This window comes from Bacillus cereus group sp. MYBK15-3, from assembly GCF_051916765.1.
Lineage (GTDB): Bacteria > Bacillota > Bacilli > Bacillales > Bacillaceae_G > Bacillus_A > Bacillus_A cereus.
Genome location: NZ_JBQAHG010000004.1, coordinates 1 through 57,671 on the forward strand (window position 1 = coordinate 1; position 57,671 = coordinate 57,671).

Below are 57,671 nucleotides of genomic sequence, written 5' to 3' on the forward strand. Positions count from 1 at the left end.
GGAAGCGGCTCGTTTAGAATGTGAGGGGGATGGAGCTCCTGACGTAGAGGCGCTTTTTGCCTCACAGGAAGGCGCGAAGCCACCGAACATTCTTGCCGCTGGAGCTGGATTTCATATAAAGCGGAAGCGGCTCGTTTAGAATGTGAGGGGGATGGAGCTCCTGACGTAGAGGCGCTTTTTGCCTCACAGGAAGGCGCGAAGCCACCGAACATTCTTGCCGCTGGAGCTGGATTACTACAAAATTAAAAAACCGCCAATTGGCGGTTTTTTAATTTACCTTTTGCTCATTTTCCATTTCCCATAACTTTTCAAAAAATGGCTGTCCTTTTACGAGACGCTCGCATAATTGTTCATGCTTATCAGACCAGCCTGTTTTCGCTTCATCATACAGCTTAACCCAAATATCTTCAAATTCCATATGTTGAACCATTCCATATGCTGATGGATCCCACTCTGTGAACCAATAGCGAATTTCTGCTGTATTTTTCGTTGTATGTAATTGATCTAACGCCATAAATAATAATTGTTTTAGCTGTCTTTCTTTACGAGTCAAGCCATTCATAATGAAAGGCGATGGTGATAAAATGTGATGTTCTTTTTCTGTTTCTTCTACTTGGAACTCATACTTTTCTGCTTGTACGTTTTCTACCATCTCATATACCATCTGTTCTTGGCGTGGTATAAGTCTGCTTTTGCGAATTGGTACATTGTAGCCAATTGTGTCAATCGCAATAATTCCTTTTCCATCTGTAACAACAAAGCAATACTCTTGCTGCAAACGTTCATGATTTTTACGAATATAAGCCTTATGATGTACGTCTTCCAGCATTTTTTGCGGAAGCTCTAACAATTCGTTCTCGATGTAATGATATAATGTGGCATCTACTTTTAATAATGGCACTTGATCTAATAGCTCAATCGTATCATCTTTCCGCCATTCGTAAAAATGACAAACGTTATACCCATTTTCTTCACCTTCAAACCAATTTACCCATACATCATGTAGATATAACATTCACTACCCCTCACTTCACTACTGTTTGTACCAATCATTATGTTCATTTTTGCTTAACTTTATTCCACTTGAGGAAATATATTCTAATTATTATTTTTTCTTCTATTAATATTAAAAAAACAGGAAATAGAAATCCTGTTTTTTTATATATGAAATGTACTTGCTTTATTCAATATTTCTTTTGCATCTATAGATAATAAAGAAAGTGTATCTTCTTCTTCCAAAGTTACACAATCTTTGACAATATGAAATCCAAGCGCATAGCCAAGCATCTTCGGATAAGAGTGAAAGCCATTTAATAAGATGTCATGTTCCCTTGTTCCTCGTTTTATACTTATTCTTTCATGTACAATATTTTTCCAATAATAAATAGCCTCTTCCTTTGAAAGATACGCCGTCCACGGTGCATTGTTTTTTTCTGTATACCTTTCTGTTACTGCTTGTTCAGCTAGCCCTTCCATAATCATCGTATCAAGTAATGTATATTCTGTTTCTTTCGTCTCAATTTGATGTAACCTGCATATGTGATGATATTCATGCGCTAATAACACTTTTAATTCTTCTACCGAATTCCGTCCACATACGAATAAGAAAATAACATGACGCATAGATAATCCAGCCCTACCGTTATACTCTTCTTGTACAGTTCGATTATAGGAATCTGATAATAAAATAAAGACAGGGACATCTGGACCTTTTAACCAGTTTTTCAGTTTATCATACTCCAGGCTCAATTCTTTCCAAATTTCCTTTTCCTCTAATTCTTTAATTTCCTTTTCTCCGCGCATGATCGGGCGATACATCCCTTTTGAAATTAAAAAGCGATACAACCTTTCTTTTGGCAACGGAATATACTTCGTAAATTTCTCACAAAGTTTTTCTGGCCGCCCATAATATAAATGTAGCCATTCAGCTGTTTCAACAATCCCCATCTTTATCCCTCCTTTTTCTTATGTATATGCTACAGGAGAAAAAGGCGTAAAAATAAATAAGGAGTTTTTTCGCAATATATTGCGAAAAAACTCCTTATTTTATCTATTATTTATACGATTTAAATACTAGTACTGCGTTATGACCACCGAATCCTAATGAATTACTTAACACTGCGTTTACTTCTTGATGTCTCGCATTATTCGGTACATAATCTAAATCACACTCTGGATCTGGTGTTTCATAGTTAATTGTTGGAGGAATTACTCCGTCTGTAATTGATTTAATAGAGAAGATCGCTTCAACAGCACCAGCTGCTCCTAATAAGTGACCTGTCATTGATTTCGTTGAACTGATCGCTACTTTATACGCGTGCTCACCGAACGTTTCCTTAATTGCCATCGTTTCATACTTTTCATTCGCATCCGTACTTGTACCATGCGCATTAATGTAATCAATATCTTCTGGCTGTAGGCCTGCATCAGCTAAAGCTTGACGCATTGCACGCACGCCGCCTTCACCGCCAGGAGCCGGCATTGTAATATGGAATGCATCACCAGTTGCACCGTAACCAGCAATTTCCGCGTAAATGTGAGCACCACGAGCTAATGCGTGCTCTAATTCTTCAAGAATTAAAATACCTGAACCTTCACCCATTACGAAACCACTACGGTTTTTATCGAATGGACGACAAGCTGTTGCTGGATCTTCATTAAATGTTAATGCTTTCGCTGAGCTAAATCCTGCGAATGCCATACTTGTTAACGGCGCCTCTGCCCCGCCCGTAATCATTGCATCAGCATCACCGCGCTGAATCGCTTTAAATGCATCACCAATTGAGTTTGCACCAGATGCACAAGCCGTTACAGAACAAGTGTTAATTCCTTTTGCTCCTGTTGCGATCGATACTTGACCTGCTGCCATATCTGGAATCATCATCGGTACGAAGAATGGGCTCACGCGGCGCGGGCCTTTCTCAGTAAAAATCTTAAATTGTTCTTCGTATGTTTCCATACCACCAATACCAGAACCAATCCACACACCAATTCGCGGTCCGTTTTCTTCTGTAATTTCAAGCTTTGCATCTGCAACTGCCATTTTCGCTGCTGCTACTGCATATTGTGTAAAGCGATCCATACGGCGCGCTTCTTTTTTATCAATATATTTCTCGACTTCAAAGTCGTTAATTTCTGCTGCTACTTTTGCTGGAAATAGTTCCGGATCAATTCTTGTAAGTCGTCCGATTCCAGATACACCCTTTTTAATGTTTTCCCACGCTGTTTCAACATCTGTACCGACCGGTGTAACAGCTCCTAGTCCTGTAATTACGACCCTCTTTTTTTCCATACAAAATACACTCCTTTTTTTCTCTCAGTCCTTATTTACCCCAACGAAGAGCGACTGCTCCCCATGTTAATCCGCCGCCAAAACCAACAAGTATAATTAAATCACCATCTTGAATACGTCCGTTTTGCAATTCCTCTACCATTGCAATCGGAATTGAAGAAGCCGATGTATTACCAAACTTTTCAATTGTCATACTCATTTTTTCTTGTGGCAAATTTAATCTCTCTCTTGCAGATTCCATAATACGAATATTCGCTTGATGCGGTACTAAGAAATCCACATCCTCTTTTGTAAGACCAGCCTTATCCAGCACGCGAAGACAAGATTCACCAAGTTGACGAACGGCAAATTTAAAGACTTCTCTGCCATTCATCATAACATACTCGTCTTGATATAGATGCTTACCGCCGCTTCCGTCTGCTCCTAATTCGAAAGATAGAACGCCTCTTCCTTCTGAAACTGCTCCCATTACGATAGCACCGGCTCCGTCTCCAAATAATACCGCTGTATTTCGATCATTCCAGTCTACAATTTTAGATAGCTTATCACTACCAACTACTAATACGTTTTTATAAGTCCCCGTTTGAATAAATTGCTGCGCTGTAATCATTCCGTACATAAAACCAGCGCATGCTGCACCTACATCCATTGCAGCTGCATGTTTCGCTCCAATCGCTTCTTGAATGACACAAGCTACTGCTGGAAACGCACGATCTGGTGTTACTGTCGCCACTAAAATAAGATCGATATCTTCTCCGCTAACCCCTGCATCTTCAAGTGCTTTTTTTGCAGCCTCTACGGCCATATATGAAGTATCTATTGTATCATCGGCAATGCGTCTTTCTGCAATTCCCGTTCTCGTACGAATCCATTCATCGGATGTATCCATTATTTTTTCTAAATCGTGATTTGTGACTACTTTTTCTGGCACATATCTTCCGATCCCTAAAATGCCCACGTTCACATCGCAGCCCTCCGTTTTATATCAATTATTATGACTTGGTACTAATTTTAAAACATAAATGTATTTTTGTCTAGAATATATTTCGCATAAAACAGAAAGCTAACGCATTATCCACTTTATTTTTCATTAAAAGAAACAGAAACATACCTCTCAAATATAAAAAGACTCAAACCGCTTCTGTTCACGGTTCGAGCCTCTCTTCCATCTAAAAAGATGCTTTTTATTCTTTATCTGCTTTCCCGAGCTCATAAGCCTCGTTCATAACTTTCATTAACAACTCTAACACCGGCTGTGCCTTCTCCATATCAAGTGCAATTCCATTATCATCTAAAATTGCCTTTGCTTCCGGTAAATGCTTCATTGCGATTTGTAAAAACTGCATGCTTTTTTCGTTCATATTATACTCTTCCTCTCCATTAAAACTTTCACATACAATAGTGTAACACGCGTACTACCCTTCGTATAACTCTTTATATTTTTTCATGTGTGCCAGTTGCTTATTTAAACCGTATTCTAACGGAGTATTTCTTTTTATCGAAATTACTTCGATAGCCTCATCTCTTACTTCGCTATTATTTTTATTTACTTTATCATCCGCGCGTAAAAGATTCATACCTTTTTCCCATAATGACTGTTTACCACTAAGTAAATTGTATATACCAAGATGCGCCCCGTTCGTTCCATGTTCCCATAAGTATTCACATACATCTTCAACGTAAAGTAAATCATTCCCCTTTTCCTCAATCGTACAACGGCACTCTTTTTCAACTAATTCTGATAAAATAAGCTGATGAAACATCATAAAGGACGGTTGCCACGGTCCATATAATGTTGGAACTCGAAATACACTATATTGTAAATTCCCTTTTTTCAATCCTTCTTCTACTTTCAAAAATAGGCGCTTATTTTCGGATTCATCTGTACTTCCTACTTCAATAGAAGAAATTAAATTTAACTTCACTTTTTGTTCTTCACACATTCTTATAATTCGCTTTAAATATTGTAATATGACTCTTTCATTCCGAAATCCACTTTGCTGATTTGGCTCATATAAGCAAAAGTAAACAGTATCGAATCTCTCTTCCTCAACCGATCTCCATCCATCTTCATCTCTTATCGAATAATACGTAAATAACGCATTTCGCCCAATTAATAATAACTTCTCTTCATTAATTTTGGTCATACTATCGAATTCATCAAAATCAAGACCATAGACTTCCACTTCTTCTGCAATCATTTTATTTACAAGGTGATAACCTACAAACGTAAGTGCACCTATTATCAGCACGCGTTCCATACCACCAACCCTTTCCCTCTGAAACAAATAGCTCCTCATTTATGTATATGGGAGCTTCATAATTCTTCTTCATATTTTTTAAAGAAATCGGTCGTTTGCCTAACCATTTTATATTTCACATCTTGCAGATGGAACAAGACAGAAGTATCACATTGATTTAGTTGCCTCATTTTCTCATATCTACGCAACTGCTGTTTTCTTCCTCTTTTTTCTTGTGTTGATACGAAAATTTTGACAGGTACACAAGATGGAAGAAGCGTAAATGATTTCTTATTTATTTTTAATTCTAATTCTTCTTCTTTGGAATCATACGCCAAACTTAATTCCTTCACCAGTCTCTTGTAAAAAAACTTATGCTCTTTCTCAAACTCCACATATTCTGGTAAATCTAAACACGGATTTAACATAATGACAGAGCGTATACACTCAGGATATTTGTTCATCATTTCAAGTGCTACAAGTGCTCCCATACCATCTGCCATAATGTGCATTTTCGCATTCAATGTCTCTTTTCTCAACACAACGTCATATAAACGTTTTGCTAGACGAACAGATTGGTCGTTTCCCCAATGTCTTCCGTATAAATTAGAAGAAAAGACAGTGTAGCCTTGCTCAATAAGGCCATGTAAAAAATAAGATCTACCCGCATGCTGTGTCCATAAACTTGTACCATTCTCAATAAAGTAGTTGTAATCACCAAGAAGCATTACAGAAAATCCATTTGGCTTCTCCGGTAAATAAATGACACATGGTTCTTTTTCTAAGTAAAAAAAACGTTCCGTAATACTCATTTTTCCCCCGCCTTATTTTCTAAACATATAAAACCACTCTTTTATAATGTATGAACGGAATGCAAATTTGCGTTGAAAAATCTACAAATATTTTTCTATATTCTTTTTTCAATTGTGTTACAATAAGGACAGATTGAACGAATAGAGGTGTAAAATATGCGTTTCATTTGGGCATTAATTTGGTCGTTCTTACTTGTACATATGATGAGCTATGTAATCGGCTCTATGACTGGCGGTACATACGACTTTAACCAAGCGTCTATTTTCTCAGTTGTTCTTGCTGTGTTAGTACTCGCAATTTCAGCTGCAATTCCAAACGAGCCAGTAGAACAACACTAAAAAAAGAGTCCGGATTTTATCCGAACTCTTTTTTTATTTTTATTTCACATGAACGACTAATTCGTTATTTTCTACATCAACAACTACGTGACTATTGTCAGTAATTGTTCCTGCAATTAATTCTCGTGCTAATTTCGTTTCCACTTGACGTTGTACGTATCGTTTTAATGGACGAGCTCCGTACATTGGGTCGAAACCAGCTTCCACAACAAATTCTTTTGCTGCATCTGTTAATTCTACTGTAATGTGACGGTCAGCTAGACGACCTTGTAGTTCTTTTACAATTTTATCAACAATGCTTTTAATTTCATTCGTTGTAAGAGGTTTGAATAAAATAATTTCATCAACACGGTTTAAAAATTCAGGGCGGAAATGTCCTCTTAATTGTCCCATTACAAGGTCTCTTGATTCCTCTTTAATCGAACCATCTTCTTCTAATCCATCTAGTAAATGAGCAGATCCGATATTTGAAGTCATAATAATAACTGTATTTTTAAAGTCCACTGTACGACCTTGCGAATCTGTAATGCGCCCATCATCTAACATTTGTAATAAAATGTTGAATACTTCTGGATGTGCTTTTTCAATTTCATCTAATAAAACAACGGAATATGGTTTACGTCTTACCGCTTCAGTTAATTGACCACCTTCCTCATATCCTACATATCCAGGAGGTGCACCAATTAAGCGTGACACTGCGTGTTTCTCCATATACTCAGACATGTCAATGCGAATCATTTGCTCTTCACTATCGAATAAAGACTGGGCTAGCGTTTTTGCAAGTTCTGTTTTACCAACACCTGTTGGTCCTAAGAAGATGAAAGAACCAATCGGGCGGTTCGGATCTTTAATACCAGCGCGAGCACGAAGAACTGCGTCTGACACTAAGCTTACTGCTTCCTCTTGTCCGATGACACGCTCTGATAAGATTTGCTCTAAGCGTAATAATTTCTCGCGTTCACCTTCCACGAGTTTCGCAACAGGAATACCAGTCCAGCGTGAAACAATATCTGCAATTTCTTCTTCACTTACTTCCTCACGTAATAAACGATTTTCTTGTTTATTATGCGCGCCCATTTCTTCCGCTTCTTTTAACTCTTTTTCAATTGCTGGAATTTTTCCGTGACGAAGTTCGGCTGCTTTATTTAAATCGTAATTACCTTCTGCTTCTTCTAATTCACGACGCAGACGTTCTAAATGTTCACGTAAGTCACGAACTTTGTGAATTTCTTCTTTTTCTTTCTCCCATTTCGCTCTCATACCACTTGCAACTTCTTTTAAATCCGATAATTCACGTTGCAATGTTTTTAGACGCTCTTGGCTACCACGATCCGTTTCTTTTCCAAGAGCCGCTTCTTCAATTTCCAGCTGCATAATGCGGCGCGTTACTTCATCTAATTCTGTTGGCATAGAATCGATTTCTGTACGAATTGTTGCACACGCTTCATCAACAAGGTCAATTGCTTTATCAGGTAAGAATCGATCTGAAATATATCGATCTGATAAAACTGACGCTGCTACAATCGCACGGTCATGAATATTTACACCGTGATAAATTTCAAAGCGTTCTTTTAATCCACGTAAAATTGAAATTGTATCTTCAACAGTTGGTTCTTCTGCTAATACTTGTTGGAAACGTCTTTCTAGCGCTGGATCTTTCTCAATATATTTGCGATATTCATCGAGCGTCGTCGCCCCGATACAATGCAGTTCACCACGCGCAAGCATCGGTTTTAACATATTTCCTGCATCCATGGCTCCTTCTGTTTTACCAGCTCCAACTATTGTATGAAGTTCATCAATGAATAATAAAATGCGTCCTTCACTCTTTTTAATTTCATTTAATACAGCTTGCAGACGCTCTTCGAACTCACCACGGAATTTCGCACCTGCTACGAGTGCACTCATATCTAACGCAAAAATCGTTCTATCTTTCAATCCTTCAGGTACATCCTTTTTCACAATACGCTGTGCTAATCCTTCAACGATTGCTGTTTTACCAACACCTGGCTCCCCAATTAAAACCGGATTGTTTTTCGTTTTACGTGAAAGAATACGGATTACACGTCGTATTTCACTATCACGGCCGATTACAGGATCGATTTTCCCTGCTCTCACTTCCGCCACTAAATCACGGCCATATTTTTCTAACGCTTCATAAGTTGCTTCTGGATTTTGACTAGTCACTCTTTGATTCCCCCGAACTGTCATTAAAGACTGTAATAAGTTATCTTTCGTAATATGCAATCTTGTAAATAATTGATTTATATCGCCTTTTTCTTCAGAAAAAGCAAGCAATACATGTTCTACTGAAATGTAATCATCCTGCAGTTTTTCTGCTTCTTTCCCTGCTCTTACAAGCAGTTGTTGCAGAGCGCTCGTTACATACAATTTTCCAACTTCTGCACCGCTCCCCGTTACAGAAGGTTTCTTTTTAATTAAACTTTCTGCACCTTGCTTTAATGCTTCTATATCAACATTCATTTTTTGAAATATACGTACTGCTAATCCATCTTGCTCTTCTAATAATGCAAGTAATAGATGAACAGTATCCACCTCTTGGTGATGATGAGATACCGCTAAAGATTGGGCACTCATAATCGCCTCTTGTGTTTTTGTTGTCATTTGATTTAAGTCCATCTTTACAGCCCTCCAAAAGTTTGACTTTCTTTGACCTTTGATTTGATTATACGCCAACTGACTTTTTTATACAATAATTTTGCCTATGTATTTTCAAACTTATTATTTGAAAAAGAAAAAGAGAGCATTCATTATACTGCTAAAAAATACGGTAAATGAAATTACAATGTATAACGACAAAAAAGCCGCAATAATGATTGCGGCTTCTGTTACGGTTTTCTTTTATATGTCCACTGGCGGTTATGATTCGTGTTATCCGGAAACTTTTCACCGGCAGTTAATTTCACCATTTGCGGATCTTTCACCATACTTCCCGTTTCACCAATTTCTACGTAAATGCCATCATTCGGCGCTTTTTGTCCAGAACGAAACCTGCGATTTTGTCCCATCTTCATTCTCCTTCCATGACGTCTTGCCTCATTAGTATATCCATTTTAAAAGAAAGCTTTTCTGTCATGTTTAGGAAACAGTACTACATCTCATTCTTGTACATATATATGAATGACACAAGCGTAAGCAGGGATTTCTTTCCTACTTGTAGAAAAAAAAGAAACCAACCTACTCTAGGCTAGTTTCAAAGGAGAGTCAAACATATACGAGAAGATTACATGTTCATTATATGCCTCATCACACGAGCAATGTAACCCTTTTCACAATTTGTACATAATGAAAGAAACATTGTTTGAACTTTCTAAAAAGATGTTGACTTTTCTTAATTTCCAACGATAAATAGTAGACACCACAGCACTTTGAGACGTAAGATGGATATATAGTGAAATTTCCATCTATGGTGATTCCACCGAGTCTAACCTCTTATTTCTGCATATTAAAAACGGAAATACAGATAGATACAAAAAAATTATTATAAGAGGTGAAATTATGAACAAACAACATTTAATCGCATTAGACTTAGACGGCACTTTATTAACAGACAACAAAATAATTTCCACTCGAACGAAACATACAATTGCAAAAGCAAAGGAACAGGGACATATTGTTGTTATTTCAACAGGACGTCCATTCCGTGCTAGTTACGATTACTATAAAGAACTTGATCTTAACACACCTATCGTAAACTTTAACGGCGCTTACGTACATCATCCTCTTGATTCAAACTGGGGAACACATCACTCTCCTCTTGAGCTAGCAACAGCGCAAGAAATTGTCCGAGCTTGCTTTGATTTTGGCGTAAAAAATATATACGCGGAAGTAATGGACGATGTGTATGTTCGTGAAATTGATGAAGATAAAAAACATATTTTCGAATTCGGCTCTCCTAAGATTTTTACCGGAGACTTATTAAATATTTTAAACGATCATCCAACTTGCTTATTAATTGACGCACATGACGAGCATTCTACTGCAATTCGTCAACATTTAACGGATATGCATGCGGAAGTAATCGACCATAGAAAATGGGGCGCACCTTGGCCGATTATTGAAATTGTGAAAAGCGGATTAAATAAAGCAGTTGGATTACAAAAAATTTCTAGTCATTACAACATTCCACAAGAGCGAATTATCGCTTTCGGTGATGAAGATAATGATTTTGAAATGATTGAATTTGCTGGTCACGGCATCGCAATGGGAAATGCCATCCCTGAATTAAAATCACTCGCAAACCATACGACGTTAACGAACGAAGAAGATGGTATTGCTTTATATTTAGAAGAGGTTCTTGGGTTGTAATCTAAAAATTCCCTACTTATAGTTTCCTGCCAAATGTCCATACTATAAGTAGACGCATGACACATTGCGTCGATTGTTTTCAGCTAAATAAAGGGGGTTTTTCGAATGGGTAAAAAGAACAAATCAAAACGTTTTATCCAACAAGGAGCCGATGCTGTTATGAAGCATGATGCAAGATTCCCGTACAGAGGTACATTAGCTGAGGCAGAAAAAGCAAGAAGTAACTCTTCTTTTGGAGGGGTTTAAATGGGGAACTTACTATTCCAACAAGCTAGAGATGCTGTTGAAAATGCCGTATCTTGTTCAAGCGGTACTGAGCAACAAGATCTCGTGTATAGAGCAAAAAATGCTTTGCAATCCGCTTACGCAAACTCTTCAACTGCTGAAAAAGTTCAGCTCCGTGAAATGCAAGAGCAATTGCAAAACATCACGAATTTACATTAAAAAAGAGGACCAACTTTGGTCCTCTTTAATCTTTCCGAAACAATCCGAACACCCCAACTGTTTGCAGTATATTTGTAAATGCACCTGGGTCCACTTGTTTAATAATCCTCTCTAATTCGTATAACTCGTAACGGGTAATAACCATCATTAACATTTCTTTATTTTCATTCGTATAAGCACCTGTTGCTGGTATCGTTGTAATCCCTCTTACTAATCGCGAGTGAATCGCCTTTCTTACGTCTGCCCCATTCTTCGTAACAATTAATGCTGTAATCTTTACATGACGAGTATGAATTGCATCAATAATTCTCGTTGATACATATAAAGTCACTAGCGTATACAACGCTTTTTCCCATCCATATACATAGCCAGCAGCGATAATGATAATTGCATTAAAAAAGAAAAAGTATGTACCGACAGGCTTATCTTTTATTTTTGATAAAATCATGGCGATAATATCTAATCCACCTGTAGAAGCACCCCACTTTAAAGCAATCCCTACTCCAATTGCCGAAATAATCCCGCCAAAAATCGCATTTAATATGATATCATTCGAAACCGCTCTAACAGGGATGATCTCTAGAAACAAAGTCATAAATATAACACAAAGAAAACTGAAAAAGGTGAAGGCCTTTCCAACCTTTTTCCACGCTAAAATAACGACAGGAATATTAAATAAGCTAAACAATACTCCCGTAGATATGTGAATCGATAAAAAATCACCTAATATTTGTGATAATAATTGAGACAATCCAGCAAAGCCGCTCGCATACACTTTTGCTGGCGTTAAAAATAAATTCATCCCAATCGCGTTTAATAAACCTGCGATGATTACAACGATTAACTTCTTTATAAGTTCAGTATAATTCAACTTCAAATCCATTTCGAATCCACCTTTACCCTTCATAAATGCACCGCTATACATAGTCTTTACGAAAAAGGAAATGATAAACGTACAACGTTTAGAAATGGAGTTGATACATATGCCACATACGAGTGATAACGACAAAAAAGCACGCGATAATAACGCAAAACGCACACAAAAAAATGAGCAAGAGCAAAAAAATATTCAGCAAGGTAAACGTGCATACTCTAAAAAGACCGATCACCTTTGATTCCATCGTACATCAACAATTATGTTGATGTACTTTTTTACATTTTAAAGGAAAAAAACATTAAAAATTCACTTCATGTTCACTTCTATATTCTACAATAGCGATAACATATTCGGATGAGGTGTTGGCATGAGAGGGAAACATATTTTCATTATTACTGCACTAATAAGTATATTGATGCTATCTGCTTGCGAACAAAAAAATGGCTCAGCTACAGTCGCTACAGCAACAGACTCGACCATTACAAAGGATAACTTCGAAAAACAATTGAAAGATCGTTACGGAAAAGACATGCTATACGAAATGATGGCACAAGACGTCATCACAAAAAAATATAAAGTACCTGATGAAGAGGTAAATAAAGAAGTAGAAAAAGTAAAAAAACAATATGGAGATCAATTCAAAAAAGTATTAGAAAATAATGGTTTAAAAGATGAAGAGGATTTTAAAAATCAAATTAAGTTCAAACTTGCTATGAATGAAGCGATTAAGAAAAGCATTACAGAGAAAGACGTAAAAGACCACTATAAGCCAGAAATTAAAGCGAGTCACATTTTAGTAAGTGACGAAAATGAAGCGAAAGAAATAAAGAGTAAACTAGATGCTGGTGCTTCATTTGAAGAATTAGCAAAACAAGAATCACAAGATCTACTATCAAAAGATAAAGGCGGAGACCTTGGATACTTCAATTCAGGTACAATGGCTCCTGAATTCGAAACGGCTGCCTACAAACTAAATGTTGGACAAATTAGCAATCCCGTAAAATCATCAAACGGTTATCACGTTATTAAATTAACTGATAAAAAAGATTTAAAACCTTACGATGAAGTAAAAAACTCTATTCGCAAAAACTTAGAGGAAGAACGTACTGCTGATCCTGTATTCAGCAAAAAATTGTTACAAGAGGAATTAAAAAAGGCAAATATTAAAATAAACGATAGTGATTTGAAAGATACATTTACTCTTGTTTCTCCGCAAGGAAATTAAAAAAAGCACACCCTTATCTTTTTAGATAAGGGTGTGCTTTTTAATCTTTCATCTTATTTCTTAAAGTAAGTCCAACCTTCTTCTTGGTAAACCTTTTCTTCTTTCATCAACTTACCAAGTGCGCGCTTAAATGCAGCTTTACTCATGTTAAAGCGTTCTTTAATATCTTCTGGATGGCTCTTATCCCAAAACGGCATTGCTCCGCCTCGTTCTTCCATATATGCATAAATTACTGCAGCATCATCTTCCATTCCTTCTTCTTTACGAGGAAGAAGTGAAATGTTAATTGTACCGTCATCTTTTACGTCAATAATACGGCCCGTTACACGCTGACCGATGCGGACTTGTTCTTTTCTTTCTGTATGGTGTAGGAAAGCACGGAAATGCTCATCCGTTAGTATGAATGAACCAACTTGAAGTGAACGATATACACGTCCGTTTACGTTTTTATTACGCATAGATGGCGTTGCATCTACGATAATTTCTTGCATATCACTGTCTCTTGCCGGAAGAGCAATTAAACGATCACGATTCGTTAATTTTAACGTACAATATAATTCGTCGCCTACTTCTGGCCATACCGGCATATAAATCGGGAACTCATCAGCTGGAATTAGTATATCTTTTGACACACCAATATCAACAAACACACCTAAACTAGGAATAACTTCTACAACCTTTACCCAGTTCCAATCATAAGTTGTAATAATTGGTTCCTTCATTGTTGCTGAAATACGATTTTGGTGATCAAGGTATAAGAATACATCAATCGTATCGCCTTCTTCAATTTCTCCAGCCACTTCGTTTTTATGTAGGAAAATTTCTTCATTTTCATTCCCAACCATATATCCGATTTCCGTTTCGCGTAAAACAGTTACCTGTTCAATCGATCCTATTTGCAAATACATATTTTTTAATTCCCTTCTATATATATAAAATTATCTTTTTTATCATTCCAAACAAAAGTTAATTATAACATGATTTTTCCTATATTTGTCCAACTGCCCAAAATTCACTATAATAAAATGAGGTTACATGAATATAAGTACGAAAACACTTAAGTCTAGACTCGTTTTCAGCTATACTTTAGTATGTACAGTACATAAAAAGATTAGAAATTTATTTGGAGGTGCTAACTATGGCAAAAGATAGTTCTTTTGACATCGTTTCGAAAGTAGAATTACCTGAAGTAACAAACGCAATTAATATCGCATTAAAAGAAATCCAAAACCGATATGACTTTAAAGGAAGTAAAAGTGATATTAAATTAGAAAAAGAAGTACTTGTTTTAACTTCTGATGACGAGTTTAAATTAGAGCAAGTAAAAGACGTTCTTATCTCTAAACTTGTAAAACGTAACGTTCCAATTAAGAACTTAGATTACGGAAAAGTTGAAGCTGCAACTGGCAACACTGTTCGCCAACGCGCAACACTTCAACAAGGTATCGATAAAGATAACGCGAAAAAAATTAACAACATCATTAAAGAAATGAAATTAAAAGTAAAAACACAAGTACAAGATGATCAAGTACGTGTTACAGCAAAAAGCCGTGATGACTTACAAGCAGTAATCGCAGCTGTTCGTAGCGCTGATTTACCAATCGACGTACAGTTCATTAACTACCGCTAAAAAGAAAACTCCTCTTAATTAGAGGAGTTTTCTTTTTTGTCTTGTAGAGACAATATTACGAGAACAAACTATAGAAAAAGGTATATGCGGTGAAAATCGCTAAGTGAACAGGGTCTAACCATACGCATACTTTACAAGTGACCGTATGATTAAACTAGGCCTTATTGTAGAATTTGTTTTATACATGTATTTAGCAGACCTTATTGAAAATAAGAAAAAGACACCTCAAGACGTTTCCCCCTTCGATTTGAATTACTTTTCTTAGTAACTACACCCTAGACCAAAGTCATCTTAAAAATTGCTATAACTCATAATTCCTCTCCTCGCCAAAACGTAACAATTTATGAGTATAAGAATATTTTCCAACCTTTAATGTAATGTAAAATTAATAAGTATTTTAAAAAATGTTAATTAAAAAAGAGTTAGAAGTGGTTATTTGAAGAAATTAATATTATGGTTTTTATTGGCCACATTCTCCCTAAATACTGTAGGATGTTCTAATAATACGAATACACTAACGGATAAGTCTAACTGTATCAACAAAGCTTGGTACAAAAAAAATATGTCATGTAATCATTTAAAAAACATTAAATAGTTAATGATAAAGGTCATAAAAAAAAGACACCTCAAAGTGCCTTCCTCCGACTTGAACCATCTTAATTTCAATCATATTTGGATGGAGTTAAAAAGAAGCATAAATTTTTAATAAAGATGCAACTATTGTTTATTTCAAAGGCCTTTCTCTATCCGTATGGACACAAAAACAGGTTAGGAAGAAGGCTTTTTCTCCCTAACCTGAAATCCCCCTCTCATTAGAGAAGTTTTCATTTTCGTATCGTTTCTCTTAAGAAGTTTCATATCAACAGAATAACACTATTGCCCACCGAACAAACTTACAAATACAATAAGAAGACATGAACATAGAACGAGCAACTTCTCATCTACGTTTCCTTTTAACCGCAATTAAAAACGCAATAAATAATACATTTACACCAACGATTAAGGAGATAAATAACCAATTCACACCTGTTTCTCCGTTAACTTTATACACGTTTGATTCTTCACGCTTTAAAACGAGATAAAATTTCCCGTTTTCCTCTCTTATAATTTCATCCTGCAACAATCCTCTTAACTCTTGTTTTTCACCAATTGCACTTGCAGGTAAGGAGACTTTTTGTGTTTCTTTCGTATTATTAATTGCTACTAAAGTTACTTCATCTTTATATTTTCGTTTTAGTATGCTCATCCCGCTCTTATCATACAGAAGCTCAAACGTACCGCGTCGTAAAGACGGTCTCGCCTGCCTAAGTTCACCTAGTTTTGTTATGTGCTGCATAAATTTTTCGTCTGACTTAAAATCCATTAATCGTCTATTATCGGGTACACTTCCTCCATCTAATGCAATTTCAGTTCCGTAATAAAAATTCGGAATCCCAGGTGATGTTAACAAATAAGTAAGCGCCAGTTTTAAACGTGATGGCGGATAATACATATTTTCTTTTGCAATACGTGCATATCTTTTTGTTTCTTGATCATCTAAAAACGTAACAAAGTCCCCTTCTTTTTTACTCACATCGTATAACGATTTCACCGATACATCCGCTTCGGAAAACGATTCTACTATTTTTTCGTTGTATTCGCTATCCTCCTTTGTCATAATACGAAAATCTTTCTTTATCACTTGCATATCTTTTTGCGCGTTATCCCAAAAGGAACGCGGCTTTTTTTCACTATGTATAACATAACTTCCGTCTAAATCAACTTCTTTTATCCACCATTTCATTGCGTCAATTACCTGTCGTTCGTTTTCTCCAAGCGGAAATTGAAATACAACTTTCATTCCTTTTGCATGAGCTTCTTTTACAAGTTCTTTCACATCATTGTCTGTCCCGAAATGTTCATTTACCTTTTTAAAATTTCGCACGTCTAATCCATCGTACTTTCCACTTTCAAAAAGCGGCGAAAGCATAACGGTAGTAAAACCCATTTCTTTTATGTAATCCAACCTTTTTATAATTCCTCTTATATCCCCGCCTTGATACCCTTCTAAATTACCAACTTCTAATTGTTTGTCATTTTTCGGTTCTCCATTATTGAAGCGATCAATCATAATGGAGTATATAACTTCATCTTTCCACTCTCTTTTTTCGTCTGCAAAAGTATGTATTGGTACAAACAAAACAAAAGCTAAGCAAAAACAAATGAATAGTTTCCTAGTCCGTATTTTTCCCACACGCATCCCCCAAGTTTTTAATTGTAAGAATATTATACCAATTATCCGAGAGAAACGCATATGTCGATTTCAATCCTCACAAAATAATCTATGTTACATTTTCTAACATCATGTATATATTTTTCTGAATTTTTAGTTGATTTTTAGTTCCTTTTCGAATATGATATGAAACATAACAAAACGATGTTATTTTTTCTAACATTATAGGAGGAGAGCTCATGAATATGGGAGATACAGTTTTTATGTTTGTGACGACAGTAATGGTCATGTTGATGACACCAGGATTGGCACTTTTTTATGGAGGTATGGTTCGCAGCAAAAATGTACTCAGTACAACGATGCATAGTTATAGTGCAATGGCTATCGTTTCGATTCAATGGATTGTTATCGGCTATTCTTTATCATTCGGACCAGATTGGCACGGGCTTATCGGTACACTTGATTGGTTCGGTCTAAACGGAGTTACCTACGCACCAAATCCAGACTACTCATCTACTATTCCTCACAATTTATTCATGATGTTTCAACTCATGTTCGCCATTTTAACTCCAGCTTTAATTTCAGGTGCATTTGCTGAAAGAATGCGATTTTCTGCCTTTCTTATTTTTATCCTTCTATGGACAACGATTGTTTACAATCCTGTCGCTCATTGGGTATGGGGCGTCGGCGGGTGGCTAAGGGAACTTGGTGCACTAGACTTCGCTGGCGGAAACGTCGTTCACATCACTTCCGGAGTTGCTGGTCTTGTATTAGCTATTTTCCTTGGAAAACGAAAAAACATAAATGGTTCTTCTCCTCACCATTTGCCATTTACAATGTTAGGAGCAGGTTTATTATGGTTTGGCTGGTTCGGTTTTAACGTCGGCAGCGCATTATCCTTAAACGACGTAGCTTTAACTGCATTTATTAATACAAATATAGCCGCCGCTGCCTCCGCTCTAACTTGGATGCTTTCTGAATGGTTCTTCCAATCAAAACCGACCGCAATGGGAGCTGCTTGCGGAGTTGTTTCTGGTCTAGTCGCTATTACACCAGCTTGCGGGTTCGTTACACCTTTCTACGCCCTTCTTATCGGAGCAATTGGTGGCATATTATGCTTTGGCGCCGTTTTCTTCTTAAAAACAAAATTTGGGTATGACGATACACTTGATGCCTTTGGATGCCACGGCATCGGAGGAACTTGGGGCGGTATTGCAACAGGACTATTTGCAACTACTACCGTAAACGGGGATGGTGCGAACGGATTGTTTTACGGAAACGCCGCGTTACTGTTTAAACAACTTATAGCGATTGGCGCAACATATGCATTCACAATCATCATGACGTATGCCATTATTAAAGCGATCAACTTCTTCCTCCCTGTTCGAGTAGATGAACATGAAGAACACATGGGTCTTGATATTTCAATGCATGGTGAGAAGGCTTATGAACATGCAGAGCGAGCAAACTAAAAAAGAGATGCAATCTATTAGTAATAGATTGCATCTCTTTTTTTGCGTACTAGGCAACATACCCCACCTAGTATAAACGTAAATATATCAACGGTTTTTTGGATATATCAACGATTTTTCAAATATATCGATTGTTTCTTTCAATATATCAACGTTTCGACACAAGATATCGATTTACCAACAAATTCCGACATAACGAAACTGAAGAATACCCGCGTGTAACTTTACACATAAAAAAGACGACCGAAGCCCGGTCGTCTTTTCCTATTTATTTCGGAGCATTTCCTACATATTGCGTAATATCAACATTTAATGCCTGCGCTAAACGCATACCGTATTCTTGATCTGCACGGAAGAAGTTACAAACAGCTAATAATTTTGTGCGTTCATTTACGTCTTTTAGATCATTTGTTAAGTTTGCAATTAAGTTATCTTGCTCTTCTTTAGAGAACGAACGGTAACGCTCACCTGCTTGTTTGAAGTCATTTGGTTTCTCAATTTTTTCACGAGATACATAGCCTTCTACTTTCATAGTTGAATCGCGGTAAGCTTTGTCTTCAACTGGATTCTCTGCATGACGACTCGGTTCGTAGTTGATTGTAGATGGGTTTTGATTCACTTGCATCGCACCATCACGTTGTTGATTCTGAACAGCTGCGTATGGGCAGTTTACAGGAATTTGTAAGTAATTTGCACCAAGACGATAACGCTGTGTATCTGGGTAAGAGAATAAACGACCTTGTAATAATTTATCTTCCGATGGCTCAATACCATTTACAGTTGCACTTGGAGAGAACGCTACTTGCTCTACTTCTGCAAAGAAGTTTTTCGGATTACGATTTAACGTCATTGTCCCTACTTCCATTAATGGGAAGCGATCTTCTGGCCATACTTTCGTTGGATCTAGTGGATCAAAGTCTAAAGAGTCCATTTCATCTAATTGCATAACTTGTACGTGTAAATCCCATTTTGGGTAATTTCCTTTTTCGATTGCATCGAACAAGTCACGAGTTGCATGATTGAAGTCTTTCCCTTGTACTTCTTGCACTTCTTTCGCATTTAAGTTACGTACACCTTGCTGTGGTTTCCAGTGGTATTTAATATAAACAATTTTGCCTTCTTCATTAATCCATTTAAATGAATGGACGCCGAAACCTTCCATTTCACGATAGCTTGCTGGTGTACCGTAATCAGAAAATACCCATGTCATCATATGTGTAGATTCTGGACTTAACGTCATGAAATCCCAATAACGATCTGGCGTTTGAATATTCGTATCAGGTGCTGGTTTTAAGGAATGTACCATATCAGGGAATTTAATTGCATCACGAATGAAGAAAACTGGTAAATGATTACCTACGATATCGTAGTTTCCTTCTTCTGTATAAAATTTAACAGCAAACCCACGTGGGTCACGTGCTGTTTCAGGAGAACCTTGACCATGAATAACCGTTGAAAAACGAACAAATACAGGCGTTTCAGTTCCTTCATTTTGTAAAAATGCTGCTTTCGTATATTGCTTCATACTATTTTTCATTACGAATACACCGTGAGCACCTGCACCACGTGCATGCACAACACGCTCCGGAATACGTTCACGATCAAAGTGCGCAAGTTTTTCTACTAAATGATAGTCTTCTAATAATACTGGTCCACGACGACCAGCCGTACGAGAATTTTGGTTGTCTCCAACTGGAGCACCTTGGTTTGTTGTTAAGCGATTATTTGGATTCATCTAGGGGGATCCTCCTCTTTCTTTCGTAGTAATCATTATTTATTTAAAATCATTATAAATTAATTATTATTCAAAACTAAATCTTTGTCAACTATTTCCTTCACTTTTTTGGAAACAATTTCAGCCAAACAGTCGATAAATGCAGATTGTGCATTCGGCATATTTGGTCTGAAATATTTGGCATTTAATTCATCCGTTACAACTTTACATTCATAATCGTTGTCATATAAAACTTCTAAATGCTCCGCTACAAAACCAACTGGGCAATATACGAAAGATCCGTACCCATGCTCTTCATATAAATCTTTCGTTAAATCTTGCACATCTGGACCAATCCACGGATCTGGAGTATTCCCAGCACTTTGCCAACCGATTGTATAGTTTTGAATATTTGCAGCTTCTGCAATTAAATCTGCCGTATGCTTTAGTTGTTCTACATATGGGTCTCCTGTTGCAATAATTTTTTCTGGCAAACTATGCGCTGAAAAAATTACGACTGCTTTCTCTTTATTATCAATTTCTGTAAACGTCTCTTTTATTTGGTCTGCCCAATACGAAATAAATTTCGGTTCATCATACCATTGTTCAATTGGTTCAATAACAGGACCACCAATTTCTTGCGAAAGACGAATAGCACGGTCATTATACGCTTTAATGCTAAATGTAGAGTAATGTGGCGCTAATACGATACTAATCGCTTGCTCAATCCTATCACGCTTCATTTCTTCTACCGCATCTTCTATAAATGGTGCAATATGTTTTAAACCTAAGTAACAAGTAAATTCATACTCTGTAAATATGTTATTCATTGAATCTGTTAATTTATGCGCCTGTTCTTTCGTAATTTTTGCAAGCGGCGAAATTCCACCAATCGCTTTATAGCGCTCGATTAAATCTTGGAGTGCCTCTTTGGAAGGTTTACGACCGTGGCGAATATGTGTGTAGTACGCTTCTACATCATCTAATGATTCTGGCGTTCCATACGCCATTACGAGTAAACCTATTTTTTTCTTTGTCATCTATATAACACCTCAATTTTATAAATGAGAATCTTTTTCAAGAACATTTGTTTCCAATTATAGCAAACAACAATAAGTACGTAAAGATAATCATTCTAAATAAGTATTTTTTCTAATATGATTTTTAATTTCATTTGACAATTTCTTTAATAAAAAGCGACTTACATAAAAGTAAGTCGCTTTTCCCTTATTCCCTAATATTTACCCCATACTCTTTAAACCAAACGTGAATTTGTGCTAAATGAGCTAAAAGTTGAGGACCTGTCATTAATTGCCCGAACCAAGGTGATTGAAATGCACTGCCGCCAGACTGAATCAATCCGCTCAACTGCTCTTTATCAAATAGTTCGTGTAAAATTGAACCTTTATCTGTTAATAAATCTTGCAGCCATACTGTGACCGCTTTCGTATAGTGCGGATTATGCGTTTTCGGATACGGGCTCTTCTTTCTATATAAGATGTCATGCGGAAGCACATCTTCTAACGCTTTACGTAATAGACCTTTTTCGCGGTTTTTATACATTTTCATTTCCCAAGGAATATTCCACGCATATTCGACAAGACGATGATCTGCAAATGGAACACGTACTTCTAAGCTTGCCCCCATACTCATGCGGTCTTTTCTGTCTAATAATGTTGTCATAAACCATACCATATTTAAATAAAATAATTGGCGTCTTTTTGCTTCTAGCGGACTTTCCCCCTCTAAAATAGGAACTTCTTGAATCGACTCTTCATAACGCCTTTGTACATATTGTTGTAAATTTAATTTATTTCTCCATTCTTTTTTTAGAAGTTGTTCACGCGCTTCTGTAGAACGCATCCATGGAAATGCACTCGATTGTAAATCATCTTCTCTATAAAACCACGGATATCCACCAAATATTTCATCTGCACATTCTCCAGATAAGCCGACGACAAAATCTTGTTTAATTTCGCGGCAAAACCATAATAATGACGAATCGATATCTGCCATACCAGGCAAATCACGAACGAGTACCGCCTCCGTTAAATACTCTGCTAGTTTTTCATTCGAAATGACGCAACGATGATGAGTTGTTTGAAACGTCTCTGTCATCAAATTAATAAACGGAGCATCTGAATTTGGCTGAAACGCATTCGCTTTAAAGTATTTGTCATTATCTTCGTAATCAATTGAATACGTGTGTAATTGTCCTTTTCCTGATCTCTCGTATTCTTTCGCCGCAATAGCTGTAATAGCGCTCGAATCTACACCACCTGATAAAAAGGTACATAGTGGTACATCAGAAACAAGCTGTCTTGTAATGGCATCTTGTAGTAAAAAGCGCGTTTTCTCTACTGTTTCTTCAAAAGAGTCTTCATGTTTTTTACTTTCTACATTCCAATATCTCCATATACATAAACCGTTCTTTGAAAATGTCATCGCATGACCTGGACGTAATTCTTTTATACCAGCATAAATACCGTGGCCAGGCGTTCTTGACGGTCCGAGTCCGAATATTTCTGATAACCCTTCTAATGTTACTTCCGCCTTCACATCTGGATGCGACAATATCGCTTTTAACTCCGAACCAAATAGTAAGCGTCCGCTATCATATTTATAAAAAAGTGGCTTTACACCTAATCGATCTCTCGCAATAAATACTTGTTCTTTCTGTTCGTCCCATACTGCAAACGCATATATACCGTTTAAATGATCGACACATTCTTCTTTCCATTCAATATAAGAAGCTAATAATACTTCTGTATCAGAATGACCTTTGAACGTATACCCTCTTCTTAATAATTCCTTTCGAATGTCTTCTGTGTTATAAAGTTCACCGTTATAGCAAATGGCGTAATTCGTTTCATCTTTTAAACAAGTCATCGGCTGTTTACCGCCCTCAGGGTCTACAACGATTAACCGTTTATGCCCAAATGCGACATTTCCTTTAATCCAAACTTTATTATCATCCGGCCCCCGCTTCGCTAACGTCTCAGCCATCTTCGTAACGACATCTCTTTCTCCTTCTAATGAGCGTTTATAATCCACCCATCCTGTAATCCCGCACATATAAATCATCCTTCCATCTTATTTCTTTTCTTGAACGTGCAGTAATCCCCACCCTAAGAGTGCGGATCAAAAAATGAAAAACTTGACGATAACCTACTATCCACATATGGAATAGCATTCTCACTCAGTAAAACGTGTTTTATTGTATGCCCACCTATGTCTAGATGTGTCTAGTTATAAAGAACGCACGAACTGTCTATAACAGGAATAACTACTTTTCATAAAGGAGAAATCGTATATGATACAACGTAAACATATTTTATATAACCAGCCCCGTGCTCATACAGTCGGTAATGTAGAATATATAAACAATGAATGGGTATTCTTTGATGATGAAAATGATGAAGCGTTTCTATTAGAAGATATTGCCGAAGATGGGTTTGAAATTTTGTATAATAACAATTGGTTACCAGCCCGTTTCTATGAACAAGATGTATTACAAATCGCCAACGAGCAACACCATTTGCAAAATGGTGAAATGGTACGTATTCGAAAAAAGTTACTTCTTAGCTATAATGAATGGCTCGAGGAATTACCTGACTCTGTCTTCACATTATTAACTGAATCATTGCAATCACTTCACTACTCTTTATATGATTGCATGTATTGTCATAATTATTTATCCTTCTTACCGAAAGAGGAGTCACGCGAAGGAGTAAATATTCTTTTGTTTGATAACGACGAAATGATCTGTACACTGCAGCACCATTTCGTCCGTCACACTACATCAAATAAAAATATGTTCCGTTTTACGAAAGTAAATGGAGAAGAGTTGCATATCGATGCGACATAAAAAATAAAAACCACCTTATCTCCCAAGTCTTTGAGATTATAAGGTGGTTTTATTTTTATTTGAATACGTACCAGCCAAGTGGCAATTTCAGTCCTAAGTATAATACTGCTACTAGCGCAACAATAAATAAGCCCCAAACCGCCCCTGTTGGTTTGTTTTTGCTCATTTTTACAAGAACCATTTCCATTCCGCCGATAACTAAAATACCAGCTAACATTTTCAGGCCGTACCACATGTGCATGCTACCTGTTGCTGTCTTCACAATACTCATGTACAACATGAAGCCTGTCACAATAATGATGATATACATTAGGCGAAGCCCCATATGTACACCCTTACCTTTTCTTCCTGCTGAATAAAGTGAATACGCAACGAAGAATAAAATTAAACCTAACGCCCATGCTGTAATATGCATATGTACCATCGTATCCCTTACCTCCTCTTTTCACACTTTTTCACTCTATATGATAACATGTTCATTTATTTTCAGGAAATGTTTCGCTTTTTTACATTTAAATGATATAATATTTAGAGTATTTACAAACTTCTTGTAATAACAAAAGGGGGAACAATCATGATTCAAACTAAGGATATTATCGAACTTACAGACACATATGGAGCAAATAACTATCACCCACTTCCAATCGTTATTTCTAAAGCAGAAGGTGTTTGGGTAGAAGATCCTGAAGGAAACCGCTATATGGACTTATTAAGTGCATATTCTGCAGTAAACCAAGGTCATCGTCACCCGAAAATTATTAACGCTTTAATTGACCAAGCTAATCGTGTTACGTTAACTTCTCGTGCTTTCCATAGCGATCAATTAGGTCCTTGGTACGAAAAAGTTGCGAAACTAACTAATAAAGAAATGGTACTTCCAATGAATACAGGTGCTGAAGCTGTTGAAACTGCAATTAAAACAGTTCGTCGCTGGGCTTATGATGTGAAGAAAGTAGAAGCAAACCGCGCTGAAATCATCGTTTGTGAAGATAACTTCCACGGACGTACAATGGGTTCTGTTTCTATGTCTTCAAACGAAGAGTACAAGCGTGGATTCGGTCCAATGCTTCCTGGCATCGTTGTAATTCCTTACGGTGATTTAGAAGCGTTAAAAGCTGCAATTACACCAAACACAGCTGCATTCATTTTAGAGCCAATCCAAGGTGAAGCAGGAATTAACATCCCGCCAGCTGGTTACTTAAAAGAAGCTTTTGAAGTATGTAAAAAAGAAAACGTTTTATTTGTAGCAGATGAAATCCAAACTGGCTTAGGCCGTACTGGTAAAGTATTTGCTTGTGACTGGGACGATGTAACTCCTGACATGTACATACTTGGTAAAGCACTTGGCGGCGGCGTATTCCCAATCTCTTGCGTAGCAGCAAACCGCGACATTTTAGGTGTATTTGAGCCAGGTTCTCACGGTTCTACATTCGGTGGTAACCCACTTGCATGTGCTGTGTCTATCGCAGCTCTTGAAGTGTTAGAAGAAGAAAAATTAACAGAGCGTTCTCTTCAATTAGGAGAAAAATTAGTTGGGCAATTAAAAGAAATTGACAATCCAATGATCACTGAAGTTCGTGGTAAAGGTTTATTCATCGGTATCGAATTAAACGAGCCAGCTCGTCCTTACTGTGAACAACTAAAAGCAGCTGGTCTACTATGTAAAGAAACACATGAAAACGTAATTCGTATCGCACCACCTCTAGTAATCTCTGAAGAAGATTTAGAGTGGGCATTCCAAAAAATTAAAGCTGTATTATCGTAATGATAGAGAGGTTGTCCGACATGTTGGGACAACCTCTTTCTTTTTATATTCATTTATATTAAGACGAAATTTTAATTTTCTGTATTTTAAAATCATAAAGGAGGTGCGATATGCTATTAAGATATGGTAAACATATTAACTATTTAGCTACATCTTTTATTTTAGTTACATTCTTTGGCTTCCTACTTTCCACAACATGGCTTACTCACTACTCAACTCCTACTACATTCACACTACTGAAAGCATCATTTTGGACTGCTGTTATTCTTACTATCATTGGTTTTGGACGAGAAAAAAGCGCACTTACGGTTATACTATTTGGCATTTGTACACTTGCATTCATTGGTCTTTACACTTTTGCCGTTATCGATTACCTCTATAACCCAAGGCCATAAAAAAGAGCTATCTTTTAACAAGATAGCTCTTTTCTTTATTTCACTACATTTCGCAAAGTACCAATTCCTTCTACTGTAATAACCACTTCATCACCAGCATGTAAAAACTTCGGTGGTGTGAAACCTTTTCCGACACCAGCCGGGGTTCCTGTTGCGATAATATCGCCTGGTTCTAAAGTCATTCCTTTACTTATCGTTGAAATAATTTCTTCTATTGAAAAAATCATTTTATTTGTGTTGGAAGTTTGCCTTACTTCTCCATTTACTACCGTTTCAATGTGTAATGCATTCGGCGCATTAACCACCGATTTATGAATTAAATACGGTCCCATCGGACAAAATGTATCGAAGCTTTTCCCAAGGAAAAACTGTTTATGTTTTCTTTGAATGTCTCGAGCTGTTACATCATTGATAATCGTATAACCAAAAACATGCTCAAGCGCTTTTTCTTTTTTAATTTGTTTCCCTCGCTTACCAATAACGATAGCTAATTCTCCTTCGTAATCTAGTTCGTCCGTTGCATGAGGGTGACCATTAATTTGCTCATTTATGCCAATAACTGTTGTTGGTGCTTTCGTAAAGATCATTATATTTTCTGGAATAGACTCTACTCCGCTCATTTCTACCGCATGCTCACGATAGTTTTTTCCAACGCACAAAATATTCTTTCTTGGCCTTGGAATCGGTGCTAATATTTTCACCTCTGTTAACGGATAATACGCCGCTTCCCCGTTCTCTTTTGCCCAATTTACAATTTCACATACTTTCTCAAAGCATTCAGTCCCTCTTTCAATACACTCTAACATTGTAATAGGGATTGTAACCTTTTCCCCTTTTTGTCTTTGCGCTTCTCTTAAGTGTAATACCTTTTCTTCTTCTTCATCCACAATACCTACAAATACCTTTTCTTCTTTCTTCGCCGTTACAAAACGCAATATTTCCACTCTCCATCCTAAAACTCATGCCCTTTAATTGTATTCGCATCCGTAAGAAAAAAACCTTCTCATGCACGCTAATTTTTACAATATTCTTCTCATACCCTATTCGTTACCCTTTATCATTTGGCATAAAATGTAGAAATTTTACTTTTTTTAGCGAAGGTATTTCTTTTTTATGGAGTTTTTGTATAATATGTACTACATATATACTAAAAATTTCATTTAGAGATGGAGCCGATTTCAATGTTTGAGCAAGCGATTGAAAAAAAACGTGAAAAAATGATTTATTTTGCTGAACGCTATGGAATGACTTCTCAAAAAACAGTGGATTGTAGCCAAGAACTGGACAGGCTCTTAAATGTAATTTGGCATGTACATACGGATTTTCACCCAAATCAAACACTCGACACACACACGCAATAGCGTGTGTGTGTCTTTTATTTCAAAAAAACACACATTTTATTGAAAACGCCCATACAATAGTAGAAAAGAAAATTTTAAAAACGAAGGGTGTTTTATATGCCAGCTATGGTCGGACATATTCGTATCGTCAATATTGGATCAAGTGGTATTTTTCATATTGGAGATGTATTTGCGATTAGGCCTATTAGTTACTCACGTGCTTTCGCCGGGGCCGGCTCTTTTAACGTTGGAGATAACGTTTCTGTCTACAATTATCAAAGTGCAACGACTGTCAACGATTCAGATGTCGTCGATCAAGCGATAATTGGTTCAACTTAAAGGGGGCGATTGTATTGAATTTTTACGTAAACCAAAGCATCATCATTAACAGCATTAAAATTGATAGCATTACAACCTCTTCTGTGTTCCAAATTGGTACTGCCGGAAGTATTAAAGCCCTATCTAAATTTTCAAATACGGGCGGATTTACGGAGCCGCTTCGCCCATTACAAGCGAAAGGACAAATTATTTCTATCAAACCATCAACTAGTTCTTCTTAAGACATCCTTGTCATAAATATATAGCAGGAATATTTTTACCCTCCCTATTGAAAAGGAGGTTTCACAAATGAATCAAGATATATATACTTACTTACACCAACTTCAACAAGCTCTTCAAACACAACAAGCAGCCATCCTGAATTTAGAAGATCAAGTGCGCCAACTCCAAGAAGAGCTTAACGAATTAAAAAATCGCCCCTCCTCTTCTGTAGGAAAAGTGGAATACAAATTCGATCAATTAAAAGTCGAAAATTTAAATGGTACTTTAAATATTGGTTTAAACCCATTTTCAGCAAAAGGACAACAAATTGAAGATTTTCAAGTGGATACAGAAACATTGAAGGTAAACCCTGAAACCGAAACAAACCCAGACTTTTATCAAGGTATCCTCCAAGAAATGCATCGATACTTAGATGAAGAAGCATATAATCGTATTCTCCATTTTGAACAAGAAGAGCAAACACCGCTTGATGAAATGTATCGACAAATGATGGTGGATGACATAAAAAAACAGATGGAGCATCGACTCCCTTATTATTTATCACAAGCGCAATCATATGAAGGTATTTCAACAGATCCAGATTATTTACGAGATATCATTATTCAGGCAATGAAACAAGATATTGACAAAGCCTTTCTCTCCTTTATTCAGCACATACCGGGAAATTTCCGAAAGGAGTAAGTATGTATGAACCTTAACGTTGTAAACCGTGAGTTAAAAGTCGGACAGATTAAAATGAACGGTGTATCGTCGTCCGCACTCTTTTTAATTGGAGATGCAAATCTCCTCATTCTATCTTCTATTCTCGATACACCATTTGAAACAGTTACAGAGGGTCCATTTGTACCATTAGTAACAGATGTCCCTCCTACTCCAGGTTAAGGAGACTGAGAAATTATGTTGCATCATGTGTCTATTGTCCAAAATGTTTCTATTATTTCTTTAGGGATTGCTGCTGTATTTCAAGTTGGAGATGCAAACCAAATGGAATTAAAAAGTAGAGCTATTGCCGTCCACCGTGAAATTCCTTTTTATATACGGGGAGAAGGTCGCTTTGATGCTTTTGAAATCTTTACAGATGAACACATTACAATTCCAAAACGAACGACAGATGTAAAATTAAACATTGTAAATGCATGCCCTTTTATTGAAGTGAATAACGTTGAATTACGCACACTTTTAAATTCTGGTTGCTTTCAAATTGGAAATGTTGATTATGGTTTTAATAACTCTCGTATTATACAAATCCGCCAATATATTACGGATGAACCTTCCGCACAATAATTCATATAGTAATTAAAAAGCTTAGTAAAGTAGGTGGATGGTATGCCTTCGGTTGTAGGAAATCTCGTCGTGCAAAACAGTAACGGCTCTTTCAACTTAGGAGATTTTTATAACGTATCTCCGAAAGAAAACACGAAAGCCTATAACGGATCTGGAGCTTCCAATGTTGGGTTTGTCGTGAATACGTTTAACGGTGTTAGTGCAACGAATACATTTGATTCTGATGTGGCAGATCAAGATCAGATTGGAACAGCGTAAAAAAAGTAGGAGAATATCTCCTACTTTTTTCTTTTATCTAATTCAAAATTATTAAAATAAAATTTTAATAAGCAAGAGCTTTACTGTCCACAAATAGTGGTATAAACAAGTAAGTAGTGAAGAGGCACTATTTCATTTTATTTAAATGATAACCCGCTCTCCTCCAAAGCCCTCCTAAGCTTCGGCAAAGATGCAGGTCCCATACCATGCAATTTTAATATTTCTTTTTCACTATATTTTGAGAGTTCTTCTACAGTTTGAATTCCATGGTGTTCTAATGCCCTTCTTGCTGGCGCTGAAAGAAGAGAGAGAAAACCTTCTTTTGGTTTTCTCTCTTTCTCACAGACTGGGCAAGTTGGACAATCGCTACTTTTATAGTACTCGTGTCCCTGTTCACAAGTTCTTAACGTTTTTTCCGTTACCATTTTCAAGCCCCTCTATTCTTCAATATTTACAACGTGATTCCCATCAAAGAAGTATAAACATTTCTCTTTTACAGGATGTTGTAAGCTTTTCTCCAGTGCTTTTGCATATAACAAAAGCTGCACTTTATATCGATCTTCTAAAATTGGTTTCGCTTGTTCGAATCCGCCTGGAAATTTCCCTTCAATCGTATCTGTTTTGAAATCGATTAGCGTAATACCATCTTCTTCTTCAATCATGCAGTCGATAACCCCTTGGACAAGAATCGATTCCCCGCTATTCCCTTGCCAATCTTGATATGCTTCTTCTGCTGCAAGCATCATCGTAAATGGTACTTCACGCTCAACGCTTTTCGCCGCTAATACCCTTTTACCTAAGTCACTGTCAAAGAATGAAATTACTTTTTCAATCGCTATTTCTTCCGCCTGCTCGAATGTTAATAATTCCTTATTTACCATTCCAGCAATTTGCTCTTGAAGAACTTCAACCGTAATCGGCTTCTTCAAATCAACATGCTGCATAACGGCATGGACTGCTGTTCCGCGCTCTGCGTACGTTAACCCTTTTTTCTCCATAAAGCGCGGACGTGTTTTAATTGGTGCACGTAGTTTTTTAATAAAGGCGTTATCGCTACCTTCTTCAGATTGATAATTTCTCTTTATTTCTGTAACAGATTGCTTTGCACGATGAGATGTCGCATCCTCATATCCGTACTTCCACATTAATCTGTCGTACACTTCTTCTTTCCGTTCACTTTGCAGGGGAACAGCCTTTTTCTCACGAAGCGCTTCTAACAATTCTTGTTTTTCTTCTTGAACTGGCTCTGGTGCAAGTAGCGTATTACCATCCACAACTTCTACTTTCCAGCTCGTGTCATACCCGTAAATTTCATCTGGAATACTTCCTTGTCCTAATTCAAGAAGCATTTCACTATCACGGTGTCTATATAATGAAGGTGCAATCCAGTCTAAATAACAAGACGCCCCGGCACGTATATGATCTGGTAATAACCATTCACTATGTTCCCTCGCATCAAGCCATTTTTCCATTTCCTTATTTGCATCCTTAACTGTTCCAATTAAAATTAACTTCTCTTTCGCACGCGTCAATGCTACGTATAGTACGCGCATTTCTTCCGCAATTAATTCCATTTTCATTTTACGCTTAATCGCAAGCTGTGATAATGTTGTATATTTAATTCGTTTACGCGGATCGATAAATTGCGAACCGAAACCGAAATCTTTATGCAATAAGAAACGTTTCATTAAGTCTTGTGTATTAAAACGACGACCGAGTCCAGCTACAAATACAACTGGGAACTCTAACCCTTTACTTTTATGAATCGTCATAATGCGAACAACGTCTTCTTGTTCACCGAGGGCCCTCGCCGTACCCATATCATCACCGCGTTCTAAAATACGTTCAATAAAACGTAAGAAACGGAATAATCCTCTAAATGATGTTGCTTCATATTGTCTTGCGCGGTCATATAGTACGCGTAGGTTTGCCTGCCTTTGCTTTCCAGCTGGTAAACCGCCAACGAAGTCGTAATAACCTGTCTCACCGTACACTTTCCAAATTAAATCAGAAAGTGATTGTTGGCGCGCGAATTCACGCCATCCTTGCAGTAAGTTATAAAACCACTCTAATTTATCATGAAGTTCTTGCTCCTCTTCAAGTGGTGCCCCTTTTAAGAATGAGCTCATTACTTCATAAAACGAGCCTTTCTTTCCATGAGCACGAAGCGTTGCAAGTTCTTCATCGCTCAATCCAACGATTGGAGAACGAAGTACAGCTGCAAGCGGAATATCTTGCATTGGATTATCAATAACGCGGAATACGTTCATCATAATATTTACTTCCGTCGCTTCAAAGTAACCAGTCGCAAGGTCAGCGTACACTGGAATTCCTTGTAATTTTAACTCTTCCATAATTTGCGGGGCCCACGGCATGGAGCGAAGTAAAATAACGAAGTCGCGGTATTGTACTGGGCGCATACTATCATTTTTACGGTCATACACTTCATAACCTGAATCAACCATCGCTTTAATGCGCTGCGCCATAAGACGAGCTTCAAGCTGTGCTTTTTCGACTTCTGCACCTTCTTCTCCGTCTATTACTTCTTCTTCCGTTTGCTGAATGCACAGTAGTTCTGCCGCTACATCTTCACCTTCTGGATAGGTAGCACCTAACTTTAATTCAGCGTCTGCATCGTAGTCGATTTCTCCGACTTCTTCACCCATAATTTGTTTGAAGATAAAGTTCGTACCTGCTAACACTTCATGACGACTACGGAAGTTTTTCGCTAAGTCGATCTTCATTCCACCGCCCAATCCTTCTTGTGTGAAGCGTTTATATTTTCCTAGGAATAGTCCTGGTTCGGCTAGTCGGAAACGATAAATCGACTGCTTTACGTCACCAACCATGAACAAGTTTCCTTCACTCTCAGAATCTTTCGTTACGAATTTAATAATAGATTCCTGTACAAAGTTCGTATCTTGATATTCATCGACTAATACTTCAGCAAATTTATTACGATATTGGAGCGCCACTGCTGACGGATTCATTTCACCATTTTCACTTTGTTCACTTAAAATTTGTAAACAGAAATGCTCTAAATCTGTGAAATCGACCATTCCTTTATCTCGCTTCATCGCTTGGAAACGCTCTGTAAATACTTTTACAAGTTGAACAAGCTTTTCTAATACTGGGTGCATATCTTGAAAATCTCGTAAGAAACTTTCAGGTTTTCGGCTAAATAACTCTTCTTGTAATTTCTTCACTTCATCTTTCGCTTTATTACGAAGAGAGTCTACTTGTTTTACAACATCTTCATTGTAATCACTTTTCTTAATACGCTTTAACGTTTGCCACGATACATTTTGCATCGCTTCATACAAACTTGTCCACGACTCATGAGCAGCTGATGATAGCGTTCCAAGTAAAGCTAGATCTGCTTGCAGGGTTTCAATGCGAGGCGCTGGACCGTCAGGAAGCATTGCGAGTTCAGTTGCCTTACGAATATGCTGTTCCGCTGTTTCAAGCTGGAATTTCACATCTTCTAATAAATAAGAAGCATATACTAAATCTTCAATTGTCTTTCCTTCTACGTCATATGCTTCTACTAATTTATCAAGCCATTTTTCCGGATTTGGATGCGCTCTTGACTCTGTATGAAGCGCTAAAATCATACGTTGTAAGTCATCATCACTACGGTCACTCGTATAACGATCAACAAGTTCAAAGAAGATTGTATTATCTTCGATTCCGTACTCTTCTTCTAATATGTCATCTAGCACTTCTTCTTTTAACAATTCATTTTCTGTTTGATTCGCAATACGGAAACGAGGATCAACATCAAGCATGTAGTAATATCCTCTAATTACTTGTAAACAGAATGAGTGAATTGTTGAAATGGAAGCTTTATTTAATAGGCTCAGCTGCTTTCTTACGTGTTGAGAGCCTGGTTCATCAATTAATACCTTTTCTAACGCTTCCCCGATTCGGTTTTTCATCTCTTGCGCCGCTGCATTCGTAAATGTTACAACGAGCAGGCGGTCGACATCGACTGGATTCTCTTCATTAATAATCTTTTTAATAATACGTTCAACTAATACTGCTGTTTTACCTGATCCAGCTGCAGCCGCAACTAAAATATCACGTCCATTCGCTACAACAGCTTTCCACTGGTCATCTGTCCATTGACTACCTTCTGGTTTTTCAGGCCAATTTTCTATCATTCTCCGCCAACCTCCTCTCTTATTTTCTCCATCGCTTCGCTATCTTTCATATCTTTTAACGATCGGAACTGATTATCTTCAAGTGACTCATCAAATTGACAAACAGATTTGAAGTTACAGAACGTACATGCTGCTTTATTTCCCATTTTATAAGGAGCAATATCGATAACACCTTCTGTAATATCTTTTCCGATATTTTCAAACGTATGGTGTACATATTTTTGCAGTACGTTAAACTCTTGCTCACTTGCAATACTTGAACGCGCACTAAAGCTACCGTCTTTTTTCAGGCCAGCAGAAATAATATCTGAACTTCCTGTTGAAAGTTTGTTATCCATTAAACGAACAACGTCAGCATCTCCTAATACGAGTCCTTTCATTTTAAATTTCTTTAAAATTTCTTTTTCAATTTCAGCTTCAGATGCGTCACCTTTCATCTCAACGATTGGGTTATGAATATGGAAATACAATACACCAGCTGGTGATGCTGCGTGACCTTTTTTCATCCACGTCTGTGCATTCGAAGTAACAACATCTAAATACGTTAACATTTGAAGTGCTAATCCGTAATACACTTCCGTTAAATCTAACGCTTTTGAACTTGATTTATAATCAATAATACGTAAGAACGTCCCGTTTTCATCTTCTGCCTTATCAACACGGTCAATACGGCCGACAACTTCCATCTTCACACCATTTGGTAATGAGAATTCCATCGGCGGAAGTGATCCTGTACCACCCATACCGAACGGCACTTCTAAATCAACTGGTACGAATCCGCTTGACTTCGCATGTTCACGAAGAATGATTGACGTACGGAAAATGATTTGTTGTAGTTTTTGTTTTAAATAGAAATGACGGTTTGAACTTAATAAAATTTGTCGTTGTAATAACGGTGCGATTTCTTCTATTACTAAAACAGAAAGATGCTCACACTCTTTTATGGATAAATCCGCCCAAGTACGGTTTTCACGCAATAGCTTGTCCGCAATTTTCTTTAATGCCGCATGGAATAATTCGCCGATGTCCGGCGCATCAAGCTTGAAAATATCACGCTCTCTAAGCGATAAACCGTGCTGCGCAAAATGAGCGTATGCACAACGGTTAAATAGTTCCATACGAGAGACGCTTCCTTTAATTATATCTCCGTATAAATCTCTACTTACTGCTGTACTTAGTTTCTTCGCACGATTTCGATAGAATAAACTTGATAAGACGCGGCTACTTTTTTGTTTCCATTCATCTGAAGTTACGTAGAAATTATATACGTCCCACCAAAAGTCTAAATTCCCTTCAAATCCGTATCGCTTCCACGTTTGTAGTTGCTGCATAACGTAAGATAACGTTACTTCTGGCGTTGCTACGTATGAAATTTGTTCTGAACGTGATAAATCGTTTACGTCATTCGTAATAAATGAATCTTTCACATTAGGGAACATTCTTTTTATTTTCTTAATAAAGCTAGACGCAAGTAACGTCTTTCCTTCTTCATCTGCAAGCGGGCATGAAATATATAACTTCTCAGATGCTCTCGTTACCATTTGATACATAACGAACTGTTCTTCTAACAAAGTTTGTCTCGTCGTTGGCGCTAATTCAATCCCTGCTGCACCAAGAACTTCCCTTTCTTCATCAGAAAGCATACCTTCGTCCATAGGTGCTGCTGGAATAACACCCTCATTTACACCTATAATAAACGTTGCTTTCACGTCAGATAACCTGGAGTGATCAATATTAGCAATTAACACTTGGTCTAATGACGGCGGAATGTTAGCAAATTGAAGTGCCTCAAGACCTGTCGACATAACGTCCGTAAACATAGAAAGAGACATTTTCTCTTCACCAAGCATCTCTACAAACGTATCAAGAAGGCTCATTACTTCTTCCCATACTTGTTCATGATCTGTCGCAAATAAGAAATCTCCACTTTCTTCTGCACGTATACGTAATTCTTCTAGTTTTTTCGGAACATCCAGCTCTTCTAGAAATAAGTAAACTGCTTCACACATTTGCATAACTGTTCCTGCACGCTTTAACCTTTTTTGCATGCGAATAACAGGTGTTCTTACAACGTCACGTAACCTATTTATTTTCTCTTCCATTTCACGTTCACTATCTGTGATCATCCCGTTCGTATCATCAAGAGAACGATAACGGCGATACATCCATGGATCCTCTGAAGTCCACCTCTTTCCTTGTACACCGTACGCTAAACAGTAATTTTCAAATTCATCCATTTCTTCACGCATCGTTTCTTTTCTTACGTCTAATGGATATAAAAGCTCTGTTTTCACGCAGCGGAACACCGCATCATAACGCCAATTCCCACTAATAATCTCGAGTGCAGAACGAATACATTCTACTAATGGGTGGTGTGACATCGGACGCTTTTCATCGATGAAGTGTGGGATATTGTAATCTGTAAATAACGTTCGCATCACATCGTAATAACTTTCCCCATTACGAAGAAGAACCGCAATATCTCGGTAACGATAGTTTTCCTCCGCCACAAGTTTACGAATTTCACGCGCAACACCTTCTACCTCTGCTCGTAAATTCGCAGCTGTACTAATCGTTACACTCGCTTCACCGTTAAATTTTTCATTCGGACGCGCTTCATAATGAGCTTCTAAATGTGCTAATGCCGGAGAATGAAAACGCGGCTGTTCCATAAGTGGAATTGTTTTTTCAATTTCTATTTTCTCTTCACGCGCTACTTGTTTGATTTTTTCATACGTTAACGTCGTTTCATAAAATAAATCAAGTTCATTTACTGGCTGCGCTAACGTTTTTTCATCTATCGTTAACGTGATCGTAACTCTCGCTCCGCAAATCATAAGCTGTCTTACAATCTCTAACTCTTGTGGGGAAAATGAATGAAATCCATCTATATAAATTTCCGCACCATTTACATATTCAGACTGCGGAAGCTTTTCCACTAGCAATTGCAAGTAGTCTTCTGAATCTAAATATTTTCCGATTAAAGCACGTTCAAAATCATCGTATAGTAACTGTAAATCATACACTTTATTCGCTAGTAACTTTTGTTCGGCACTGCTACTATGCGCATCTAATTGTTGCCACATTTCATATACGTTAGATGGCGTTACATTGTAACGTTTAAACTCTGCAATCATACTGCCAAGATGTTCAAAGAAACCGTTTTGCTCCGCTGCTTTTTGGAACACCGATAATCCATCTTTACGAGACTCTACAATTTTACGGAGTAACATATGTACACCCGCTTCATCAATATGAAGACGACTCGCTCCGCCAACTTCTTGTAGTACCTTCCACGCTAATCGTGAAAAACTAAAAACTTGTGCCCGAATAGAACCTCTTACATCCTCACTTCCAATTAACGCCTGCTGCGTCTGGAATGTCATCTGTTCTGGCACAAGATATAATATTGTTTTCCCTCTCGGGCGTTGTTTTAACTCTTCTTGCACTTCGCGTAAACAAAGTGTACTTTTTCCACTTCCCGCTCTACCAATCACAAATCGAAGTGACATGTAACCCCACCTTTCACTTACATAACGAACGTTAGTTTGCTACTATAATTGTATTATAGTACACGAAAAAAGACAAACTGAGTTGTTTGTCTTTTCTATACTTCTACTTCATTATATCAACCTTTTGAAAAATTCGTTTGCACCTCTTGAATTGGCCAATATCGCAAATCAACTTTACCGACAACTGTATCAGCTTTTACAAAGCCAAAGTGTCTACTATCCCAGCTCCCGAGCCGGTTATCACCTACTACAAAAATAAACCCGGGTGGCACCAGCTTTTCTTTCGTTAACTCTTCTAATGTAAAGTCGCCTGTTAGTTGCCTTCCATTTATCTCTTTCTTATACTTCTCTAAATACGGCTCATCAATAAATTGACCGTTTATATATAACTTATCCTGCTTATATTCAATATGATCTCCAGGTAAACCGATAACCCGCTTTACATAGTCCTCTTTTTTATTCGCATGAAATACCACAACGTCAAATCTGTTCAAGTCCCCAACTTGATAACTCACCTTATTTACAACTAGCATATTGCCATCTTGCAATGTCGGCATCATTGACTTCCCCTCTACAACATACGTTGAAAAGAAAAACGTTCGAAAAAATACAGCTAATAATACACCAATTAAAATTGTTCGTATCCACTCTATGCCTTCTTTTTTCAAAGTTTTCTTCATCTGCTTCTCCCCTTATCCTTTAATACTGAAGCTTTCCTTTACAAAGAAGACTATTCTTAATGTAGTTCTAACTTTACTTCGATTTTCTTACCGACATACCATAAAATAAAAATACCAATCGCTACAATAACTGATTTCACTGGATTATGAATAAATGACATTAAATCATGACCGATATACGTTAAAATAAAAATCATCACAAGTTTTCCGAATGCTAACGCTAGACCAAACTGTTTTACACTAATTCGGGATAAACCAGCGACAACATTTATGAGCGCTGACGGTGTAAACGGAAAACAAAATATAACAAAAATCGGTGCGAATCCTTTCCTTTCAACCCACCCCATTGCTTTTCGTACTCTCTCATGCTTATTTACAAACGAAAAGAAACGACTGCGACCAAAATGGCGGATGATGAAAAAGACAAGTAATGCACCCATTACTGATCCAAGCCATGAATAAAGAAAACCGAGCCAAAAGCCAAATGCAACAGCATTCGCCAGTACAAATACAATAAGCGGTAATGCTGGAATCAACGCCTCTATCATCGGTAAACCAATACCAAGAAGTGGTCCGAACGCTTTATAACTCTCAACAATATGATCCATATTTTCTGGTGAAAAATACTCTTTGATTGTCTGAAAATCCATTCTACACTTTACCCCTTTACTCTAAATACTATCCCTACTGTATCATTGCTTATATGAAAGAGGAAATGGTAGATACGACATACGGAGATGTATTTATTAAAGTTTCCATATCTTTCATAAGAATTCCTTCATTATTTAGCTATGATAATCTATCAATATTCGACAGGACGTGTCGTTCGTTTTGTTATTTAGATTGTTTTTCGGTTTTTATCGGTAAATGAAATTATACTGGTGATTTTCTAAATATATCAATTACAACTCGTTTTTTCTAATATATCGCCTTATCTACAAAGACTGACTGACAAACAAAAAAAGAATGGGGATTCCCCCATCCTTTCACACTTCGCCTTCCTTCACAAAATACACCTTCTCATAAGCGGGTCTTAATGTTGATTCCTCTTTTTTATCGACCTCTTTAAAACAAGGATTCCCTTGTTTTTTCCTACGATCTTCATATTCAGTACGTAATTTCGCTGTACGATTTTGTTGATTTTCAAAACTAGTTTTTGATATTTCTAATTTCACAGCAAAGCCATTTATAAATCTAATAATAAGATTTCCATCTTCTAATTCTTTATTACTTTCAATATAAAAATGAGACAACCAAGCGCACTCTTTTCTAGAGTAAGAATAGGTAGGGAAAAAATAAAGTTGATCTGCTGGACTAATCGCAATCGGTGCTTTATGTGTAATATGAGTTAACTCTTTCGTTCCTTCTTTTCTGCCTAAGAAACTAGAGCCATGCTTGCGGCAACTTCTTTCTATAATATCTAGAGGTTTTTGAAATACGAAAAAAGAATCATTCATTTCAACGACTCGCGTAACAATTTTCTTTTCACTTAGAATAACAGGAAGTAAGGCCATCGTATTTTTCGTTACAACATAATTTTCGACATAGCGTTCCACTTTACTTTCCATACTCCATTATCTCCTTTTTTCCATTTATATTAGCAGCTGCATATATAATTTTAGCATCTATGAAAAGGAAATAGCTTACAAGTTCCGCTTTTTTACAATTTTTTATCATTTATCAAACATTTGTTAAACAATAAAATCACAATATAGAAATTAATTAATTTTAAAGTTATAAAAACAGCATTTATACTACCTATAAATATTTATTATCCATTCCTCATTTCACATCATTACAACAACTAACTTTGCTATAATTAAAATGTAAATCCAATATATGGAGGGCCACTATGGAAGAAAAAGAGATCCAACCATCGATTCAAATGAAAAATAGTAGCGTCATTATCGTGAAAAACTCAGCTAGTATTATATTCGGTTTATTTTTCATTCTGCTATTCTTTGCCAAACCGTTTCGTAAATCAAAATGTCCAGAATGTAAAAAACGTGAGAAGAAAAAATCAGGGCAAGAACAATAAAAGGCCTTCCTTTATGGAATGCCTTTTTACATTCGTAGTATCATTTTATTTATTCTTCTCCCCCCTAAAAAACGACTATATTTTCTTCCAAGGTTCTCTACATCTTTTTTGATTTGTAATATGATCCTTATATAAAACATGAGAAAGAGTATTTGTACTTGTTATCCGCTTTTAATTTTTATTAAAAAATTCAAATTTGTACATCTTTATCCATCACTAACAATTCGTTAATTAGTTAACTTTGCAATATAAGTTTTGTATATAATGTCATTCAAAAACACAATATATATAAGTAGCTATTTATAATTACATTGCTTTTTATCGAATTCTAAAAAGGAGTTGTATACTATGGATAAAGAAAATCCATTAAATCAGCAGGTTAATAGCATTCCCTCAGATGCTCTGAATACCCCTAGTAAGGAACAAGAACAACTGTTAGAAACATCATCTCAAAACGTACAAAATTCCAACAACAACGCTAACAAAAAAGATGTTACTCAAGGTCTATCTGGAAAAGATTTCCCCATTTCAACAGAGAATACAAATTTATAGTTATTTACTATCATACGCAGCAAATGCTCTTGCTGAACTAATTCTTCTACAGAAACTAATACGCATTCCAGATAATTTTTTACCAGTTGTAACATCGAAAAAGAGATTTAGATATAAAAACAGGCTCTAAAAAAACTTTCTCCACAACAAAAAAAGGATGGCATTAGCCATCCTTTTTTCCATCATCAACTATAAAATTATAGTTTGATTACGTTTTTAGCTTGAGGTCCACGGTTACCGTCTTCGATTTCGAAGCTAACTTTTTGACCTTCTTCTAAAGATTTGAAACCGTCAGTTTCGATTGCTGAGAAGTGTACGAATACGTCGTTTTCGCCTGGAACTTCGATGAAACCGAAACCTTTTTCGTTGTTAAACCATTTTACTTGTCCTGTTACTGCCATAATTATTTCCTCCTAAGAAAATACAAATTTTAAATTTTTTAGTCTTCCTGTCTAAAAAAAGAATCCACACATTATCAAATACGAAACATAAACTAGTTCTCACATACTTTTTCTCGTTCGTTTTCAGCACTTGATAACATATGGATTGCTTAATTTAACTATTCAACTGACATCATCATAGCACATTAAAATAAAATGTACAATCTTTTTCGAAAATAGAATTTCTAATTTTTAGTATTTCTTATAAAATATAATTATCTCTATTCTAAATAAGGAGGAGTTTATGACCAATAAAATTCCTAGAAAAACATTAAAAAGAATTGAAGAGGATATTGAAAATAATAATCTTGGAAAAGCAAGAGATAGATTGCATGGCCTCATCTTTACATACCCAAATGAATTACATCTTCGAAAACAACTCGGAGATATTTATTATAAATTACAATATCCAGAAATGGCTGGACGTTACTGGTATCTAGAAGAGCATAAAACAGGTATTATGCATGAATCATGTTTATTATTTGAAAAATCAATGGGAAATAGTCCTCATCATATTGCACGTGCTTTAAAGTTTAAAGGCGATTCTAACCATATAAAAGGTTTGTATAAAGATCAACCTTTATCTTCAGTGCAGAAGAAAGTAGCAGAGGAGTTAATTTATGAGTATAAAGAAACATGGAAAGATAAGCTAGTTCCTTTTGGCTGTCTAGCATTGCTTGCTTCCCTTCTCTTTTCTGCCGTTGTTGGTCTATTCACTATTTGGAATTGGATTTTTTAATCACAGGGGGAATTTTCACATGTCAAACTACGCTAAAGAAGAAAGGCTAACAGGGGGAAACGTCTCAAGCGTATATCGTTCTAAAAATACTGTTCGGCGAGAGTTAAAGCCAGACAGTGAAAAGATTCATAAGCTATTGCAACATTTAGAAAACAAAGGATTTCATTATGCTCCAAAGTTTTTAGGTGTAGATGAAAAGGATAGAGAGATTTTATCCTTTATTGAAGGAGAAGCTGGCAATTATCCTTTAAAAGAATATATGCGATCTAATGATGTATTAAAAAAAATAGCAAAGATGCTCCGCCTTTACCATGATGCTGTAAGTGATTTTCCGTTATTAGCTGATTGGAAACCGATGGATCATACTCCAAATAACATTGAGGTTTTATGTCACAATGATTTTGCCATATATAACATTATTTTTAATAATAAGAAGCCAGTAGGGATTATTGATTTCGATGTTGCTGCTCCTGGTCCAAGACTATGGGATATCGCTTATACACTCTATACTTGTGTGCCTTTAAGTAGAGTGTATTATACTGAATCCGGTGAAGCCGTTCATTATGACTCATCGCAACATGCAGATCGTATTAAAGAGAGAGTGAATTTGTTCGTTCAGTCCTATGATAAAAATATGGATGAAGATTACTTAGGAATGGTGTTGCTTCGATTAGAAGGGTTATGTACATATATGAAACGAAAAGCTCAAGAAGGCGACTTGAATTTCCAAAGAATGATCGATGAAGGACATCTAGAGCATTATGAGAAAGATATGAAGTTTATTCGTGATCATAGGGCTGAGTGGAGTTGATTTAGTAATAAAGAAAAGTTAGTATCGTTTTTTGCCGACAACTCAATCTCTCTTTTCGAATCGTTTAGAAAATAACAAGGGGCACCTTTCAAAAAGGTGCCCCTTCCTTTTATTTCGTAAACTGTGCTTCTTCCGTAGATCCTTTTAACGCTGTCGTTGATGAAGTTCCGCCTGTAATCACTTGTGCCACTTCATCAAAGTAGCCTGTTCCTACTTCGCGTTGATGACGTGTTGCAGAGTAGCCATGTTTTTCAGCTGCGAATTCTGCTTGTTGTAGTTCAGAGTATGCTGCCATGCCGCGCTCTTTATAGCCACGTGCTAGTTCAAACATACCGTAATTTAATGAATGGAATCCAGCAAGTGTTACGAATTGGAACTTGTAACCGTAAGATGCGATTTCCTTTTGGAAGCTTGCAATTGTTTTTTCATCTAGTTTTTGTTTCCAGTTGAATGAAGGTGAGCAGTTATATGCAAGTAGCTTCCCTGGATGCTCCTTATGAATTGCGTCCGCAAATCGTTTTGCATCTTCTAAATTTGGTTCTGACGTTTCACACCAAACGAGGTCTGCGTACGGTGCATACGCTAAACCGCGCGCAATTGCTTGATCAAGACCTGCATTCGTACGGTAAAACCCTTCTGGTGTTCTTTCTCCTGTAATAAATGCTTTATCAACAGGATCAATATCGCTCGTAATTAAATCAGCTGCATCCGCATCTGTTCTTGCAACGATAATTGTCGGCACTCCCATTACATCTGCTGCAAGGCGTGCAGAAATTAAATTGCGTACTGCTGTTTGCGTTGGTAGTAGTACTTTTCCGCCTAAATGGCCACATTTTTTCTCTGAAGATAATTGATCTTCAAAATGCACACCTGATGCACCTGCTTCAATCATACCTTTCATCAGTTCGAATACATTTAATTGCCCACCAAATCCAGCTTCTGCATCTGCTACAATCGGTACGAAATAGTCTGTATCATCGCTTCCTTCCATATGCTGAATTTGATCCGCACGTTGAAGCGTTTGATTAATTCGTTTTACTACAGCAGGTACGCTGTTCGCTGGATATAAACTTTGGTCTGGATACATATGCCCAGAAAGGTTTGCATCAGCTGCTACTTGCCAACCACTTAAGTAAATCGCTTTTAACCCAGCTTTTACTTGTTGCATCGCTTGGTTTCCTGTTAATGCGCCAAGTGCGTTAATATAGTCTTCTGTATGAAGCGATGTCCAAAGCTTCTCAGCACCACGACGCGCTAACGTATGTTCAATATCAATTGACCCGCGCAGGCGAATTACATCTTCTGCCGAATATGGACGTGTGATACCTTTCCAACGCTCATCTAATTCCCAGCTTTCTTGTAACTTCTCGATTCTTTCGTTTTTCATTTGTTCCATCCCCTTTTCATTTTTTATAAAATTTCATAACCCGGTAATGTTAAAAATGGTACGAATTCATCATTTCGAACGAGATTTGTAAACAACGTTGTCGCCTCTTGGAATCTCCCTTTCTTAAAGGCTTCCTTACCAATCTCTCTTTCTATTTTTGCTAATTCTTCTTCTTTTAATTCTTCCATTAATTCAAGCGTAATATTACGACCATCATTTAGTTTTCCACCTTCATGACGAATCCATTGCCATACTTGTGCTCTTGAAATTTCAGCTGTTGCCGCATCTTCCATTAAGTTATAAATGGGTGCTGCTCCCCGTCCGCTTAACCAAGATGCAATATATTGAATACCTACGCTAATATTCATGCGAAGGCCCTCTTCTGTAATCGTTCCCACTGGTACCTCTAGTAAATCGCTTTCTGTTACACATATTTCTTCACGTTTTCTAAAAATTTGATTTGGTGTTTTCATAATGTGATTAAACACTTCCATTGCAACCGGTACAAGTCCAGGGTGGGCAACCCAAGTCCCGTCATGACCGTCTAAAGCTTCGCGTTCCTTATCAGCACGCACTTTTTCAAAAGCTGCTTCATTTGCTTCTGGATTATTTTTAATCGGAATTTGTGCCGCCATTCCTCCAATTGCTGGTGCATTACGGCGGTGACATGTTTGAATTACTTTCAAAGAATACGAACGCATAAATGGCGCCGTCATCGTGACTTGTGCTCTATCTGGTAGTAAGAATTTATTATGATTACGGAAACTCTTTAAAAAGCTAAAAATATAATCCCATCTTCCGCAGTTTAAGCCAGCAGAATGATCTTTTAGCTCATACAAAATTTCATCCATTTCAAACGAAGCGTGAATCGTTTCCAGTAACACAGTTGCTTTAATCGTTCCATTTGGAATGCCGATATATTTTTGAGCAAATACGAATACATCATTCCATAATCTCGCTTCTAAATAACTTTCCATTTTCGGTAAGTAAAAGTATGGGCCGCTCCCTTTTGCTAAAAGAGCTTTCGCATTATGGAAAAAGTACAAGCCGAAGTCTACTAAGCTACCCGACATATTTTCCCCATCAACTTGCATATGCTTTTCCTCTAAATGCCATCCTCTTGGACGTACAATGAGTACAGCTGTTTTCTCATTTAATCTATATTCTTTCCCTTTATCATTTTCATGTGAAATCGTTCCCTTTACTGCATCTCGTAAATTGATTTGACCTTCCACTGCATTTTCCCAAGTTGGTGAATTCGAATCTTCAAAATCCGCCATAAAAAGATGCGCTCCTGAATTTAAAGCGTTAATGACCATCTTTCTATCTACCGGTCCAGTAATCTCTACACGGCGATCCTCTAAGTCTTTTGGCAGCTTGGCAATTGTCCAATCCGCTTCACGTATGTGTTTTGTTTCTTCTAGAAACTTCGGAAACTCCCCTGCATCAATTCTCTTTTGTTTTTCTACACGTTTTTGTAAAAGTTCTATGCGGCGCTCATTAAAATTCTCATGTAGTTCCTTCAAAAAACTAAGCACCTCAGGTGTCAATATTTCGCTGTACGCTGGTAACATTTCTCCAACGAGTGTAACCCGTGAAGTTTGCGTCGACATATTAGCATCCCCTTCTTAAACTGTTTTATAACAGATTTGATTTCATGTTTTATATTATATAACAAATCTTCAGAAAAGGAAGTTTTTTTTGAAAATTCATTTCGCTTTTTTTCAAAACGCCATTCTTTCGCGCTTTATTTCATACAAAAAAGGCCGCTGTTATACAACAACGACCTTTTTGTATTATTTTTGAATTTCACTTTGACTAGTTAAACTTTATTACTGCCCTTGTTCCATATCATGCAATATTGCTCTATGTAAAAACTGTGCGTATTGTTCTCTCGTTACCTTCATAGACGGACCGAATTTACCTTCTCCGATTCCCAGTGTAATACCATTTGTTTGTACTGCACTAATTGCATTCGTTGCCCATGAATTTGCTGAAACATCATTAAAGTTATGAGATCCCTTTGCCTGTAGGTCAAAAGCATTCGTAAGAACTTGTGCCATTTCCGCACGCGTTAACGTCGCCTTCGGTCTAAAGTTTCCATTCTCGTCTCCCTGGAAAATTCCGATTTCCGTTAGAGCCAATATCTCCTCGATAAAGCTTGTTGAATTTTCATCGATATCTCCATATGGGTTTTCATATTCATCTTGTTCTTCCATATCAAACACACGGTAAATTAAAGCTGCAACTTGCTCACGTGTTACATTATCCCCAAAACCGAATATTCCATCGCCATATCCCAAAATAATTTCTTGTTCCGCTAATTCATGAATTGCCTCATATGCCCAATGTCCTTTTGGTACATCTTTAAATACAATTGTATTTGCTTTTTGCAACGGTGCACTTTCCGCTTTTACACTATTACTCTCTGCTGAGAATAACACCCCACCCATAATTGTTAATGCTGTAGCTGTTTTTAATAATTTTTTGCTCATCAAATTATCCCCCCAATATGTATATGTTTTTTTAAAAATATACAGAATAAATGGTATAGTGACAATATATTTTCCGACACATTTCGTGACGGTTTTGTGAATCATATTACACATCATGTCTTTTTCATCGGGTTGATTATAAAGCTTGTTTATAACCATAAAAATACATAAATACGAATAATAATTCTTTTTTAAACAAACAAAAAAGCACAAATTTTTCTATTTGTGCTTTCATATTTCACTCTACTTCCAATCCTCTTTCAAATGATAATTAATAATCGCATTATTAATAAACTGAGCATATTGTTCTCTAGGTACAGGGCGATTTAATTCATACATGCCATTCCCAGTTCCTCTCACAACATTATTAGATTGTAACGCACTAATTGCATCTTCTGCCCAGTGACCTTTTGGAATATCTTTAAATGTATGTTTTTGTTTCGTTTCAAAATTAAATGCTCGTTTTAAAATGACAGCCATTTCCGCTCTAGAGATTGGTGCTTTCGGCCTAAAATCCCCTTGGCCATCCCCTGTAAAAACACCACGTTTTGTTAACGCTAAAATTTCCTTTTTAAAAGTGGTTGTACTATCAGAAACATCTTTATATGGATTCGCTACTGGCCCTTCTTCTTTTATCTCAAGTGTTCTGTAAATAGTCCCAGCTACTTGTTCACGTGTTATAAGATCGCCAACACCATACTTCCCGTTTCCATACCCTAATATAATTTTATGATACGCTAAATCCATAATAGCATCATATGCCCAAAATCCGTATGGAACATCTTCAAACACAATCATTTGTGGATACTCTTCCGCTTTTACAGGTGTCACATTCGCCCCTGCAAATATACCTCCTGCCATTGTCGCAATCATCATTACACCCAATATTTTTTTCTTCATTATCCTCTCTCCCTATTTCATTCAAATAAAATGAACTTCATTGTTTCAGGAGTACTATTTTTTTTGTGAATGTAAGATAAAATGCAAATCTTCTAGAAGAAATATTTCCACTACCTTTCTGCTTTATACCCCCTTCTTTCTTTTTCAAAAAGGAAGTTGTCACATCTAAGGTGTTATATACTAAAACATTCTACAATCTCTTTATAAATTCCTTTTCACTTTATAACTTCCCTTTATTGGCACCTAAAGGAGATGCCTAATGGAGATTACTATATTCATGGTTTATATTTCAGAGGTAGCATCCCCCTTCACTGATAACTCGCTTTCGCTGAATTTTGAGGTGGGGGTCTTACTGCCCAGCAAATAACGGGATAAAAAAATCATCCTTTTTTCTTAAAAGAGGATGATTTTTTTATATTTATTAACACTCAAATATGCTACTACTTTTGAAGAGTAAATTGGGCAACTATTTGTTTTAATTTTCCTGCTGCGTTATGCATATGTTCAATTGAAACCGAAATCTCTTGAACAGATTTTTCTTGCTGTTGAATAGACTCTTTTACCCTATCAGTTCGGTCAGATGATCTTTGGGAAATTTGAGCCATGTCTTCTGCAGAAGCCGAGATTTCCTCACTACTCGCTGCAATTTCATCTGTAGACATAGATACCGTTTGAATTTGCTCAGATACTTGCTGTACTTTTTCTGTAATTGTTCCAAATACTTTTTCTGTATGCATTACTACTTGTGTACCTGCCTGTACCTCATTATCTACTTTCCCCATCATATGTACCGTATGGTTCGTTGTTCCCATAACTTGAGTAATAAGATTCTCAATTTGTTTTGCAGAATCACTAGATTGTTCTGCTAATTTCCGCACTTCATCTGCCACAATTGCAAATCCTCTACCACTTTCACCAGCACGTGCAGCCTCAATTGCGGCGTTTAATGCTAATAAGTTAATCTGGGAGGTAATACCTTGCATAACATCAATGATTTTAACAATTTCTTCTGATTGTTCTTTCATAGTCTCTACTTGTTTCACACCGCTATGTACCGAATTTTGGATTGTATCCATCTGTTGAATCATTTGTTTCATTAATTTGTTACCACTCTCTGCATCTAATGCTGATTGAGCAGATAATTCATTTACAGAGGATGATGTATTGACTATACTCTGCATTCCTTGCGTCAACTCTTCCATCGCACCCGCAGTTTGTTCCATTGCTTGCATTTGACTCTCTGCACCATTTGCAACTTCTTCAATATCCATAGTGATTTTCTTCGCTGCACTACTAGATACTTCTGATGCAGATACTACTCCGTCTGCATGTTGGAATAAAAGCTGAATATTATTCTCTACTTCTTGCATATTTGTTCTTAGCCCTGCAATCATCTCGTTAAAATTACTTACTAATACACCTAATTCATCCTTAGCAGTATAATCACCATGTACGGTTAAATCTCCTTCTTTCGCTCTTTCCATCATACGACTAACCGTTTGTAAAGGAGCAACTATGAGCTTGCTAATAATATAACTTACTATACATATAACGATTGTAGTAACTACTACAAGAATGATAAAGGTAATAACGGAACGATCAATCATTTTTTGAGAATCTTTAAATACTTGGTCAGCTAAATTTGAAACATACGATTCTAGATCCACTGCATAACCAGCTAACTCTATTCCCTTCGGTTTTAATTCCTTCTGAAATTCATTTACCATTTGTGGCTCATTTGTTGCCTTCGCCTTTTCAAATAATTTTTTATATGTATCTTTATAACTTGGCAAAGATTTCTTCATCTTCTGAAATAGTTCATCCTCTTGCTTACTTAAATTAAAACCATCATCATATTCTTTTAATAAAGAATCATATTTTTTAAGATCCTTTTCAATATTATCAATTATCCCCTCTTTATTTGCCACTTCATTTTGTGATGCCGTAATTAATTCTAGTAAGTTATATTCTAATGAATTTTGTGTACGAAGCATTCCTTCTAATAAAATTGCAGAATATTGATAATCATCTACTACAACCTCTGTATCGTGCTTAATCTTATTAATAGAATTAATTGCTACACTGCTCATAATTACCATACCTAAAACTGCTAATGAAATAAGCGCTAATAATTTATATTTCACTTTTAAATTTTGTAAAAAATACATTTTTCCACCTTTATTCCTTTATATATAGATTTTTAGAATTTTATAGCTTATTATTTACAAAATCGTAATAAAAAGCAATGATAAATATTCCCAATATGAAACTTATATCTCTATAAAAAAAGAAGTAGCTATCATGCTACTCCTTTTTGCTTTGTTTCTCATATTGTTCAAACGTATGAATTCTTTCAAAAATTGGTGGGTGCGTGTATAAGAAAAATTTTACTAACGCAGGCGGATTTACTTGGCTTAAACTTGTTTTTGATAAATATTGAAAAGTTTTCACACCAGATTTCCCATCCTTCGTCATATTTAAAGCATATTGATCTGCCGCTCTTTCTTCTATACGTGAAACGTAGTTTGTTGCTGGTTGTGCTGCAAAAGAGAGGACAGAAGAAATTAAGAAAAATAAAGGTAAAATGGAGAAACATGCTACTTTTGAAATTTGCAATGTATCTCCCCATTTGCGAATACACATATTTATAATACGACTAATTAAAAACATACCTATAAACGATAGCAATACATAACTTGCAACGCCAAAATATATATGTTTCATAACATAATGCCCCATTTCATGGGCCATTATAAATAAAATCTCTTTATCTTTTAACTGCTTAAGTGTTGTATCCCACATTACAATACGGGCGTTAGGGCCAATTCCTGTTACGTAAGCATTTAATGTATTCGTTTTTTCTGACATATTTACTTCATATACGTGTTTAGCAGGAATGTCCGCTTTGTCTGCTATCGCTAAAATTTTCGTTTCTAATTCTTTATTTTTCAGCGTCGAGAAGTCGTTATACAGTGGATCAATAACGACAGGCTGTATGAATGTTAAAAAGATTGTAAATGGAACAGAGAGCGCCCATCCTGCGAGCCACCATCTCTTCGGAAATTTACGGATAAGCCATAATAGAACGGTAACTACGATTAACATAGTCGCATAACTTTCCCAAAAACCGATAACATGATCTTTTATCCAGCTTTGTGTACTTTGTGTTGAAATGCCGTAATCAACGGACACTTTCCGGCCAATCCATTGCATCGGTAAGGCAAGCACTGTTGTCAATAATGATAAATAAAAGAAATAAATCGCAACTTGCAAAACACTTATTTTAGTCGTTTCCTTCGACCATTTCTCAAACTTTCTTGAAATACCTAGCACAAGTACAAATAATAAAATAATCCATTCAAGAGGCGTCGCTAAAAAGTATAGTAAATTTTTCACGCGCGAATAATCTTGGCTTAGCGTAAGCTCTCTCGTACTCATAAACGTTTCTGGATCTGCACTCGTTCCCTTATACATGTCCGGAATAAGTTCATGATTCCATCCAAATAAATACCAATATATAAGTAACGCAAATCCAACGTACAAAAAAAGCGACCAACCGATAACCTTCTTCACGCTATTCCCTCCTCTATGCTGCCTGTCTATTATTATTGTAAGTTCGTACACGCTAAATTAGAACAAGCTTATTATGTGAATTGCTCTGGATCTTTTTATTTACATAAAAAAACTCTTCTACATAAGAAGAGTTTTACCTATCTTTAAACACTTTCTTCGGTTCACAATCCGTAATAAGGATCACACTTACAAACCAACACGCACCCTACTTGCTTTTTAGATAAAATAAAAAGCCTCTTTAAGGAAGTACATCTATTAATAAACTAAAATCTTGTAAAGAGAAAGAACTATATTTCATAATACCCTGTACAGCTAAAAGTAAAACAAGACCGATCACACACATATAGTTAACGCTTTCTTCATTCTTTTTTTCAGTAACCACTCCACCACTTATACATAAAATCCCTAGCAAATGGAGCGCTAAATACATGAAAAAATAAGCTTCCTCCCAGCGCAAAATAACATTCACTGTCGTTATTAACACTAGACTAAGTAAAATCAAATAAAAAAACTTATTTGATGATATCGTTTCATTCATATAATTTTATACATCCCTTTCAAATTTCGAATTAATGATGTTTCAAAGCTATAAAGTAAATGATTGTTTTCATACCATAAAACAAAAGAAAAGCCACCATTACTTTCTCGAATACTTTATGAATCCACATATACTTCTCTTCATTCTTTTTGAAGATGCGCTTCATCATTTCTTCTACAATTAGACCAAATATTAGTAAAACCCCGAACACAATAAGAAGAGAAATAATATTTTCTTTTAAATGAGTACTAGAAAATACGTAATACTCTGGAAACACAATCGTATCTACTACAGGTTGAAGCCAATGACAAACACTTCTATCACACATCTCTGTAATAGACGTAGAATCTATAATGTCTTTTAATATTTTTTCAACCGTCTTCTTCATCTTATTTACTCCCGACTACATCTGAAAAGCTCTTTTTCTGCTCTGCATATATAACTGGCACTTCTTTACTCCAATATTTGCGATTAACAAATAAAAAGATAAGTACTAAGTTTAATCCTGTTATAAAAATAATAAGTCCAGGAAAGAATGTCGTATAATTTGAGAAATCGGCAAAACTCATAATTTTTTCTCTACTTATTAGAAAAGACGCACCTATTACAAATGCATTGTTTAACATATGTATTGCAATTGGCATGAGTAAACTTTTCGTACGAATATATACGATTGACAATACGATGCTGAATATGGCTGCACCGAGGAAATCAACATGTAACAACGCAAACAATATTGCTACAACGATGGTCGCTATGCTCGTTCCCCATTTTGTTGCAAAACGTTGAAGTAAAAATCCGCGAAAAACAAATTCCCCGATAATTGGTGCGATGAATACGACCCTAATGACTTGAGATACATATCCCCCAGTACTATCTACAATTGGTTCATGCAGGGCGTTCATAATAAAGTCCGGTGTAATCCATGCAAAACTATACATATACAAAATAAGATACCCGTAACTAAACATGCATAACATAACCGTAATGTATAAAACTTGTACCAAGTTAAATGTTTCATTTTTATTAACAAATAATGAAAATGAAATGTGGTGCTTTCTATACTCATAAGAAATCCATACCATCGGAAGGATATAGAATATAAGGATATTTATAAAAGAAGAATTTTGTATATGAAATATACTTGTTAGCAAATCGCCACTACTTCTCGCTATTAAAATTAATAGTGCAAATACAATTAAAAAATATCTAGCTCGCATCACTTGAAACGGGTTCACACTCATCTCCTCCCCTATGTTACTTTTATCATATCATTTGATTCTTAATTTTTTGCGAAAGAAAACCTTAAAATTTCCTTAAAAATTCCATAAGTTACAAAATGATGATATGATATTCGAGAAAATTAGGAGGGATATTTATGTACCAAGCAAATATTTTACTCGTTGATGATGAAACAGCAATTTTACAATTACTAACTACCATTCTTGAAAAAGAAGGCTTTTCTCATATTACAACTGCAACATCAGCTGAAATAGCTTTATCTCTAACTAAGCAAAACAATTACGATTTAATTATTTTAGATGTAATGCTTCCTGGACAATCTGGTTTTGATATTTGTCCAATCATTCGCCAACAAACAGATTGTCCAATTTTCTTCCTATCAGCAAAAGCATCTGATTTAGATAAAATATCCGGATTTTCATACGGTGCAGATGATTATATTACGAAACCATTTAATCCATTAGAAGTAGTAGCACGTATGAAAGCACAGCTTCGGAGACATATGAAACAAACCGTACCACACGAACAAAAACCACACTCAATTTCATTTGGAAGATTTGAAATTGATCAGCACTCTGCAGAACTAACAGTAGATGGGCACATTGTCGAATGTTCTGCTCAACTCTTTCAACTACTACTCTTCTTTTGCGAGAATCCGAACTACGTATTTTCGAAAGAGGAAATATATGAAAAAGTTTGGGGAGCACCTGCCTATAATGGCGATGACAACACTGTTATGGTCCACATTCGAAAACTACGTGAAAAAATTGAACACGATCCAAGTAAACCAGAATATATAAAAACCGTTCGCGGGCTTGGTTATAAGTTCGTTACAAAGTAGGGTGACGATATGAATTTTAATAAACGACTTATTATTCAATTTATCATGCAACACGTTTTTGTTTTAGTTACATTACTTATCGCTGTAGTTGCTGCTTTTACTTATTTAATTTTTCTTCTTACTAGTACTTTATACGAACCTAACATTCCGGATTCTGATAGTTTTACAATTTCAAGATACATCTCTTCAGAAGATGGGCATATTTCGTTACAATCTGAAGTGCAAGATTTAATAAAGGAGAAAAATGATTGGCTCCAAGTTGTAGATGAAAACGGAAAAATCCTCTACCACTTTAATACACCAAATGGTGTTCCGGATGCTTATACGAAGACATCTTTAGTCGCATATATACAGCATCATATCGAAAGCAATTATAAATTTACATATTGGGAAATTGAATTAGAAGAAAAGAAAGCACTTGTTATTTATGGTGGTATGTTAAAAAGCAATGCGTTACTGACAGCAATTCAAAAGGAGCATTCCTCTTTAACGATGGATTCGTTCGCATTAACAGATCAAGAAAAACAGTTACTGTCTAAAGAAAAAGCAACACTTCAAATATTTAATCAAAATGGCGAAGAGGTTTTTTCCTATCCAACTGGAAAGAAAAAAACACTTTCAGCAATACAAATTGCCCTTAATGAAAAAGAACCGTGGAATCATAAAGAAAACACGTCTAGCTTTTACGATGCAAATAGTGGCAACCTTCTCGTTGTAACTGCAAAAAATGAGCACTACTATCCAGATGACGAAATTGAAGATGTATTTACTAAGAAGTTTCTCATCGGATGCGGATTAATCCTTCTTATCGTATTTGTTTATTTAGTCATTCTTTCTATTTGGTACGGTAATAAATTCGGGAAACCGTTATTACATGCGATGCGCTGGCTAAAAAATATCGCTGGTGGAAAGTATGAAGAACCTATTAGTAAAAAAGGAAAACCCGTCAGGTTCCGGCGATCTGGTAAAGAAAAATGGTCATTCCGTTTGTTTAGAGATGTAACAAGTTCACTAGAACACCTTTCTATTACACTCAAAAAAAATGATGCGATGAGGCAAGTACTCCAGCAAACACGAGAAGAATGGATTACCGGTCTAACGCATGATTTAAAAACACCACTTAGCTCTATATATGGCTACGCATTATTACTCGAATCGAATCAATATAACTGGACTGATCGTGATATTCAGCAATTTGGTAGTGTTATGAAAGAGAAATCTCAATATATGACGACATTAATTGATGATTTAAGCTTAACGTATCAATTAAAAAATAACAGCCTTCCTGCCCAACACGTAAACGTTGAAATCAATCAGTTCGTTCAAAAAGTATTATTGCAATTTATTAACAATCCAACACTCCAAAATCAAAATATTGAATTCGTACCGAGCTCAAATAAAATTCAATATTTCATTGAAGAAAAATGGTTTCAGCGTATTATCGAAAACTTACTCGTAAACGCGGTAAAACATAATAACGAAACAACTACTGTCATCGTAAAACTATCACAAAACGCTAATTCCTTTACACTCTCCATTTCAGATGACGGAAAAGGAATGGATGAAAAAACGAAAGAACTTCTATTTGAACGATATTACCGCGGAACAAACACAGAAGAAAGCAACATAGGAACTGGACTTGGCCTAGCCATTACAAAACAGCTCGTTCATGCTCATAACGGAACAATTTCCGTTGATAGTGCACTCGGAAAAGGAACGACGATTATTCTTGTGTTTCCGTTTCGTTCGTAGGAAAGACGCTATGTGGCGTCTTTTTTTCTTTTCTGGGAGAGTTTTGCGGTAATTGAAATTATGCAGATCGTTTTTTTGGGGGTGTTTTAGCGGTATATGAAATTATATCGGCGATTTTTTGAATATATCGGCGCAACTCGAATTATATCAGCGATTTTTTGAATATATCAGCGCAACTCGAATTATATCAGCGATTTTCTAGATATATCGACTTACCGACAAAAACCGACAATACTAACCTACCTCCCTACTATACAAAGTAAAAATAAAACTATTAACAAATACATTTCTAAACTGTTATACTATAAATAGAAGTATAAACTAACTAAGTTTTGCATAAAATGAAGTAGACGAGGTGCTTCCAACACCCCGTCACTGCAACTAATTACCGTAAGATGGAAGGTTGCAACTAAAGCTTATTTGCGCTTAGAAGACTTCCCACGCTTCGCAGGCAGACGGGTGGTCTTCTTTTTGCGCTTTTTTTGCCGTTAATTTCTTAAATCCCAAAACTATACCTTCTCTAGCTATAGTTTTTGTGATTTCCAACAAAATTTGCAAAAGAAATTCCATACGATTACACCTCCTTTCTTCACCAAATGAAGAAAGGGCATAACCTTCCACCCGCAATATTTAATTGCTATTTTATTTTACCATTTTCATATGTATTACAGATAAAACAATACAAATTTAACAATCCACTTATAAAAAAAGCGAACCATCTCCCAATGATTCGCTCTTACCCTATTATTTTTTCTTCACCGGTATCCAAAGCTCTACTTGTGCAAACTCACTCTTATCTTCGTGGCAACGCTCATCGTACAGTTCAAACTCTGTAACTCCGCAATGTTCATACCCTGAATGCGGGAACCATTCTGAGAATACTGCATTCCAAGTTTGGTGAATAGACGATACCATTTCTTTATGAGGAACTTTCGGCGTTGTAAATACTGCATATGTTGCTGCAGGGAAAGTACGCTTTGCAATTTCATTTGGTACATTTTCAAAGTCTGTAACTTCCATTCCAATAATATAAGTGAAGTCCCCTGTTTCTAAATTAAAATCAGTACATAATCCAAGCTCTACCCATTGGCTCGTATCTTTACGATTCGGAATCGTTGTTCCAAGATCTTTTTGTAAATATTCTTGCCAAAATGCTGGGATGTCTTGATGGTTTTTCCCTTCTTTACTTGTCGTCTTCAGTTCATAACCTGCCATTAAAAATTCTGGTTTATTTACAATACGATATTCCATTTGTATGCCTCCTAAATACGGATTTAATTTTCTTTGCTTTACATTCACGCTGTAATACATCGGTGTTTCAATTTCTTGTTTTCGATATTCACTCGGGGTCATTTGAAATAATTTCTTAAAGGCTCTCGTGAACGTTTCGTGAGATTGAAAGCCATGCTCAAATGCGATATCAATAACTTTTTCATCCGTATGAGAAAGTTGATAAGCTGCCCGGGCTAACCTCCGCTTTCGAACATACTCCATTACTGTATCACCTACTAATGCCTGAAATACACGATGAAAATGCGACTCAGAAAAACCTGCAATACGTGCTAAATTACGCAGCGTCTGTTTTTCCATTACATCTTCCTCAATATAATCAATTGACCTTTGAATTTGTGTTTCATAGCTTTCCATCTCTGTTCACCCGCCTTATATGTATTATGATAAAAGAGAATCCTATCCAATTCTTGACGTTTTTTACTATAATTCCATAAAAAATTGTAACTTTTTTATATGTATTTCGTTGTTATGTATGAAGGGAGGGAAATGTAGTGAAACGCAAACAATCATTAGAAGACATTTACTCCGAGCATATGCAAGATTTATTTCGCTATCTTCTCTCCCTAACCGGAGATTCCCACTATGCGGAAGATCTCATGCAAGAAACCTTTTACCGAATGCTCGTCCATATTGATTATTATAAAGGAGAAGAAATTAG

At 36.4% G+C, this 57,671-nt stretch carries 60 protein-coding genes and 1 pseudogene (1 of these 61 running past the window's edge); 25 read left to right on the forward strand and 36 right to left on the reverse strand.

The genetic code is table 11. From position 1 onward, the window contains the following. Nucleotides 1-268: 268 nt before the first annotated feature. The 7 genes from ACTFR8_RS17420 to ACTFR8_RS17450 all read right to left on the reverse strand — a co-directional run bounded on the left by ACTFR8_RS17420 (nt 269) and on the right by ACTFR8_RS17450 (nt 6,344). Nucleotides 269-1,015 carry a YjbA family protein gene (locus ACTFR8_RS17420; protein WP_000966128.1) on the reverse strand — a complete coding sequence of 249 codons (747 nt, stop codon included), beginning with the start codon at nt 1,013-1,015 and terminating at the stop codon, nt 269-271. A gap of 143 nt (nt 1,016-1,158) precedes the next feature. Next, nucleotides 1,159-1,947, reverse strand: coding sequence for a DUF2268 domain-containing protein (locus ACTFR8_RS17425; protein WP_000513274.1), 789 nt, complete (start codon nt 1,945-1,947; stop codon nt 1,159-1,161). 106 nt (nt 1,948-2,053) lie between these two features. Then, on the reverse strand, nt 2,054-3,292 hold the full coding sequence (fabF, locus tag ACTFR8_RS17430) for a beta-ketoacyl-ACP synthase II (protein ID WP_000412652.1): 1,239 nt from the start codon (nt 3,290-3,292) through the stop codon (nt 2,054-2,056). A gap of 31 nt (nt 3,293-3,323) precedes the next feature. Next, a complete protein-coding gene (fabH, locus tag ACTFR8_RS17435; protein WP_001100533.1) occupies nt 3,324-4,256 on the reverse strand; it encodes a beta-ketoacyl-ACP synthase III in 933 nt (310 codons plus the stop codon). Between the two features lie 220 nt (nt 4,257-4,476). Next, nucleotides 4,477-4,653, reverse strand: coding sequence for a ComZ family protein (locus tag ACTFR8_RS17440; protein ID WP_001986215.1), 177 nt, complete (start codon nt 4,651-4,653; stop codon nt 4,477-4,479). 54 nt (nt 4,654-4,707) lie between these two features. Next, nucleotides 4,708-5,580 (reverse strand): NAD-dependent epimerase/dehydratase family protein, encoded by an 873-nt coding sequence (locus ACTFR8_RS17445; RefSeq protein ID WP_001986101.1) that lies wholly within the window; start codon nt 5,578-5,580, stop codon nt 4,708-4,710. A gap of 29 nt (nt 5,581-5,609) precedes the next feature. Further along, nucleotides 5,610-6,344, reverse strand: a complete 735-nt coding sequence (locus tag ACTFR8_RS17450) for a hydrolase (RefSeq protein WP_000028714.1) — start codon at nt 6,342-6,344, stop codon at nt 5,610-5,612. Between the two features lie 156 nt (nt 6,345-6,500). Here ACTFR8_RS17450 and ACTFR8_RS17455 point away from each other — a divergent pair, with 156 nt between their 5' ends. Further along, nucleotides 6,501-6,683: a YjzD family protein gene (locus ACTFR8_RS17455; protein WP_001211116.1), complete on the forward strand. Its 183-nt coding sequence runs from the start codon at nt 6,501-6,503 to the stop codon at nt 6,681-6,683. A 39-nt stretch (nt 6,684-6,722) separates the two neighbouring features. On the opposite strand, the gene clpB is transcribed toward ACTFR8_RS17455, so the two are convergent. Together clpB and ACTFR8_RS17465 are read right to left on the reverse strand one after the other, a co-directional pair. After that, nucleotides 6,723-9,323 carry an ATP-dependent chaperone ClpB gene (gene clpB / locus ACTFR8_RS17460; RefSeq protein ID WP_000365404.1) on the reverse strand — a complete coding sequence of 867 codons (2,601 nt, stop codon included), beginning with the start codon at nt 9,321-9,323 and terminating at the stop codon, nt 6,723-6,725. A 209-nt stretch (nt 9,324-9,532) separates the two neighbouring features. After that, the gene (locus ACTFR8_RS17465; RefSeq protein ID WP_000531421.1) at nt 9,533-9,712 is read right to left on the reverse strand and encodes a YjzC family protein; all 180 of its coding nucleotides are present in this window, start codon (nt 9,710-9,712) and stop codon (nt 9,533-9,535) included. A 490-nt stretch (nt 9,713-10,202) separates the two neighbouring features. Between ACTFR8_RS17465 and ACTFR8_RS17470 the strand changes: the two genes are divergently transcribed. From ACTFR8_RS17470 to ACTFR8_RS17480, 3 genes are all read left to right on the forward strand, one after another. Further along, complete coding sequence (locus tag ACTFR8_RS17470; RefSeq protein WP_001041232.1) at nt 10,203-11,012, forward strand: Cof-type HAD-IIB family hydrolase; 810 nt, start codon at nt 10,203-10,205, stop codon at nt 11,010-11,012. 105 nt (nt 11,013-11,117) lie between these two features. Further along, a complete protein-coding gene (locus ACTFR8_RS17475) occupies nt 11,118-11,258 on the forward strand; it encodes a hypothetical protein (RefSeq protein WP_000516816.1) in 141 nt (46 codons plus the stop codon). Continuing rightward, entirely contained in the window at nt 11,259-11,456 is a 198-nt protein-coding gene (locus ACTFR8_RS17480) for a DUF3813 domain-containing protein (protein WP_000527407.1), read from the forward strand. It begins immediately after the preceding gene. Between the two features lie 25 nt (nt 11,457-11,481). Here ACTFR8_RS17480 and ACTFR8_RS17485 read toward each other — a convergent pair whose 3' ends face one another. Then, on the reverse strand, nt 11,482-12,339 hold the full coding sequence (locus tag ACTFR8_RS17485; RefSeq protein ID WP_000364431.1) for a YitT family protein: 858 nt from the start codon (nt 12,337-12,339) through the stop codon (nt 11,482-11,484). A gap of 100 nt (nt 12,340-12,439) precedes the next feature. On the opposite strand from ACTFR8_RS17485, the gene ACTFR8_RS17490 reads away from it, so the two are divergent. Next, the gene (locus ACTFR8_RS17490) at nt 12,440-12,571 is read left to right on the forward strand and encodes a DUF3941 domain-containing protein (RefSeq protein WP_001120851.1); all 132 of its coding nucleotides are present in this window, start codon (nt 12,440-12,442) and stop codon (nt 12,569-12,571) included. Nucleotides 12,572-12,700: 129 nt separating this feature from the next. Continuing rightward, entirely contained in the window at nt 12,701-13,558 is an 858-nt protein-coding gene (gene prsA / locus ACTFR8_RS17495) for a peptidylprolyl isomerase PrsA (protein ID WP_001214202.1), read from the forward strand. A gap of 53 nt (nt 13,559-13,611) precedes the next feature. Here prsA and ACTFR8_RS17500 read toward each other — a convergent pair whose 3' ends face one another. Continuing rightward, nucleotides 13,612-14,466 (reverse strand): CvfB family protein, encoded by an 855-nt coding sequence (locus ACTFR8_RS17500; protein ID WP_000281271.1) that lies wholly within the window; start codon nt 14,464-14,466, stop codon nt 13,612-13,614. 230 nt (nt 14,467-14,696) lie between these two features. Here ACTFR8_RS17500 and ACTFR8_RS17505 point away from each other — a divergent pair, with 230 nt between their 5' ends. Further along, complete coding sequence (locus ACTFR8_RS17505; RefSeq protein ID WP_001040149.1) at nt 14,697-15,188, forward strand: YajQ family cyclic di-GMP-binding protein; 492 nt, start codon at nt 14,697-14,699, stop codon at nt 15,186-15,188. A gap of 937 nt (nt 15,189-16,125) precedes the next feature. Here ACTFR8_RS17505 and ACTFR8_RS17510 read toward each other — a convergent pair. Then, entirely contained in the window at nt 16,126-17,481 is a 1,356-nt protein-coding gene (locus ACTFR8_RS17510) for an alpha-amylase family glycosyl hydrolase (protein WP_002098723.1), read from the reverse strand. A 158-nt stretch (nt 17,482-17,639) separates the two neighbouring features. On the opposite strand from ACTFR8_RS17510, the gene ACTFR8_RS17515 reads away from it, so the two are divergent. Then, on the forward strand, nt 17,640-18,872 hold the full coding sequence (locus ACTFR8_RS17515; RefSeq protein ID WP_100619430.1) for an ammonium transporter: 1,233 nt from the start codon (nt 17,640-17,642) through the stop codon (nt 18,870-18,872). A 268-nt stretch (nt 18,873-19,140) separates the two neighbouring features. On the opposite strand, the gene katB is transcribed toward ACTFR8_RS17515, so the two are convergent. The 3 genes from katB to asnB form a co-directional block, all read right to left on the reverse strand. Further along, complete coding sequence (gene katB / locus ACTFR8_RS17520) at nt 19,141-20,607, reverse strand: catalase KatB (RefSeq protein WP_252209882.1); 1,467 nt, start codon at nt 20,605-20,607, stop codon at nt 19,141-19,143. Nucleotides 20,608-20,666: 59 nt separating this feature from the next. Then, nucleotides 20,667-21,626, reverse strand: a complete 960-nt coding sequence (hemH, locus tag ACTFR8_RS17525; protein WP_097855573.1) for a ferrochelatase — start codon at nt 21,624-21,626, stop codon at nt 20,667-20,669. A gap of 187 nt (nt 21,627-21,813) precedes the next feature. Further along, nucleotides 21,814-23,661 carry an asparagine synthase (glutamine-hydrolyzing) gene (asnB, locus tag ACTFR8_RS17530; RefSeq protein WP_000334002.1) on the reverse strand — a complete coding sequence of 616 codons (1,848 nt, stop codon included), beginning with the start codon at nt 23,659-23,661 and terminating at the stop codon, nt 21,814-21,816. 238 nt (nt 23,662-23,899) lie between these two features. Here asnB and ACTFR8_RS17535 point away from each other — a divergent pair, with 238 nt between their 5' ends. Beyond that, nucleotides 23,900-24,454, forward strand: coding sequence for a DUF2777 domain-containing protein (locus ACTFR8_RS17535; protein ID WP_000616049.1), 555 nt, complete (start codon nt 23,900-23,902; stop codon nt 24,452-24,454). A gap of 55 nt (nt 24,455-24,509) precedes the next feature. Here the strand turns inward: ACTFR8_RS17535 and ACTFR8_RS17540 are convergent, their stop codons facing one another. After that, complete coding sequence (locus ACTFR8_RS17540; protein ID WP_000233495.1) at nt 24,510-24,878, reverse strand: YisL family protein; 369 nt, start codon at nt 24,876-24,878, stop codon at nt 24,510-24,512. A gap of 150 nt (nt 24,879-25,028) precedes the next feature. Between ACTFR8_RS17540 and rocD the strand changes: the two genes are divergently transcribed. Continuing rightward, complete coding sequence (rocD, locus tag ACTFR8_RS17545; protein ID WP_000616657.1) at nt 25,029-26,219, forward strand: ornithine aminotransferase; 1,191 nt, start codon at nt 25,029-25,031, stop codon at nt 26,217-26,219. A gap of 110 nt (nt 26,220-26,329) precedes the next feature. After that, complete coding sequence (locus ACTFR8_RS17550) at nt 26,330-26,614, forward strand: hypothetical protein (protein WP_100619428.1); 285 nt, start codon at nt 26,330-26,332, stop codon at nt 26,612-26,614. A 35-nt stretch (nt 26,615-26,649) separates the two neighbouring features. Here ACTFR8_RS17550 and ACTFR8_RS17555 read toward each other — a convergent pair whose 3' ends face one another. Continuing rightward, on the reverse strand, nt 26,650-27,549 hold the full coding sequence (locus ACTFR8_RS17555) for a fumarylacetoacetate hydrolase family protein (RefSeq protein WP_252209880.1): 900 nt from the start codon (nt 27,547-27,549) through the stop codon (nt 26,650-26,652). A 246-nt stretch (nt 27,550-27,795) separates the two neighbouring features. Between ACTFR8_RS17555 and ACTFR8_RS17560 the strand changes: the two genes are divergently transcribed. The 7 genes from ACTFR8_RS17560 (at nt 27,796) to gerPF (ending at nt 30,057) form a co-directional block, all read left to right on the forward strand. Further along, on the forward strand, nt 27,796-27,975 hold the full coding sequence (locus ACTFR8_RS17560) for an aspartyl-phosphate phosphatase Spo0E family protein (protein WP_000462845.1): 180 nt from the start codon (nt 27,796-27,798) through the stop codon (nt 27,973-27,975). Between the two features lie 96 nt (nt 27,976-28,071). Further along, the gene (gene gerPA / locus ACTFR8_RS17565) at nt 28,072-28,293 is read left to right on the forward strand and encodes a spore germination protein GerPA (protein ID WP_001111188.1); all 222 of its coding nucleotides are present in this window, start codon (nt 28,072-28,074) and stop codon (nt 28,291-28,293) included. 14 nt (nt 28,294-28,307) lie between these two features. Further along, nucleotides 28,308-28,514, forward strand: coding sequence for a spore germination protein GerPB (gene gerPB, locus ACTFR8_RS17570; RefSeq protein WP_001012508.1), 207 nt, complete (start codon nt 28,308-28,310; stop codon nt 28,512-28,514). A 67-nt stretch (nt 28,515-28,581) separates the two neighbouring features. Then, nucleotides 28,582-29,196 (forward strand): spore germination protein GerPC, encoded by a 615-nt coding sequence (gene gerPC, locus ACTFR8_RS17575; RefSeq protein WP_001070759.1) that lies wholly within the window; start codon nt 28,582-28,584, stop codon nt 29,194-29,196. Nucleotides 29,197-29,202: 6 nt separating this feature from the next. Next, on the forward strand, nt 29,203-29,397 hold the full coding sequence (gerPD, locus tag ACTFR8_RS17580; protein WP_001052807.1) for a spore germination protein GerPD: 195 nt from the start codon (nt 29,203-29,205) through the stop codon (nt 29,395-29,397). A 15-nt stretch (nt 29,398-29,412) separates the two neighbouring features. After that, nucleotides 29,413-29,799 carry a spore germination protein GerPE gene (locus tag ACTFR8_RS17585; RefSeq protein ID WP_252209878.1) on the forward strand — a complete coding sequence of 129 codons (387 nt, stop codon included), beginning with the start codon at nt 29,413-29,415 and terminating at the stop codon, nt 29,797-29,799. A gap of 42 nt (nt 29,800-29,841) precedes the next feature. Beyond that, nucleotides 29,842-30,057 carry a spore germination protein GerPF gene (gerPF, locus tag ACTFR8_RS17590; protein WP_001141566.1) on the forward strand — a complete coding sequence of 72 codons (216 nt, stop codon included), beginning with the start codon at nt 29,842-29,844 and terminating at the stop codon, nt 30,055-30,057. Nucleotides 30,058-30,194: 137 nt separating this feature from the next. Here gerPF and ACTFR8_RS17595 read toward each other — a convergent pair whose 3' ends face one another. The 6 genes from ACTFR8_RS17595 to ACTFR8_RS17620 form a co-directional block, all read right to left on the reverse strand. Next, a complete protein-coding gene (locus ACTFR8_RS17595; RefSeq protein ID WP_000255727.1) occupies nt 30,195-30,482 on the reverse strand; it encodes an RNA polymerase alpha subunit C-terminal domain-containing protein in 288 nt (95 codons plus the stop codon). A 12-nt stretch (nt 30,483-30,494) separates the two neighbouring features. Continuing rightward, nucleotides 30,495-34,220, reverse strand: coding sequence for a helicase-exonuclease AddAB subunit AddA (addA, locus tag ACTFR8_RS17600; protein ID WP_252209876.1), 3,726 nt, complete (start codon nt 34,218-34,220; stop codon nt 30,495-30,497). After that, on the reverse strand, nt 34,217-37,732 hold the full coding sequence (addB, locus tag ACTFR8_RS17605) for a helicase-exonuclease AddAB subunit AddB (RefSeq protein ID WP_000058598.1): 3,516 nt from the start codon (nt 37,730-37,732) through the stop codon (nt 34,217-34,219). The genes addA and addB overlap by 4 nt, the downstream gene beginning before the upstream one ends. A 116-nt stretch (nt 37,733-37,848) precedes the next feature. Continuing rightward, nucleotides 37,849-38,412, reverse strand: coding sequence for a signal peptidase I (gene lepB / locus ACTFR8_RS17610; RefSeq protein ID WP_000751910.1), 564 nt, complete (start codon nt 38,410-38,412; stop codon nt 37,849-37,851). A 56-nt stretch (nt 38,413-38,468) separates the two neighbouring features. After that, nucleotides 38,469-39,062, reverse strand: coding sequence for a TVP38/TMEM64 family protein (locus tag ACTFR8_RS17615; protein WP_000347518.1), 594 nt, complete (start codon nt 39,060-39,062; stop codon nt 38,469-38,471). Between the two features lie 336 nt (nt 39,063-39,398). After that, a complete protein-coding gene (locus ACTFR8_RS17620; RefSeq protein WP_000444439.1) occupies nt 39,399-39,980 on the reverse strand; it encodes a competence protein ComK in 582 nt (193 codons plus the stop codon). A gap of 284 nt (nt 39,981-40,264) precedes the next feature. Between ACTFR8_RS17620 and ACTFR8_RS17625 the strand changes: the two genes are divergently transcribed. Both ACTFR8_RS17625 and ACTFR8_RS17630 read left to right on the forward strand, forming a co-directional pair. Then, complete coding sequence (locus tag ACTFR8_RS17625; RefSeq protein WP_000391373.1) at nt 40,265-40,450, forward strand: hypothetical protein; 186 nt, start codon at nt 40,265-40,267, stop codon at nt 40,448-40,450. Nucleotides 40,451-40,798: 348 nt separating this feature from the next. Beyond that, nucleotides 40,799-41,002, forward strand: a complete 204-nt coding sequence (locus tag ACTFR8_RS17630; protein ID WP_000356922.1) for a hypothetical protein — start codon at nt 40,799-40,801, stop codon at nt 41,000-41,002. Nucleotides 41,003-41,199: 197 nt separating this feature from the next. Here ACTFR8_RS17630 and cspA read toward each other — a convergent pair whose 3' ends face one another. Beyond that, complete coding sequence (gene cspA, locus ACTFR8_RS17635; protein ID WP_000301518.1) at nt 41,200-41,403, reverse strand: RNA chaperone/antiterminator CspA; 204 nt, start codon at nt 41,401-41,403, stop codon at nt 41,200-41,202. 283 nt (nt 41,404-41,686) lie between these two features. Here cspA and ACTFR8_RS17640 point away from each other — a divergent pair, with 283 nt between their 5' ends. Both ACTFR8_RS17640 and ACTFR8_RS17645 read left to right on the forward strand, forming a co-directional pair. Then, the gene (locus tag ACTFR8_RS17640; RefSeq protein ID WP_000182395.1) at nt 41,687-42,181 is read left to right on the forward strand and encodes a DUF6584 family protein; all 495 of its coding nucleotides are present in this window, start codon (nt 41,687-41,689) and stop codon (nt 42,179-42,181) included. A gap of 19 nt (nt 42,182-42,200) precedes the next feature. Then, complete coding sequence (locus ACTFR8_RS17645; protein WP_003312665.1) at nt 42,201-42,992, forward strand: phosphotransferase; 792 nt, start codon at nt 42,201-42,203, stop codon at nt 42,990-42,992. 109 nt (nt 42,993-43,101) lie between these two features. Here ACTFR8_RS17645 and aceA read toward each other — a convergent pair whose 3' ends face one another. From aceA to ACTFR8_RS17695, 10 genes and pseudogenes are all read right to left on the reverse strand, one after another. Then, complete coding sequence (aceA, locus tag ACTFR8_RS17650; protein WP_000787346.1) at nt 43,102-44,379, reverse strand: isocitrate lyase; 1,278 nt, start codon at nt 44,377-44,379, stop codon at nt 43,102-43,104. 23 nt (nt 44,380-44,402) lie between these two features. After that, nucleotides 44,403-45,992: a malate synthase A gene (gene aceB, locus ACTFR8_RS17655; RefSeq protein WP_100619422.1), complete on the reverse strand. Its 1,590-nt coding sequence runs from the start codon at nt 45,990-45,992 to the stop codon at nt 44,403-44,405. A 219-nt stretch (nt 45,993-46,211) separates the two neighbouring features. Continuing rightward, complete coding sequence (locus tag ACTFR8_RS17660) at nt 46,212-46,979, reverse strand: S-layer homology domain-containing protein (RefSeq protein ID WP_113710744.1); 768 nt, start codon at nt 46,977-46,979, stop codon at nt 46,212-46,214. A gap of 138 nt (nt 46,980-47,117) precedes the next feature. Next, nucleotides 47,118-47,774: an S-layer homology domain-containing protein gene (locus ACTFR8_RS17665; RefSeq protein ID WP_000727094.1), complete on the reverse strand. Its 657-nt coding sequence runs from the start codon at nt 47,772-47,774 to the stop codon at nt 47,118-47,120. Between the two features lie 440 nt (nt 47,775-48,214). Beyond that, nucleotides 48,215-49,168 (reverse strand): methyl-accepting chemotaxis protein, encoded by a 954-nt coding sequence (locus ACTFR8_RS17670; RefSeq protein ID WP_409194079.1) that lies wholly within the window; start codon nt 49,166-49,168, stop codon nt 48,215-48,217. After that, a pseudogene (locus ACTFR8_RS17675) lies at nt 49,163-49,942 on the reverse strand (MCP four helix bundle domain-containing protein); the annotation flags it as partial. The gene ACTFR8_RS17670 and the pseudogene ACTFR8_RS17675, both read right to left, overlap by 6 nt. Before the next feature lie 136 nt (nt 49,943-50,078). Beyond that, nucleotides 50,079-51,347, reverse strand: coding sequence for a M48 family metallopeptidase (locus tag ACTFR8_RS17680; protein WP_252209874.1), 1,269 nt, complete (start codon nt 51,345-51,347; stop codon nt 50,079-50,081). A 238-nt stretch (nt 51,348-51,585) separates the two neighbouring features. Further along, nucleotides 51,586-51,885, reverse strand: coding sequence for a DUF2101 family protein (locus tag ACTFR8_RS17685; RefSeq protein WP_001006050.1), 300 nt, complete (start codon nt 51,883-51,885; stop codon nt 51,586-51,588). 31 nt (nt 51,886-51,916) lie between these two features. After that, nucleotides 51,917-52,273 carry a hypothetical protein gene (locus tag ACTFR8_RS17690; protein ID WP_000754344.1) on the reverse strand — a complete coding sequence of 119 codons (357 nt, stop codon included), beginning with the start codon at nt 52,271-52,273 and terminating at the stop codon, nt 51,917-51,919. A 1-nt stretch (nt 52,274) separates the two neighbouring features. Further along, nucleotides 52,275-53,123, reverse strand: a complete 849-nt coding sequence (locus ACTFR8_RS17695; protein WP_001067986.1) for a CPBP family intramembrane glutamic endopeptidase — start codon at nt 53,121-53,123, stop codon at nt 52,275-52,277. Nucleotides 53,124-53,263: 140 nt separating this feature from the next. Between ACTFR8_RS17695 and ACTFR8_RS17700 the strand changes: the two genes are divergently transcribed. Further along, nucleotides 53,264-53,968, forward strand: a complete 705-nt coding sequence (locus ACTFR8_RS17700) for a response regulator transcription factor (protein ID WP_000283864.1) — start codon at nt 53,264-53,266, stop codon at nt 53,966-53,968. A gap of 9 nt (nt 53,969-53,977) precedes the next feature. After that, entirely contained in the window at nt 53,978-55,720 is a 1,743-nt protein-coding gene (locus ACTFR8_RS17705; protein ID WP_252209872.1) for a sensor histidine kinase, read from the forward strand. A gap of 426 nt (nt 55,721-56,146) precedes the next feature. Here ACTFR8_RS17705 and ACTFR8_RS17710 read toward each other — a convergent pair whose 3' ends face one another. Together ACTFR8_RS17710 and ACTFR8_RS17715 are read right to left on the reverse strand one after the other, a co-directional pair. Beyond that, nucleotides 56,147-56,290 carry a hypothetical protein gene (locus ACTFR8_RS17710; protein WP_009327236.1) on the reverse strand — a complete coding sequence of 48 codons (144 nt, stop codon included), beginning with the start codon at nt 56,288-56,290 and terminating at the stop codon, nt 56,147-56,149. Between the two features lie 174 nt (nt 56,291-56,464). Beyond that, complete coding sequence (locus ACTFR8_RS17715; RefSeq protein ID WP_000446844.1) at nt 56,465-57,367, reverse strand: AraC family transcriptional regulator; 903 nt, start codon at nt 57,365-57,367, stop codon at nt 56,465-56,467. 137 nt (nt 57,368-57,504) lie between these two features. On the opposite strand from ACTFR8_RS17715, the gene ACTFR8_RS17720 reads away from it, so the two are divergent. After that, nucleotides 57,505-57,671: the start of an RNA polymerase sigma factor gene (locus tag ACTFR8_RS17720; RefSeq protein ID WP_061113667.1), read on the forward strand. It continues 319 nt past the right edge of the window; 167 of the gene's 486 nt are visible here — the first part of the coding sequence; its start codon is at nt 57,505-57,507; its stop codon lies beyond the right edge, outside the window.

Coding starts and splice junctions, on each gene's coding strand:
- ACTFR8_RS17420 (WP_000966128.1), bottom strand. CDS start 1,015: ATGTTATATCTACATGATGTATGGGTAAATTGGTTTGAAGGTGAAGAA.
- ACTFR8_RS17425 (WP_000513274.1), bottom strand. CDS start 1,947: ATGGGGATTGTTGAAACAGCTGAATGGCTACATTTATATTATGGGCGG.
- fabF (WP_000412652.1), bottom strand. CDS start 3,292: ATGGAAAAAAAGAGGGTCGTAATTACAGGACTAGGAGCTGTTACACCG.
- ACTFR8_RS17440 (WP_001986215.1), bottom strand. CDS start 4,653: ATGAACGAAAAAAGCATGCAGTTTTTACAAATCGCAATGAAGCATTTA.
- ACTFR8_RS17450 (WP_000028714.1), bottom strand. CDS start 6,344: ATGAGTATTACGGAACGTTTTTTTTACTTAGAAAAAGAACCATGTGTC.
- ACTFR8_RS17455 (WP_001211116.1), top strand. CDS start 6,501: ATGCGTTTCATTTGGGCATTAATTTGGTCGTTCTTACTTGTACATATG.
- clpB (WP_000365404.1), bottom strand. CDS start 9,323: ATGGACTTAAATCAAATGACAACAAAAACACAAGAGGCGATTATGAGT.
- ACTFR8_RS17465 (WP_000531421.1), bottom strand. CDS start 9,712: ATGGGACAAAATCGCAGGTTTCGTTCTGGACAAAAAGCGCCGAATGAT.
- ACTFR8_RS17470 (WP_001041232.1), top strand. CDS start 10,203: ATGAACAAACAACATTTAATCGCATTAGACTTAGACGGCACTTTATTA.
- ACTFR8_RS17475 (WP_000516816.1), top strand. CDS start 11,118: ATGGGTAAAAAGAACAAATCAAAACGTTTTATCCAACAAGGAGCCGAT.
- ACTFR8_RS17480 (WP_000527407.1), top strand. CDS start 11,259: ATGGGGAACTTACTATTCCAACAAGCTAGAGATGCTGTTGAAAATGCC.
- ACTFR8_RS17485 (WP_000364431.1), bottom strand. CDS start 12,339: ATGGATTTGAAGTTGAATTATACTGAACTTATAAAGAAGTTAATCGTT.
- ACTFR8_RS17490 (WP_001120851.1), top strand. CDS start 12,440: ATGCCACATACGAGTGATAACGACAAAAAAGCACGCGATAATAACGCA.
- prsA (WP_001214202.1), top strand. CDS start 12,701: ATGAGAGGGAAACATATTTTCATTATTACTGCACTAATAAGTATATTG.
- ACTFR8_RS17500 (WP_000281271.1), bottom strand. CDS start 14,466: ATGTATTTGCAAATAGGATCGATTGAACAGGTAACTGTTTTACGCGAA.
- ACTFR8_RS17505 (WP_001040149.1), top strand. CDS start 14,697: ATGGCAAAAGATAGTTCTTTTGACATCGTTTCGAAAGTAGAATTACCT.
- ACTFR8_RS17510 (WP_002098723.1), bottom strand. CDS start 17,481: ATGCGTTTCTCTCGGATAATTGGTATAATATTCTTACAATTAAAAACT.
- ACTFR8_RS17515 (WP_100619430.1), top strand. CDS start 17,640: ATGAATATGGGAGATACAGTTTTTATGTTTGTGACGACAGTAATGGTC.
- katB (WP_252209882.1), bottom strand. CDS start 20,607: ATGAATCCAAATAATCGCTTAACAACAAACCAAGGTGCTCCAGTTGGA.
- hemH (WP_097855573.1), bottom strand. CDS start 21,626: ATGACAAAGAAAAAAATAGGTTTACTCGTAATGGCGTATGGAACGCCA.
- asnB (WP_000334002.1), bottom strand. CDS start 23,661: ATGTGCGGGATTACAGGATGGGTGGATTATAAACGCTCATTAGAAGGA.
- ACTFR8_RS17535 (WP_000616049.1), top strand. CDS start 23,900: ATGATACAACGTAAACATATTTTATATAACCAGCCCCGTGCTCATACA.
- ACTFR8_RS17540 (WP_000233495.1), bottom strand. CDS start 24,878: ATGGTACATATGCATATTACAGCATGGGCGTTAGGTTTAATTTTATTC.
- rocD (WP_000616657.1), top strand. CDS start 25,029: ATGATTCAAACTAAGGATATTATCGAACTTACAGACACATATGGAGCA.
- ACTFR8_RS17550 (WP_100619428.1), top strand. CDS start 26,330: ATGCTATTAAGATATGGTAAACATATTAACTATTTAGCTACATCTTTT.
- ACTFR8_RS17560 (WP_000462845.1), top strand. CDS start 27,796: ATGTTTGAGCAAGCGATTGAAAAAAAACGTGAAAAAATGATTTATTTT.
- gerPA (WP_001111188.1), top strand. CDS start 28,072: ATGCCAGCTATGGTCGGACATATTCGTATCGTCAATATTGGATCAAGT.
- gerPC (WP_001070759.1), top strand. CDS start 28,582: ATGAATCAAGATATATATACTTACTTACACCAACTTCAACAAGCTCTT.
- gerPD (WP_001052807.1), top strand. CDS start 29,203: ATGAACCTTAACGTTGTAAACCGTGAGTTAAAAGTCGGACAGATTAAA.
- ACTFR8_RS17585 (WP_252209878.1), top strand. CDS start 29,413: ATGTTGCATCATGTGTCTATTGTCCAAAATGTTTCTATTATTTCTTTA.
- gerPF (WP_001141566.1), top strand. CDS start 29,842: ATGCCTTCGGTTGTAGGAAATCTCGTCGTGCAAAACAGTAACGGCTCT.
- ACTFR8_RS17595 (WP_000255727.1), bottom strand. CDS start 30,482: ATGGTAACGGAAAAAACGTTAAGAACTTGTGAACAGGGACACGAGTAC.
- addA (WP_252209876.1), bottom strand. CDS start 34,220: ATGATAGAAAATTGGCCTGAAAAACCAGAAGGTAGTCAATGGACAGAT.
- addB (WP_000058598.1), bottom strand. CDS start 37,732: ATGTCACTTCGATTTGTGATTGGTAGAGCGGGAAGTGGAAAAAGTACA.
- lepB (WP_000751910.1), bottom strand. CDS start 38,412: ATGAAGAAAACTTTGAAAAAAGAAGGCATAGAGTGGATACGAACAATT.
- ACTFR8_RS17615 (WP_000347518.1), bottom strand. CDS start 39,062: ATGGATTTTCAGACAATCAAAGAGTATTTTTCACCAGAAAATATGGAT.
- ACTFR8_RS17620 (WP_000444439.1), bottom strand. CDS start 39,980: ATGGAAAGTAAAGTGGAACGCTATGTCGAAAATTATGTTGTAACGAAA.
- ACTFR8_RS17625 (WP_000391373.1), top strand. CDS start 40,265: ATGGAAGAAAAAGAGATCCAACCATCGATTCAAATGAAAAATAGTAGC.
- ACTFR8_RS17630 (WP_000356922.1), top strand. CDS start 40,799: ATGGATAAAGAAAATCCATTAAATCAGCAGGTTAATAGCATTCCCTCA.
- cspA (WP_000301518.1), bottom strand. CDS start 41,403: ATGGCAGTAACAGGACAAGTAAAATGGTTTAACAACGAAAAAGGTTTC.
- ACTFR8_RS17640 (WP_000182395.1), top strand. CDS start 41,687: ATGACCAATAAAATTCCTAGAAAAACATTAAAAAGAATTGAAGAGGAT.
- ACTFR8_RS17645 (WP_003312665.1), top strand. CDS start 42,201: ATGTCAAACTACGCTAAAGAAGAAAGGCTAACAGGGGGAAACGTCTCA.
- aceA (WP_000787346.1), bottom strand. CDS start 44,379: ATGAAAAACGAAAGAATCGAGAAGTTACAAGAAAGCTGGGAATTAGAT.
- aceB (WP_100619422.1), bottom strand. CDS start 45,992: ATGTCGACGCAAACTTCACGGGTTACACTCGTTGGAGAAATGTTACCA.
- ACTFR8_RS17660 (WP_113710744.1), bottom strand. CDS start 46,979: ATGATTCACAAAACCGTCACGAAATGTGTCGGAAAATATATTGTCACT.
- ACTFR8_RS17665 (WP_000727094.1), bottom strand. CDS start 47,774: ATGAAGAAAAAAATATTGGGTGTAATGATGATTGCGACAATGGCAGGA.
- ACTFR8_RS17670 (WP_409194079.1), bottom strand. CDS start 49,168: ATGATTGCAGGGCTAAGAACAAATATGCAAGAAGTAGAGAATAATATT.
- ACTFR8_RS17685 (WP_001006050.1), bottom strand. CDS start 51,885: ATGAATGAAACGATATCATCAAATAAGTTTTTTTATTTGATTTTACTT.
- ACTFR8_RS17690 (WP_000754344.1), bottom strand. CDS start 52,273: ATGAAGAAGACGGTTGAAAAAATATTAAAAGACATTATAGATTCTACG.
- ACTFR8_RS17700 (WP_000283864.1), top strand. CDS start 53,264: ATGTACCAAGCAAATATTTTACTCGTTGATGATGAAACAGCAATTTTA.
- ACTFR8_RS17705 (WP_252209872.1), top strand. CDS start 53,978: ATGAATTTTAATAAACGACTTATTATTCAATTTATCATGCAACACGTT.
- ACTFR8_RS17710 (WP_009327236.1), bottom strand. CDS start 56,290: ATGGAATTTCTTTTGCAAATTTTGTTGGAAATCACAAAAACTATAGCT.
- ACTFR8_RS17715 (WP_000446844.1), bottom strand. CDS start 57,367: ATGGAAAGCTATGAAACACAAATTCAAAGGTCAATTGATTATATTGAG.